The following is a 57671-nucleotide window of genomic DNA, read 5'->3' as shown; positions in this document are numbered from 1 at the left end:
TCGATTGGGAAGGAGGATGTCTTTACCTACACGATAATTGATGAGAATGGCCATACGGCGACGGCTACGCTGACGATAAATATCGTGGCAGGAAGTGATATTGGTGAATCGGATGCTGATGCGGACAGCGACTCTGACTCTGACAGCGACTCGGATTCGGACAGCGACTCGGATTCGGACAGCGACTCGGATTCGGACAGCGATTCCGACTCCGACAGCGATTCCGACTCTGACAGCGACTCGGATTCAGACAGCGACTCTGACTCTGATAGCGACTCGGATTCGGACAGCGATTCCGACTCTGACAGCGACTCTGACTCTGATAGCGACTCGGATTCGGACAGCGACTCTGACTCTGACAGTGACTCGGATTCGGACAGCGACTCGGATTCCGACAGCGATTCGGATTCTGACAGTGACTCGGATTCTGACAGCGACTCCGATTCCGACAGCGACTCGGACTCCGACAGCGACTCGGATTCGGACAGCGACTCGGATTCCGACAGCGACTCGGATTCCGACAGCGATTCGGATTCGGATAGCGACTCTGACTCTGATAGTGACTCGGATTCGGACAGCGACTCGGATAGTGACAGCGACTCGGATTCTGACAGCGACTCGGATTCGGACAGTGATTCGGACTCCGACAGCGACTCGGATTCGGACAGCGATTCCGACTCCGACAGCGACTCGGATTCGGACAGCGACTCTGACTCTGATAGCGATTCGGATTCGGACAGCGATTCCGACTCTGACAGCGACTCGGACTCTGACAGCGATTCCGACTCTGACAGCGACTCGGACTCTGACAGCGATTCCGACTCTGACAGCGACTCGGATTCGGACAGCGACTCTGACTCCGATAGCGACTCGGATTCGGACAGCGACTCTGACTCTGACAGTGACTCGGATTCGGACAGCGACTCGGACTCCGACAGTGACTCGGATTCGGACAGCGATTCCGACTCCGACAGCGATGCTGATAGTGATTCGGATTCTGATATTGTCCTGGAGGCCAACGACGACACTAATTTGTCTTCCGTCCTGGTGACACACGATGCTCTGAAGGGTGTAGCTGGAGCAGCAGGGCAACTCGCGGGGGTATCGCTCGCGAATGCGATAGATCTGTCCCTGCTGTCCGGTAACGGTATGCACTTCAAGGTTAATGAGGGGACAACAGAAGATCTAACGATTGGTATTACAGGAACAACGATACTCAATCTGCAGGCGGCGACTTCGTTGGTCGATCTGTTGCTGGGAGGCCAAACAGCAATACATGCGGATCTGTCGGTGATTGATATCGCGACAGGACAGGTGATGCAGATTATACCGGATGCCATCACACTAACACCGTCGCTCTTACTGCTTAACCTGGTATACGCCGGTAGTGCGACCTTTACCGGTCTGCCGGAAGGGGATTACGCGGTCGTGGTGTCTTCACCATCAAGTTCGGGGGCCTTTGCCTCGGCGGTTAGTACCCTGGCCGATTTGAACCTGCTCTCCGTTGTACAGGCGACGGTAACGGCATCGACGGATTATTCGGCGGCCAGCGCGCAAGGCAATGTGCTGGAGTCGGACGGCGCGGGTGATGTCGCCGATACCGGTGACGGGATTACCGTAACTCAGGTTGTCTCCAGTTCGCTGACCGGTGCGACACCGATGGAGGTCACGGAGGCAGGCGTTACGATCTCCGGTGCTTACGGTAAGCTGACGATTCATTCTGACGGGACTTATACCTATCAGGGCTTCGGTAAACAGGCGGATATCGGTAAGACTGATGTCTTTACTTACACGATTACTGATAGTCATCACGCGACAGCGACCGCTACGCTGAATGTGACGGTAACGACTCCACCATCGGTTGCGGTGGATGATGTGGTGGCGCTGAACGCGGTGACTCAACTTCACACCGTCGATGTGACGCCGGTTTCCACAACAGATCTGAACATTACCGGTGGTACGCCATCCTCCAGTGGCACTAACGCTCTGAAAACGGTGAATTTCACCGTCGATGCAGGGCATGAGATGGATAGCATCACGTTCAATCTTAACTACACTGCGTCTACGGGTCTTGCAGCCACGGTGACGATGAGTGGAACGGTAACGCTGTACCAGGTGCTGGCGGATGGAACGAAAGTAGATGTCTGGCATGATTCGTTATCATCAATCATGTTGACGGCGATAGGGATCACGGCAACGGGCTCCAATAGCTACACCCTGAGCGGTCTCTCGTTAGCATCGGGTAATTATCAATGGAGCGTGTCGTCTACGGCAGCGTCGACCTCACTACTGAATGCCAAGTATTCGGTAACGGCGACAACATCGAGTACGACCTATGACACGACAACTCACTACACCACGGGAGGTAGCGTTACCGGGAATATTCAGACGGGGGCCAACTCAGGAGGTGTGAGTGATACGCATGGCTTGCTGTACTCGTCCTTTAGCGTCAGTGGCCATACCGCCGGTGGAGCGTCTGATATCTGGACCTTCCACTCGGATGGCAGTATTACCACCAGTAATGGCAGCACCGTCACTAACCCGGTGATTTACGGTGAGTATGGTTTGCTGACGATGAGCAGCTCCGGGGCATACATCTATACGCTGAAAGCAGGTCTGGATGTTTCGACTATTATCGATAAGGAGACCTTCACGTACTCAGTGAATGACAGCAATAATGTCTCGTCCACGGCACATCTGACTATCGATCTGCATCCGCAGGTTATTGGCAGCGTCAATGACGATAGCGTTCACAGTACCGCTTACGATGATACTTTCAGCTTAGGGGCCGGCGCCGATACGGTGATTTACAACCTGTTGGCGGATGACAACACTGGAGGCAACGGCAGCGATACCTGGAGCGACTTCTCGGTTGCCCAAGGAGATCATATCGATGTCTCCGCGCTGTTGGTCGGTTGGAATGGCTCCAGCGATACGCTGGGTAACTACATCACTCTGAGTTATGTCGGTGGCAATACTGTGGTGTCTATCGACCGCGATGGTTCTGGTGGAACGGCCCATCAGCCAGCAACGCTAATCACGTTGCAGGGGGTTCATATCAATTCGCTCGATGAGCTGATTGATACCAATAACTCGCACTAAATCGGTCCATGCAAATGGCGGTACAGGGAGGTGCCGCCGTCATGGCTGTATGTATCGGAGGTAAAACAAAAAACAAACCCGGAAAAGACGGGCAATCGTTAAATAAAAAGAATGATGCGGAAAGAGTATATCCATATTTTCAGTGTGCTTTCTGAAGGGTAATTTTATGCGTCTATTTCAACAACAAAGGATTGCCAGCGTTTACAGGTACAGCACTATTTTCCTGTCATTAAGCGTGATATTTACGGCTAATGCGGAAGATTTTTCATTTCCGCCAACCAACATTAGCACGCAGAGATTAAACGATAGCCAACAGGTCATTGGATATTCTGAGGAGTTAATCAATCCCCAAAGCCATCTTTCTGGCCCGTTGGATATTGGCAGCGCGGTAAAATCGGCAGTCAACTGGCATCCCGCGATTACTCAACAGGTGAGTAAATTGCAAGAACAGGTGCAACGCGTAGATGTGGCGAAAGCCAAATATTATCCGCAGGTCAGTGCAGGTATGAATAATGGTTATAGTAATTCATACTCTGACTCCGGATATTCCCCATCGCTAGTCGTTTCCGTTTCGCAAATGCTCTACGACTTTGGCAAAGTCTCAAGCTCGGTCAGAGCGGCGGATGCCGCCGTAGCTCAACAGCAAGCGACGGTTATGCTTAATATCGACCAGGTCGCGCATGATACCGCCAGCGCAGTAGTGCAGATGCAGGGTTACCAAAAGCTGGTGAAAATCGCTCAGTCCCAGGTGGATTCGCTCAAGCAGATTGGCGATTTGATCCGCCAGCGTAACGACGCAGGGGCGACCTCGCTTTCTGATGTGGTGCAAACGGATACCCGCGTTGAGGGGGCGCAAGCGACGCTGATCCAGTATCAGGCGGCACTTGAACGCTGGAAAGCCACCCTGGCGACCTACCTTGGTCTCGGTAGCATTACGTCTGTCACCGATAGCGTCCCGCAGGACATGGACGCAGCCTGCGCCGTAAGTAAAATCGACTATCGTACCGTGCCTGCGGTACTAGCCGCTTTAGCGCAAGCCACGCAGGCACAGGCGCAGCTGGATAATGCCACCGCGCAAATGTTGCCGACCATCTCTCTTGAACCTCAGGTTACGCATTATCTTAACGATAATTACGCCAACAGCGCCGTATTAAATAAAACGCAATATTCGGCGTGGGTAAAAGTGGAAATGCCAATCTACCAAGGCGGGGCATTAACAGCTTCCCGCGAGGCGGCGCAGCAAATTTTATCCGCAGCCAATGCCGGGATCAGAAACGCGCAGCTTGATGCCAGCCAGAAATTGAGCGCTTCGCGCGATGAAGCGCTAAACCTCAAGCAATCAATCGGCATCCAGCGACGCCAGCAGCAGCTTGGCGAGCAAACCCGCGCACTCTATCAGGATCAATATTTACAGTTGGGCACGCGCCCGCTGCTGGATCTGCTTAACGTCGATCAGGAAATCTATCAGGCGCAATTCAGTCAGGTACTCACCGAGGCGCAGTTGCGAACTCTGGAGCTGGACTGCCTGTTCAGTACTGGAAAAATGCGCACCGTCTTTGCTCTGGATAATCAAAGTATTCAGGGTGTGGAGATCCGTCCATGAGTGAACAACATCATCGCAGCGATATTCCCTATCTGCTGGACTGGGCCAACGCCATGGCTTTTGTCGCCGGCCATTACCGACAGAGTTACTCTCCGGGGACGCTACATGCAGCGGCGGAATGGGCGACGCAAAAAACGCTGCCTGATGCGCTTAAACATCTTTGCCGCCACGCCGGGCTGCATTGCCAGTTTCTCAACGGCCACGATCGGCGAATATCTGCATGGCGATTGCCGCTGGTGGTGCAACTCAAAGATGGACAGATTGGCATCATTGAAAGCTTCGATCTCAATAATTCGGTCGGCATCCGATTTGTTAAAGAGCTCACTTTACTTAGCCAGTGTCCGCTGGACGCATTACTGGATGAGATTGAACATACCGTGGCTTTTCGCCCGGCGTCGCCGGAAAAAGACATTCGTACTGAAAGTTACCTTGCCGGATTCCAGCCGGACTGGCTGCGTAAAATCGTCCTTAAAGATTTACGTCCATATATGCACGTTATGCTGGCGTCGTTGGCGATTAATATTCTGGCCCTGACCGGCATTCTATTTTCTATGCAGGTGTATGACCGGGTGATCCCGGCGCAATCTTATCCCACCTTATACGTACTATTTAGCGGCGTATTAATTGCCGCGGTATTTAACTTCGTCCTCAAAATTACTCGTGGGCACGTCACAGACCTGTTAGGCAAGCGGGGAGACATTCGTATTTCCGATCGCGTATTTGGCCACGCGTTACGGCTGAAAAATTCGGCGGTTCCGCGCTCAACAGGTAGCTTTATTTCTCAGTTGCGCGAGCTTGAGCAGGTGCGGGAAATGATGACCTCAACAATGATGACGGTCATCGCCGACCTACCATTCTTCATACTTTTCCAGATAGTCCTGTTTATTGTCTCGCCGTGGTTGAGCTGGATCGCGCCGGTAGCGACAATCCTGATGCTGCTGCCGGGTTTTTTACTGCAGAAGAAATTAGCGGAATTGGCAAATAAAAATCAGCATGAAGGTACGCTACGCAACGCCATTTTGGTGGAAAGCATTCAGGGCCTGCCGGATATCAAAATGATGCAGGCGGAAAGCCGCTTTCTGCAGCAGTGGAATAGCTATGTCGCCATTACCGCCGAATCGGGGGTGAAAACCCGCAAAGTTACCCACGGACTGGTGAGCTGGGGAATGTCGATTCAGAACCTGCTGTATGCCACGGTAGTCGTAGTCGGTGCGCCGTTGGTCATTAATGGCGATATTACTACCGGCGCAATGGTGGCGGCATCAATGCTATCAAGTCGGATGGTGGCGCCGATGACGGCGCTCTGTGGTGTTCTGGCGCGCTGGCAGCAGGTGAAGGTGGCAAAAGCGAGCCTCGATAATCTGATGTCTCTGCCGGTAGAGGGGGGGCAGGATGAACCGCGGATCCACCGTGCCGTCCTGCACGGTAATTATGAATTCCGCAACGCCGAGTTTCGTTACAGCAAGGACAATGGACCTCTGCCGCTGCGTATTAAGCAGCTATCCATCAAGGCCGGGGAAAAAATCGCGATTCTCGGGCGGATTGGCGCCGGTAAATCGACATTGTTGCAGGCGATGGTGGGTAACGTCGAGTTGGCGGCAGGGGAGCTGCGCCTCGACGATCTCTCACTGCCGCAAATTGATTTGGCGGATATTCGCCGCAACGCCACTTTGCTGACTCAGGAAGCCCGACTGTTCCACGGGACGCTGCGGGAAAACCTGACGATGGGACGGCCGATGGCGAGCGATGACGAGCTGGTGGCCGTACTGGAACTGTGCGGTGCGCTTGAGTTCATCAGCAAACTGCCGATGGGCCTTGAACATTTGGTGATGGAAGGGGGGATCGGCCTTTCCGGCGGGCAGCGACAATCGCTTTTGCTGGCGCGATCGCTACTGCGTGACCCTAATATTATTTTACTGGATGAACCAACCTCATTTTTCGATGAACGCACCGAAAAAGCCTTTGTCGAGCAACTGGAACATTGGGTGGGCGAACGTACGCTCATTATCGCCACTCATAAAGCCGCGGTACTCAATATTGTCGATCGCATTCTGGTGATTCAGGACGGACAGCTGGCGTTGGATAAACCGAAGGCGACGGTCTTTGAGCAAGAAAAAGCGCGTGGTCAGGTGGTGAATATATGAATAAATCCGCTGAAGCGATTTTCCCGCTGGCGCAGGACCCCGATCCGGTTGCCGAAATAGCCGATAACGAACGGGATGAGGCCGAACTGGTTAAGTCGCGTCGCCTTATTCTTTTGCTGACGGTGCTGTTAGTGACCACTGTCGTGTGGGCGTGGTTCGCCACACTTGATGAAGTTTCTACCGGGACCGGGAAAGTCATCCCCAGCTCGCGCGAGCAGGTACTACAGACGCTGGACGGCGGGATTTTAACCGAGCTTAACGTCCGCGAAGGTAGCAGGGTGGCGGCCGGACAGATTGTCGCGCGTCTGGATCCCACCCGTAGCGAATCCAATGTTGGTGAGAGTCAGGCGAAATATCGTGCGTCATTAGCGGCGAGTATTCGCCTGACTGCCGAGGTTAATAATCAACCACTGGTATTCCCGCCGTCGTTGAAAGCCTGGCCGGGGCTGCTGGCGGAGGAGACCCGCCTCTATCATAGCCGTCGGGATCAGTTAACGAAGTCGATGCGTCAGCTTGAACAGTCGCTCTCTCTGGTGAACAGCGAGCTGGCAATAAATGAAAAACTGGCCAAAACCGGTGCTGCCAGTAACGTGGAGGTTCTGCGCCTGCGTCAACAGGCGGCCGATATTGAGTTAAAAAAAATCGATCTTAATACCCGCTACTACGTTGATGCTCGCGAGCAGTTATCGAAGGCCAATGCAGACGTCGCCAGCCTTGCCGAGGTGATTAAAGGCCGGGCGGATTCCGTTGCTCGCCTGACTGTGCGCTCACCGGTGCAGGGGATCGTCAAAAATATTAAGGTTAATACTATTGGCGGCGTTATCGCACCGAACGGCGAGCTGATGGAGATTGTGCCGATCGACGGCCGGCTATTAATTGAAGCGCGTATTTCACCGCGCGATATTGCTTTTATTCATCCCGATCAGAAGGCGCTAGTGAAAATCACTGCCTATGATTATGCCATCTATGGCGCGCTCAACGGGGTTGTTGAGACGATCTCCCCTGACACTATCCAGGACGAGGCAAAACCCGAGGTTTATTACTATCGGGTGTTCATCCGTACCGATCACAACTATCTGGAAAATAAACGCGGCAAGCGTTTTTTAATCGGCCCGGGGATGATCGCCACGGTTGATATTAAAACCGGCGAGAAGACGGTTATGGATTATTTGGTGAAACCATTTAATCGCGCGAGGGAAGCACTGAGAGAAAGGTAATACCCACAAGTTGGCTTCATGTTTGGTGAAATTTTCAATGTATGGAGATTTGAAATGGCATTAAGCGATTTATTACAACAGGCTTGTTTTCAGAGCAAACCATTAAAAACGACCGCGCTGCCTGCTGATTATCCTGGGTGGGTCATCTTTTTTAGCGTCAGTGATAGCAAGGCGCGGGCGCATGTTCAGGTGGCAACGGCCGCCAGTTTCGATCAAGCCTGGCTTACCGGCGCGAGAGCCCTGCAGGAGTGGCGTAAAAAACAGGATAATGAGCCACAGTGGCTGCGTATTGATATTGTCGATAGCGTTGAAAAATTAAGTTGGGAAAACTTACAGAAGAAACTTAGCATCACCAAACGCAATTATTTCCGCTTCGGTCTTTCTTTTGATGCGCAATTTAACCAGGCGATTCTCGAGCAAGAAATCGCAGCGAATGCCTTACTGTATGATGGAGATAATGGCGTTGCGGCACCGAATGGTGTCAATCTGGAGAACTACGGTCAACGGCGCTTTAAACAAAGTCTGAGCTGGCCGAGCGATCCGCAGCAGATACTGTGGCGTTTCAAAACTCGCTCGATCTTCTGTGACCGTAGCGGCGCGAAGCTTATTGAGCATAGCGGCCGCAGCTCCGGTTACCGCGTTATCGGCGATGAATGGCAAAAAAGCTGTCTGACGGATGTGATTAAAAAGGGGAGCGATTATTTAGCCCGCCAGGTAAAAAAAGATGGGCTTTATTACTATGGATGGTTCCCCTGCTTCGACCGCCCGGTACGTTCCTATAATGCCTTACGTCACGCCAGCTCTACCTATTCGCTGATAGAAGGATGGGAGGCGACCAAACAGCCGCACCTCCGTCAGGCGATTGATCGGGCGATTGGCTACCTGGTCAACAATCTTATTTCCGTTCGCACTCTCGCCGATGGGCGACAGGCAGCGTTTCTTTGCGATGTTGAAAACGAAATAAAACTAGGCGGCAACGCGGTCAGTATTCTGGCGCTGGTAAAATACACTGAAACAACGGGCGACCGACAGTATATTGAATTAATGGAACAGCTGGCCACTGGTATTGCCTTTATGCAGGATGCGCAGAGTGGCGAATTTGTTCATGTCCTCAACAGCAACGATCTCTCATTAAAGGCCAAACATCGTATCATTTATTACGACGGCGAGGCGGCGTTCGCATTGATGCGTCTGTATAGCCTGACGCAGGCACCGCAGTGGCTGGAAATGGTAGAGAAAGCGTTTGACTACTTTATTCGACAGGAACACTGGCAGCATCATGATCACTGGCTGAGCTATTGCGTTAACGAATTGACGCGTTTTCGTCCGCAAGAGCGCTATTTCCGCTTCGGTCTGGATAACGTGCGCGGTCATCTGGATTTTGTGCTGCAACGAGTGACAACTTATCCGACGCTGCTGGAACTGATGATGGCGGCCGCGGAAATGATTGCCCGCCTTGATGCTTCGCCGACGCAGCGTCATCTCCTCGAGGGGTTTGATAAAGATAAGTTTTATCAGGCGTTAGAGTGTCGAGCGCGCTACCTGTTGGATGGTTTCTTTTGGCCGGAACTGGCCATGTTCTTTAAAAATCCGGCGCGTATTGTAAATAGCTTCTTTATTCGCCACCACAGCTATCGCGTGCGCATTGATGATGTTGAACACTATCTGTCGGGATATATCGCCTACCAAAAGTATTATCAGGCAGCCAGCAAACGCCCCGAGCCGCAGGTTGTCGCGCCATCAGCGCCGCAGGGTACGACGGTTTTTTTGTTAGAAAACCTGCGTGACGTCGGTAATGGCATTGAAGTTGCCGCCACCCGGCGCGCCAAACTGTTCGTCGAGCATTTGCATACCGTGCCCTGGCTTATCACCGCCGTGTGGAATCCGGAATTGCATGGCGCGGTCAAAGGGCTGAAGGCGCGGGGGGCGCTGCCGGAAACCGTACCGGTTTATAATCTTTATGATGCTTTAGCCGAGTGTCTGGCGGCGGGGAAAATTGCTCCGCTGCCTGCGCTTAAAGGTGAGGTTGAACTCCGTCAGGCCGTAGCGCCTAAGACAGATGCGCCAGTTGGCAAAAATAACTATCAGCTGCGTCCGCAAGGACAGCTGGTGGAAGATTACGTCGATAGCGCGGGCAGCGTTCTGTTGCGTAAATATTTTGACGAGAAGAAAGCGAATCTGCAAATAGCCCGTATCGATGTTGCGCTACCAGGCGGCGAAGTCAAATCCTTTAGCCAGCAGGAGGCGTTCTTCTCGTGGATGCTGGAAATGATGTTGCCTGACGATGGCCGCTGGCATTTTATCGTCGATAAAAATAAAGCCTGGAAAGATTTCATCTGCTCTCGCCCGACGCAGCGGATGGATTGTACATTGAGCGCTATTATCCATTCACACCATCAGTTGCTTAACGGGAAAGTTAAGGCTTCATACCGTCATTTGCTGGAGCAGCCGGATCTGGTGGACCGTTTAATTGTTCTCACCGATGAGCAATGGCAGGATCTGCAGCAAGAGGGGATCCCCGGCGAGTGTATGACGGTTATCCCTAATCATATGGATGACGGCAAGATCCCGGTAAACCCGCAAAAGGAGCCTTCTGAAACGGTTATCTACCTTGCGCGTTACTCCGAAGAGAAGCAGCACATGATGCTGTTTAACGCTTTTCGTAAAGTGGCGGCGCAGCTCCCCGGCGCACGGCTACAGACTTACGGCGTCGGGCCGCTGCGCCGCAATCTCAGCGAACAGGTGAAAGCATGGGGAATGGATGACGTCATCACCATCAATGGTTTTACCTCTGACATCGCTGCGGTACATAAGCGTGCCTGCTGCACGGTACTGTGCTCAAATCAGGAGGGGCAATCCTTGTCGGCCGTCGAGGCTATGGTCTACGGCACGCCGTTAATCAGTTTTGCGATTAAATACGGGCCGCGCGATATCCTGCAGGATCGTCAGGCCGGAATTCTGGTGCCTTACGGCGACGAAGAGGCGTTGGCATCGGCCCTGGTGCAGGTTATTTCCGATAAGGCGCTGCAAAAAGAGATGCAGGCAGCCGCCATCCGCAATGCGCGCCGTTATTACGCCAGCGCGATAGCCGGACGCTGGGAGAACTGGCTGCAGCAGAGTGAACAGCGGATAAACAGGCAGGACGATAAGGCGCTCAACGTGGTTTCGCTCAAACAACGCGTAGTGTAAGACGGTAACCCTCCCGGCGACGATAGCGAGGGGAGGGTTAATATCGGGGGAGGCGGTGCCATGCAGCGAATAAATCCATGGGCAAGATGGGTAGCTACTTGTTGGTTGGCGATGTTTTGTTTCCCGTCAATAGCGGCTACTGATATGGTGCAGGTATCCCGCTGCGTCAAAGGATCGATATTACTTAATCACGTTCTTGAAAAAGAATATGTCGCAGATGACTTCCACATTTTTTATAGCCTACAGGGGCGTGATGCCCTTAAATTCCAGTACGATAGTTCGGGCAGCGGCGTGCCGGACAGCATTAAGGATATCGCGGTTCAGCTCCAGGCTGCCAAATATCTCTACTCCAGCGTGCTTGGCCTGCGTTTCCCGTTACGGCAGAAGATTTATGCCCAGGCCCGACAAATCAACGTTTACGTGCTGACGCTGCCAAAAGGTAACGGTCTGGCCTTCTATCGCGTAGCCTCAGAAACGATGAGCGACGGCACGCAACTTCCCTGCGGTTTGAAGTTTGTGCTGAATGCTGCGCTTGAACCGGCTCGTAACGTCACTCCGGCCCATGAATTTTTCCATCTCTATCAGTATGGTTACGCGGTGTTTAAACAAAAATGGTATCTGGAAGGAATGGCGCGCTGGATGGAAAATAGCTTTAAAGCGCCAGAAAAAAATACCCGGCGGCTGGTCGCGCTACCGACCTGTGAAAGTAATTTTTCCCGTAGTTACGATGCAGCAAACTACTGGGCGAGTTTCGCTGGGGATCAATTTGCCAACATAGCGCTACCCGCTGCGGCACAGCATTTCCGCTACAGTGATGGTTCGCCAGTGTTGGTTGCGCAAGCCGTCGAAGGGGGAGGAATGCTGCAGCCGTTCTTTAATCAACTGGCGCGTAATAGCGTGGTCCAGTCGCGGCAGATGAATTTAGCCAATATTCGGTGGTCGGGAGCTCAGCAGCGGGATCCGCAGTTTAACGGCGTGATTTGTCAGGCGTTAGCCGCCACGGTCGAAGAGCGCAAATAAAGAGTAGGGGAAAAACGCCGCCCGTCCGAGCGGCGTAGAAGGGCTAATTACGCAACCGCGGCGCCTGCAGCTGCTTACGAATGGTTTGGGCCAGCTCGTCCATTGACGGCTGTTCCGGGTGTTCATCGCTGGGTTCGCTACTGAGTTGCGCTTCCGCGAGATAGGTGTGGACCGGCTGGCCGTCCTCATCTTCCATCACTACGTGATACCAGGGGGCCGCGCGCAGTTCGTCGTTGGCGCCGATTTCATCTGCGGCGGGCTCGTCAAGCGAATACACTGGATCGATATCGACAACCACGCCGAGGTAGCCTAACAGCGTATGGCGAACCTGCTGGCCGATACCAAATTTGCTGGCAATCATAGTCACCTCCCGGGAAACGCTTGCGCCCACGTTCACGTTACTCATCATTTTCACTTGCGTTTGATTCATGAGAGTAACGTGTGGGCGATGTTCCGCTTTTCAAGTTACATGATGCGACAGGCAAACCCTTTCAGATACAGTCCTTCCGGGTAGGTTGCGATCACCGGGTGATCGGCAGCCTGACGGAACTGCTCTATAAATTGTACATCACGCCCGGCGTCAATTGCGGCATCGGCGATGATTTTCTGAAATAAATCGGTAGTCATCAGGCCGGAGCAGGAGAAGGTCAGCAGAACGCCGCCCGGGTTCAGCAGCTGAATCGCCAGCATGTTGATGTCTTTATAGCCGCGGCAGGCGCCCATCAGTTGGCTCTTGTTTTCGACGAATTTCGGCGGATCCATAACGATCACATCGAACTTTTCTCCCTGATCGCGATATTTACGCAGCAGTTTGAAGACGTCGTCGCGCACGAACTCAGCCTTTGACAGGTCCAGCTTGTTCAGCTCAACGTTTTGCTTTGCTACATCCAACGCTTCCTGGGAGGTATCGACGCTGGTGACCTGGCGACAACCGCCCATCAGCGCGGAGACCGCAAAGCCGCCGGTGTACGAGAAGCAGTTGAGGACACGCTTATCGGCTACGTAGCGGCGGGTCGCCAGACGGCTATCGCGCTGATCAAGGTAGTAACCGGTTTTGTGACCGCCTTGAATATCTACCAGCAGCTGCATACCGTGCTCGGTAATTGGCAACAGGGCAGGAGGCAGTTCGCCAACCACTGGACCTTGCGCCAGATCCAGCCCCTCTTTTTTACGCACCGCCACATCGCTGCGATCGTAGATAGAGCACTGCGGGAACAGGGTTTGCAGGGCGCTAACAATCGCCGTGCGCTGATATTCCGCACCGGCGCTCAGCAGCTGCAGGACGAAGAAGTCGCCAAAGCGGTCGATGGTCACGCCCGGCAGGCCGTCGGATTCCCCGGCGATTAAACGATAGCTGTCGAGGCCGTCGCGGGTCGCCAGCCATTCGCGCCAGGTTTGCGCCTGCTGCAGGCGGCGTTCGAAAAAGGCGTTGTCGATGGTTTCGTTGCGATCGAAGCTCCAGACACGGGCACGGATTTGCGAAGAAGGCGAATACGCGCCGCGGGCGAGCCATTTCCCCTGTGAATCAACAATATCAATCGTCTCGCCGGAGCGAGCTTTACCTTCCATCCGGGCGACGGCGCCGGAGAAAATCCACGGATGGCGACGCAGCAGAGATTTCTCGCGTCCTTTGGCTAATACTAAGCGGGGGATAATGGAATCTGTCATGGGGCTACCTTTAAACGACGGAGTGTCGGCACCGAAAAATGGCGCGTAGAGTAGCATAACTGGTCAGGGCAAGCACCATTCCCCACCCGCCAGACAGATGTTTTGGTTATCGGCAAAAGCGGGTATGCCGGGGAGAATTTGCTATTCTCTGCATAAGGATAGCGCACTAAAGGGGGCAATGATGGCGAAGGTATGTACGATGGCGTGGGTGCATGGTGTCGTTCAGGGCGTAGGGTTCCGCTACTCGACGCAGCGAGAAGCGCTACAGCTGGGGGTGACGGGCTATGCGCGAAATCTTGATGACGGCAGCGTGGAAGTGCTGGCCTGTGGAGAAGCGGAACAGGTGGAGCAACTGATTGCCTGGTTAAAAGCTGGCGGGCCGCGTAGCGCACGGGTTGATAGGGTACTGACCGAACCCCATCAACCTACCAGAGAGTGGCAAAAATTCGCCATTCTCTATTAAATACACTTCACTGGCTTCGGCAGACCGGCGATTTTCGTCGCCTGCTTGGCCGGGCCTTTGGGGAATAAACGGTATAGATAACGACTGTTGCCTTTTTCTTCACCGAACTTATTCGCCATCGCCTTCACCAGCATGCGGATCGCCGGGGAGGTGTTGAATTCCAGATAAAAATCGCGCACAAAGCGCACGACTTCCCAATGTTCGACAGACAGGCTAATACCTTCCTGGGCGGCGATAACTTCCGCCATCGCTTCGCTCCACTGGGGGGGCTCTTTCAGATAGCCTTCGCTATCGGTCTCTATTTCATTGCCTTCAAAGATAAACATGATTCTTCATATACCGTGGAAACTGGGCGCAGTGTAGCAAAAAATAAGGCCCCGCATAAGCGAGGCCTTGGGAACAGCGGGAGAGAGGTTAGTCTCTGCTGGCGAAGCCGAGAATGCTCAGCAGGCTGACGAAGATGTTGTACAGCGAAACATACAGGCTTACGGTGGCGCGAATGTAGTTGGTCTCGCCGCCGCGAATGATGTTGCTGGTTTCAAACAAAATCGCACCGGAAGAGATCAGGATAAACACCGCGCTAATCGCCAGGTGCAGAGCCGGCAGTTGCAGGAAGATGTTCGCCACCATACCAATCAGCACCACTACCACGCCCGCCATCAGCATGCCGCCGAGGAAGGACATATCTTTGCGCGTTGTCAGCACGTAGGCCGAACAGCAGAAGAAGACCAGCGCGGTACCGCCCAGCGCCAGGCCGATCAGGTCGCCCATGCCCGCGGACAGATAAGCGTTGAGCATTGGCCCAAGAATATAACCGAGGAAGCCGGTGAAGGCGAAGGCCGCCAGAATGCCGCTGGGCTTGTTCGCCAGTTTGTAGGTCAGGAACATCAGACCGTACATGCCAACCAGGGTCAGAATTAGCCCCGGAGACGGCAGCATCAGTACGGTGCTGGCGGTGGCGGTAATTGCCGAAAACGCCAACGTCAGGCTGAGCAGAAAATAGGTGTTACGCAGAACTTTGTGCGTACTGAGCAGCGATGAACGGTCACGCGACGATGTAATGATACGATCCATGAGTCACTCTCTTATGACAGATGTAATTAGTTATGAAGCATAAAAAAAGTGGGCTGAAAGCCATAATGCTTTTACCCATCTTTACTTAGATCTCAGTGCAGCGGCGCAGAATTTTATTCTAACAAATTTACATTAGACAGTATGTTGATGTGTTCGACATCAGAAAGCAGATCTGAATCTTATAGGTTACTGAAAAATATTGCCTTAATGCCAGTCAGCGACTAAGTGTGGAAAGGGTACCAACGACGCGTAAAAGGCAAGGGAAATGAAACTACAACAATATAACTGCATCACACACGCATTACTGATTTTGGGTTTACTCGGCGCCGCGGCTTCTGCGACAGCCGCACAGGTTCCACAAGGCACCATACTTGCGGAGAAACAGGAGCTGGTCAGAAATAACGGTAATGAACCCGCTTCGCTTGACCCGCATAAGGTCGAAAGCGATGTGGAGTTTAATATCATCAGCGATCTGTTCGAAGGCCTGGTCAGCGTTTCGCCGAAAGGGGAAATTCAGCCGCGACTGGCGCTGAAGTGGGAGAATAAAGATAACCTCGTCTGGACCTTCCATCTGCGTCCGGGGATCACCTGGTCCGATGGCACGGCGATTACCGCGCAGGATATTGTCTGGAGCTGGGAGCGCCTGGTATCGCCTGCGACCGCCTCGCCCTACGCCAGCTATCCGGGCAATATGCACATTGTGAACGCCCGTGAGATTGCCGAAGGGAAGCAGCAGCCGGACACGCTCGGCGTCAAAGCGCTGGACGATAGCACGCTGCAGGTGACATTAAGCCAACCTAACGCCGCCTTCCTCGCGATGCTCGCCCACCCATCATTAGTCCCGATCGATAAGGTGCTGGTGGGGCGTTTTGGCGAGAAGTGGACCAAACCGGAGCATATCGTCACCAGTGGTCCCTACACGCTGTCGAAATGGGTGGTCAACGAACGCATCGTGGCGGAACGTAATCCTAAATACTGGGATAACGAACATACGGTCATTAACAAAGTGACCTATCTGCCGATTACCTCTGAAGCGGCGGAGGTTAACCGCTATAAAGCCGGCGAGATTGATATCGTCTATACAGTGCCGGTGAACCAGTTTGCGCTGTTGAAGAAGACCATGGGTTCCCAGCTTAACGTTTCTCCTCAGTTGGCGACCTACTATTACGAACTCAATACTACCAAACCGCCGTTCAACGATCCCAGGGTACGTCTGGCGCTGAATATGGGCCTGGATAAGGACATTATCGCTGACAAAGTGATGGGGCAGGGCCAGCGCCCGGCATGGCTGATTAGCCAGCCCGATATTGGCGGCGTGACGCTGAAAAACCCGGATTACGCCAGTTGGCCGCGCGAAAAACGGATTGCCGAGGCGAAGAAACTGCTCAATGAGGCTGGTTTTAATGAGCAGCATCCATTGGTCTTCAACCTGTTATACAACACCTCAGAGACGCATCAGCGCATTGCTATCGCTGCCAGTTCGATGTGGAAGAAAAACCTCGGTGTTGAAGCGAAGCTACAGAACCAGGAGTGGAAGACCATGCTGGATACCATGCACACGCACAATTTTGATGCCGTGCGCTATGCCTGGATCGCTGATTACGACGATGCTGCCTCGTTCCTGAACAACTTCCGTACCGGCGACAGCGAAAACACCAGCCAGTACAGTAATCCGGCCTATGATAAAGCGCTGCACGATGCGGCGAAGGCGTCAGATACGGCCGATCGCGGTAAGTTCTATCAGCAAGCGGAGGACATGCTGGCTCAGGACGTACCAGCAATCCCGGTTTATCACTACGTGCGCACGCATTTAGTGAAGCCATGGGTCGGCGGATTTACGTCGGATAAGCTGGGGTATTACTACACCAAAGATATGTACATCATAAAACATTGAGTCAAAGGGCGTATTTGACGCCGAATTTCTGTGCAAACTGCCTGAAATTCAGACGAATAACACAGATTTGTTTGTTTTTAAGGCAGTTGAACAAAATGATGCTTTACAGCATCGGCAGAGGTGTTTATAGTGCGCCCCATACCGGAAGCGTGGCCGAGCGGTTGAAGGCACCGGTCTTGAAAACCGGCGACCCGAAAGGGTTCTAGAGTTCGAATCTCTACGCTTCCGCCAAATAAAACAAGGGGTTACCGAAAGGTAACCCCTTGTTGCTTTGGGCTGTTGGCGTAGTGTTGGTATATTCACTTGGTATATTTTGCTGTCCAACTACCGCTTTCACTTCTCCTTACTCATCATCGGAACGTCCAGCGTCGGCGAAATTTTGACCTTACGATCATACGTCACAACCTGGCTTTCTGTTTTGTGTCCACTAAACATCTGCTTCTCTTTGCTACTACCTTCATAGTCTGAAATTGCCTTGGCTTTAATATCGTGGAACGTACCCGGAACAGGGCGGCCCAGTTTCACCGCGGCTTGCTTTTTCGCGTTATTCCACCATGTATTGAATGTTTAGAAAAGGAGCTACTACTAAAACTGGACCAATACTTTAACAACTACAGTTTGATCATTCGCCGAACCGGTATGCACATCAGCGGTAGCTGTAGCAAAACAGGAGTACAAAATAATGCGTAACATTCAGATTGTACTTGAGCGCTGGGGCAACTGGTTAAAGCATAAAATCGAGAATGAAGTGGGGTACGCGCGGACTGCTGTCGGGTTTAAGGGGGTTTTACCTGAGGCCGGAACAGGTTTGAGCTGCAGCGAAGATGATGCCCTGGTTATTGACGCCTGTGTGGGACGTCTGAAACAAAAGCGACCAGATGAGTACGAGTTTGTTGTTGATCATTATATCAAAACGGGTTCTTGGGCGAAAGCACCGCCTTTCTGAAGGGATGATCCGAATTAAGTTCCAGATGGCTGAGGGGTTTATTGAAGGGTGCCTGTCGATGTTAGATGTTCGGCTGGAAATGGAGAGTTAATACAAGATGGGCCTGAACAGGCCCTCAGTCGATGTTTTCAAAATAACGATAAGCCCGCCCTGAAGTCAGGGTAAAAGGAGACCAAAAATCGCAAATAAAACATAACATACTGTGGCAGCAAACCACAGGAAAGAATAAATTTTCATCCAGGGGTGTATTTTTATGTTCTTATCTCTAAAGAAAGTATAAGCAGGATCGTTACGGGCAATGAAACTTATCTTCTTTTGTTGTTTTAATTTCATAAAGAATCTTAAAAGTGGAAACACTCCGAAGAAACCAGTCATGTAATAAAAGTGACAGGGGCCGGGCAGTTCATATTTTTCTCTGTAAGTAGATACCAGCTTGATATAATCCTGCCTTTTAAAAGCATAAATTATTAGCGACAGGGCCAGAAGGAAACAACCTAGCCCTCCAAAAAATAATGAAGTATCAGCCAGTAATTTGTTAGTTATCATAATACTCTACTACTTTATTAAATATTGTTTCCACGCCTGAGCTGGCAACATATCCACCAGCGACTGACCCTACAACCGCGCATGCAACGCCTCCTGCACCTGCTGTTGCTATTCCGATAGCAGCACAACCAGCTAACGCTGCTGTGCTACCCCACGCGCCTCCCAGCATTCCACCACCAATAGTGAGAGCAAATTTTGAGTAGTCTTTTACAGCAATACTCCCGCATTCTCCCTCTCGCCCTTTGCTACAAGCGGCAACTACATCATTCGTCGTTCCGGCAAAAGAAAACCCAATACCGATAAGCCCACCAGCCTTTAAGAAACGTGCCGCTCTGGCTGCATTGCCGACATAATATGAATACCCTGGAATACTGCCTATTCCAACGGTTGACCATTCATGCACGATTGAACGGCTGGAGAGATTTAACGCCCGCTTCATACTTTCATATTGTTCGAATTTTACGATATTTCGGGAAAGGGATTTTAACAATGGTTTGTTGACCAGTTCCTTTAATTGCTGCAGTAATCGATTACGCTCAACAAAAAATTGCTGCCCGATTAATGTCCCTTGAGTACGGAACTGATTTTGGTAGCTAACTTCAATTTCTTTAAGGGTCTGCTCAATAGCATTGAAATACTTTTCACCGACGTCCCCGGCAGTGCTAAAAATTTTATCCCCGACCCCTGTCAACGCAGCAACCATTCCATAATGTTTTTGCATAAAACCGGCCTCTTCGACGCTTACACCAGTAAATGCAACGTTGGTTTTTTTCTTTGCCTGCTGAAGTACGTATAGCATCTACATTGTTTGCTGAGAGGGCGTGTCCGTATCAGCTACAATGAGAATCTGTCCTGGTTTCAGGTATTGAGTATCCGCATTGAGCTTCATAAATAGGCTGGCGGCTGGTGAACGAACATCCCTGAACAGTTCCCGGGCCTGATAATCTAATGTTCCAGGTTTTTCCACCACACAATATCCAGGGGGAACATTATGCGTCATATTTCTACTCTCCATCTGTCTCAGTGACATAATCCGTAGTTCTGCAGATCACGAAGCTATTCAATATAAATAATTCTACTGCGTTACGCAAAAAGTGTTGTAATCTGGTAAGAGTGGTCATTTCGACACACAACTTAATCATCGAAACCCTGCCAGCCGGCGGGGTTTTTGTTTTTCAGGGGGAAGCCATGAAAATCTACGCATGCCACTTTCACCTGAAAGGCTTTTTCCTGACATGTGATCAGCAAGCTGACTTCTGGGTGCGGTTATGTAAGTATCCCGGTAAACCGAACCATTCACTTTTAGAGAGCTTCCGACATACTGATTATGTCCTGTCGAGCATTTTTAGCTTGCCTGCTTATATCGGCCCGTATTTTATCTTTGCCCTTGCGGGGGTGCCATGGCGCTTTTTTTCTTTTGTTTTAACCCCTCATCTGGTCGGTAACTAATTGATTGTGCAGGAATAGAACGCGCCAGGACATTTTGATGTTTTGTCATGAAATGTTAACAAACCCGGATTAATCTCCTCTACTTACATAAAACCCAGGAGTTTTCCCGTGCGTAAATCTGTCATCGCTTTAATGTTTGTGGTTTTAGGTGCGCCGTTTATTGCTCAGGCTGCTGAAGAAGCCCGGCCTTTCATTACCAGCGAAGATTTAGACCTGAGTAAATATATTCCTGCTCCTCCAGCAAATGATTCTGCACAAACTAAAGCTGAACTTGACGAGCTTATTCAGATCCAAAAAAACAGTACTGCTGCGCAAAAGAAAATGGCTATTGATGATTCAAACGGCGAAAATGTCTGGCGTTTCTCTGATGTGATGGGACCTGAGTTTGTGGAGGCCAAATTACCTAAAACCGCCGAGTTTTTCTCTCGCCTTGTAGCGACAGAAGACGTCGTTAATGAACTACCCAAGAAGGTCTTTCATCGTCCTCGTCCTTATATGCTGAATGACAACATTCATCCGCTGACTAAGGCGACAACATCCGGATCATGGCCTTCAGGTCATTCAACACTGGGTTATCTGATGGCGACGGAATTAAGCAAAATGGTACCGGAAAAACGCGACGCTTTGTTCGCCCGCGCAGACGTGTATGCCTCTAACCGTCTGATTTCAGGCTTCCATTATCGTTCTGATACGGTGATGGGGCGGACCACAGGGGCGCTGATTGCTCTGAAATCAGAACAACAGCCGGACTTCCAGCCTGAATTCGACGCGGCTAAAGCTGAGCTACGCGCCCAGCTGGGCCTGAAGTAATTACTATGCCTTGAGCCTCCTTCATCGGCGGCTCATATATTCTAAGAATATATCAACGGTTCAGCAAAGAGCTTCTGAGATCGCTGAATAAGTATTTTCGTGCATTTGTCGGCGGATTATTTTACCTTCCCCCCCAGCTCGATAGCAAAAGGCGAAAAAGCCAGCTTACCTGTATTTATCCACGTTGACGTCAACTCAGCCACCATGAACGCGACAGTGTTATCGGCAACAGTATGCTTAACGGTTGACCATCACGGCGAAAAAATACTCTATGAGAAGTTCATTTAGCGGGGATGCTACCTGGCGTTGTTACCGTTTTCCCCACGTCGGTGGCCGTGAGTAAAAGGCTGATACACCTATTCTCCGAAAGGAGCAGGAATTTTTAATCTGTTGAATTATCATTAGCGCATAAACCCTGATATTTAAAAGAAGACTTTCCGGACAGATCGTTTACTGGAACACCTTAATGAAAAGATCACCGGCGTATTATCGCCCCCTGTTGCTGGCATTCTTCCTGCTGGTCATGAGTCTGGGTACCGTACTGTGTTATCTGCAAATGCAGCATTCCCTGGATGAAGAAATTCATTCGCGCCTGAAACAGGCTATCGCCAGCCTGGATGCGACGCTCGGGCATGCGGAACTTGCCGCTGACCGCGCGGAAGGCTATCTGGGGAAAGATTGTAGCGAAGAGGTCCTGACCGGCATCCGGAGCATTGTCGCCACGATTCCGGATGTCAGAACGGTAAGCATGGCGCGGCATAATGAGATTTACTGCACCTCAGTTTTTGGCGGGAAGACATTCCGCCTCAATCAGGCGGACTACCCTGACGGCTCGCTGATCCTGATGGGCGGCAACAAAATTACGCCCTCTCAGTCACTGATTGTCTATACCTTGCAGGATCAGGAGGGGAACAGCGCGCTGATTGGTATCGACGGCTACTACCTGTACAACGTCCTTAACGTACTGGATGGAAATACCCACCTGTATCTGCAGGTAGGGGAACGTTATCTGGACCGTTATGGTTATGTTTCCACGTCTGCGAATATTAAACGTCCCGTCGCGCTGACGTCTGGCCAGTTCAGTTATTCTGTGATTGCCGATCGCGCCGGGCTTGCCGGATTCCCGGCCTTTATCCACTATGAGCGGAATTGGTTTATTGCCATTCTGGTGGCGTCATTACTGCTGACCTGGTTATTCCGAAGCTATCTGGGATATCGCGGTACATTAGAGTTTATGCTCCGGAAGGCGATTAAACATAAACAGTTGAAGCCCTTTATCCAGCCCATTGTGCAAGGCAAGGATGGGCTGATTGTGGGGGGGGAAGTTCTGGTTCGCTGGGAACACCCGAAGCTGGGTTTTATTCCCCCGGATAAATTCATCTCTGTGGCGGAGCAAACGGGTCTGATTAAAGAGGTGACGGCAATCTGCTTCAACGACGTGCTACGGCAGTTGCAGGAACAGAAACATGTTCTGCCGGAAGGGCTGTTTATGTGCTTTAACACCAGCGCCGTCAATTTTCAGGATGATGAGATAGTCATGCTGTGCACGAGTTTCCAGTCCCGCCTGAAAGAGCAGAAAGCTCGTGTGGTACTTGAAATCACCGAACGGGAATCGATTGAACATACCCTGCAGACGGATGCCGTGACAGCGAAACTCCGGCAACTTGGGGTTCAGTTTTCCCTTGATGATTTTGGCACCGGGCATGCGAACTACAGCTACCTACAGCAGTTTCAACCGGAATTTATCAAGGTGGATAAAGTATTCACGTCAAACGTCGGAACGAATGCGCCTTCAGCGCTGGTTGTGAAAAGCATGGTCAATCTGGCGCGTCAGTTTCATTGCCACATTATTGCTGAAGGTGTGGAGGATAATACGCAATTACAGGTTCTGCTGGAGTTGGGTATCGATATATTCCAGGGATATTACTTTTCCCGGCCGATCCCGGTAGCTGACTATCTTATGGCATTGAGAGCATCCTCAAAAAGCCGGTGAGAGAGGTTGATGATACATAATGGCACGGGCCGGGTGAGGGGGGGATTCTCGCCCGAAGGCGCTGGAGTTAAGCCGCCTGAAAAACAGCTTTATGCAATATACTCCTTTGTATCTAAAGCATTAATGCCGCATTTAGTTGTAACCCAAAGATTTTGAAAATAGACCAGGTAATAAACAATAACATGCTATAGTTATAGGGCGATAGTGGTCAGGGGGTATGATGCTGAGATTAAAAAGTATAACCATTATTAGATTCACTTCATGCTTTATACTCATGCTCATCTCTGGCTGTAATCTGGTCATGCACAATGTCGCGAATTCAAATACCATGAATATCACTTTCTATTCCAGCCCGGATACGGTGGCACGTTGTTTGAAAATAGGCGCGAAAATAAATGGCTTCATTACCCAGGATGCTTACCATTCGCCAGAACAGAGACGTGCTTATTTCACCAAAAGAGGATTGGATGGTTCTATTCTTATCACGCTCAATGGTGATAATGAAAAGACTTTCTTAAGGATGCAGTTTGATAATAGAGAAGATCTGTTAATTGATGGTTGGAATAAAACAATTCGCTATTGCCGTTCGACAATACCTTAAAATAACCATAACGATATTTCTGACGCGAGCTAAGCGGGGGCGATCCGTCGCGTCGCGCGGCAATGATGACCGCGATGTCATTTCGCATTGGCATTTTGTTATTTGCATTTATTAGCCCAAAGCGCATCCATATCGTTTGAATTCTCTTTACTTTCAATTACTGGCGATGCCATCCGGGCGCTTCTCCCGCTGTTTGAGACAACGATGTCCGAAACAAATCTCTTTTTAATCATATTTAAGTTATTATCGGTAATATATCCGCATACCACACCGCTAATACTATCACCCTGAGGGGAGGTGTCAGGATGAAATTTAACCTCCTCAAAGGTTAAACTATCTGAATTTCCCATGTCATTTAAGATTCTTTTTTTAACGAATGATATTGCTTGCCCCGATGTCGGATTTGCTATTTTTGTGCTGAAAATAGTGGCGGCGATGATGATTAAAAACAAAACCACCAGGTACAGTACTTTTCTCATGATCAGTCTCTCCGCGAGTCATTTTTTTGTCAGCATTGCCATTTCAAAAAAAGGTGAATTTAACAGGGAATGTCAACATTCATTTTTTCGCCGACAATTCTGAAGGATACAGCGTTGCTGCGACTATTCTACTATCAGAACTTAACGCTTCCATCTCTTTTGTTTTAATATTGTATGTTATCACTGAGGCAGATAATGAGCTGTTTTGTAATTTTATAAATGCCTTGTTAATTAAATTTACGTCGCCACTTTTGATAACATACTTAAGTTTTAATGAATGCCCGGTAAAGGGGCGACCATCTTCCAGCACCCCTTTGTATTTGATGGGATCACCACTTGCGGTAATAAATAAGTTGGCCGGGTCATTCCGGTGGAAAACCGCCTCTTCGGCCTGAATCGCCATCTCACCACTGGTAATAAGGACGTCGCCAAATGCTTGAACATCACCATTCGGGAGCAAAACCTGCGTATCCGACTTTATAGTATATGCTGCAGAAAGGAGATTATCTGCAGCATAGACTCCACTTCCAGATAGTAGTAGCATGATAAGTATGAAACTTTTCATTTTAATCATTACTCCGCACTCTCAATGTCGACGCCGTGATATAAAGTGGAAAAGATATTCATCCAATAACCATTTAAACTTTCGCAGCAGGAAGCGTCAGGTAAAATTCATCGGTGAGTTCTCCCGTACCATCACGCAAAAGAAGATGCGCCGGGACGGATTCGGGGTGTTTTTTGCCCGCCGGGAGAGGCGACTCATATTTGTAATGACCTTTTCTGTTTTCAAAGTCTTTTCTGATTTGTGTTCTGAAATCTGAGTTGGTGACAATATCATAGCCAATACCGGTCAGTACTTTGGCTGCATTGAGCGTCCCTTTATCGCCAATTGACATACCTGCGCATGCCGTCACTGGCCAGGTATGTAAGCCAATACCGGCTGGCATGGTGGTCCATGCGAATAACCCGACAGGGCAGTTATAACTGACATCACCAACATCGGTGGCGCCGCCCGTTGTTATCTCAGGAAGCAGGGGGATGGGCGCCGTCATTAATCCAGCCTCGGGGACCCCCATTGCCGCCTGACATTTTTTTGCAAATCCTTGTTCTTCTTCTGACCATACAAGCGGGATTGCTGAGATATGCTGCAAAATACGAGTGGCCAGGGAGTCATTAGGGAGTAAATCATGCAGACCAAAGAAAAGATCGACTTCTTCCTTTGTTTGCGTCTGCAAGGCTGCGCCTTTAGCCGTATCAATAACCCATTTCGAAACCGTTTCGACTTCATCTCTGCTGACGCCACGTACCATTAAAATGACTTCAGCATAATCAGGTATCACATTAGGCGTTTCCCCTGCACTGGAATATACATAATGCAGCCGGGTGGTTGGCGTCATTTGTTCACGCATAAACTGAATGCCGATGCCAAAAAGTTCAGCGCCTTTTAAAGCGCTCCGACCTTCCCATGGAGCCACGCCGGCATGAGCCGTCTGGCCATGGAATTTAACTCTGAACATGTTGATGGCAGAGGTTCTTAATAACCCGGTGCCAGTCATAGGAGCCGGGTGCCATGCAAGGCAGGCATCCAGATCATTAAATAAACCATCACGCGCCATATATACTTTGGCGCCTTCGGTTTCCTCCGCGGCGCATCCATATACACGTATCGTTCCAGGTAAATTATTATCTTTCATTATATTTTTAAGTGCGATTGCTGCGCCGGAACAGGCGGCGCCAAGCATATTATGACCACAGCCGTGCCCGGGAAGCTGGTTTGCCGTTCTATCACTGTCTCTTTGGGGTTCTGCTGCGTTTTTTAAACCTGGTAGCGCGTCATATTCAGGCATGTAACCTATTTTGGGTCCTCCGCTACCTTGATTCCATTCTGCAACAAACGCCGTTGGGATCCCTGAAGTACCAGAGCTTATAATAGTAAATCCCTCTTTTTCCAATGCCTCTTTATGGATTTTACTGGAAATTTCTTCATGGAGTGAGAGTTCTGGGTTATTCCACACGTCATGTGAAATTTTTAATATCAGTGCGTTAATATTATCAACGGCATCAATGAATTTTTGTGTTTCGGGGGCGGGATGCGGTTTTACTTCAGCGGCATGCGCTTTCACTAAGGTCCCGCCTTTCAAGATTAAGGCTGCGGCAATTGACTGCTTGATAAATCCACGTCGCGCATAGTTTGGCATATTGTCTGATAAGAGAAACGATTTCATGTATCCTCCGGCGTCAAGTCATCGTCTTACCCATCTCACTTTTCTGTAAACATTGCACGGGCCAGAGTTTGTTTTCCAGAGACGTTAATGAGCCTCACAATTTTTATTGCGATCGCTCTGAAGAAAAAACATCATTGCCCGATATTCGAAAACTCGAATTAAATTATTCAGCGGATCTCTGGCTTTCAAATAATTAGCGTACAATTCAAAGGCTGTTTTTAGTTTAGCCTCTAATGGCTAAATATCTACCCGAGTGAACGTGAGCCGCATGTCTCAGCGGGCAGAAAGGGGCGCCGGATGCAGGCTACCCCCCTGCATCTCATCCATGATGAATGTCCGTCTCCCAGTACGGCGGCGTTCCCACTTTTTCTATCATAAAGTCGATAAACGTTCTGACCTTATGCGGCAATATCCGTTTTTTCGGGTAGAGCATCCAGATGGCGGTTTCACTGGGGAACATGCTGAATTCCCAGTCCGGGAAGACGCGTTGAATTTGCCCTTGTTCTTCTGCCTGACGCGAGAGCCAGTTAGGTAAAATCGCAATCCCGGTATGATTGACGCAGGCATAAAGCATCGCGGCGCTATCGCTGACGCTGAGCCGATAATGAATCGGTATCCGCTGCCATTCATCTTCTGAACCCACTTTACGGGTATACCAGCCAGCGCCATGCAGACGGGAAAACATCACAATATTCATCTGCTGGTCCTCGCGAGTGGCTCCCGGCGTCGCGGAAGGGCGATTTTTCGCAATCCACTGCGGGCTGGCCCATGCCGAGCGCGTTTGCGAAGCTAACTTACGGGCATGAATCGATGAGTCAGGCAAGATGCCGATGCGAATACTCAGGTCGATACGCGCCTCGATCAAGTCCTGAATTTCGTCATTAAAACTGATATCCAGAGAAATATTGGGATGTAAGCGGAGAAATTCATCGACAAAAGGCATGACGTGTAAACGGCCAAAGGTGCTGGGGACGCTGATCCGTAGAAGGCCGGAAGGGTGTTTATCCAGCGCAGACGTTAACTGGCGCGTCTCCTCCCATTGTAATAACAACTGCTGAGCATGGGAGTAAAAAAATTCCCCGGTTTCCGTTAATGCTAATCCGCGGGTAGAGCGGTTAAACAGCGTGACCTGTAAATACTCTTCCAGTTCGGAAATATGACGAGACGCGGTTGATACTTCGATATTCAATGCTTTTGCCGCGGCGCTGAAACTTTTATGGTCGGCCGCGCTGACGAAGGTCCTGATTGCAGATAAATGGTTCATCTCATTTTACGTCTCATTAATGATGAATGTTCCTCAGTAACCCATTCTGATATAGCCATCTACCATCGCGGTCCTGATTTTACAGCTTATCACTTTGCTCTCTCAATAATTCCCTGCAATATTTATGGCTACTGATATTGGGGGCATAAAAAGGGCTTCCCTGACTGCGGGAAGCCGAATTGTAAATCGTGATGTTCTATTTCACGCTGACGCGCCAGACGGTATTACCGACATCATCGGCAACAATTAGCGCACCTTGATTATCCTGAGCGAGTCCGACCGGCGCCCCATAGAGTTCTTTCTCATCCCGGGAAACAAAACCGCTGACGACGCTTTCAGGCTTACCGACCGGTTTACCGTCTTTGAAAGCGACGAAACTGACTCTATAGCCATTCAACGGCGAGCGGTCCCAACTGCCATGTTCGCTGATAAAGACGCCGCCCTGATATTTTTGCGGCAACATTTGGCCGCGATAAAACAGCATCCCCAGTGGCGCAACGTGGGAACTCAGGGCGTAATCCGGCTTGATGGCTTTGGCGACCATATCCGGACGAGGAGGCTGTACGCGGCGGTCAACGTGCTGGCCGAAGTAGCTCCACGGCCAGCCGTAAAAACCGCCGTCCTGGACCGAGGTCAGATAATCAGGCACCAAATCGGCGCCTATCTCATCGCGTTCATTGGCGATGGCCCAGAGTTTACCCGTTTGCGGTTCCCAGCCGAGCCCTGTTGGGTTTCTGATACCGCTGGCAAAGATACGGCTGGCTCCTGTTGCCGTATCGACTTCAAGAATATTGGCCCGGCGGTACTCAATGTCCAGGCCGTTCTCGGTGATATTGCTGTTGGAGCCAACCCCGACATATAGCTTCTTACCATCAGGGCTCGCCAGCAGCGCTTTCGTCCAGTGGTGGTTAACGGTGTTAGGCAGGTCAGCCAACTCGCTCCCTGCATCGCTGATGTGCGTCGCGCCTGGCTGGTAGTGGTACCGCATGATGTTGCCCGTGTTGGCGACATACAGGTTATCGCCAATCAGCTGGACGCCGAATGGGGAGTGCAGATGCTCGAGGAAAATATGTTTTTCCCAGCCGTTCTCGCCCTTGCGTAACAGCGTAATGCGGTTGCCGCCTTTACCGCCTTTACCTGATTGGTTTTTTACCATCCCGGCAATCAGTTGTTTTGGCGTGGTTAGCGGTTCCTCGCCAGGGCCGTTGCTTTCAACCACCAGCACATCATCATTTGGCAGGACGTAAACCATGCGCGGATGCAGGAATCCATCGGCCATTTTTTCGATCTTCAGACCCTGTGCGACTTCAGGCTGCGCGCCGGCTTGCCAGCCAACGCCGGAAGGAACCTGCATTGGCGGCATCAGGAAGTCCTGCGCCTTCGGCATCACAGGGTCCGGCCCAATCTGTTGATCGGGGGTGAGTTTCGCTTTTTCATCACATCCCGCCAGGATCAGCGTCATGGCGAGCACGACCGGCAGGGGAAGCAGTATTTTATTCATGGCGAACCCCCTTATTATTTGTCTGGCAGGAAGTGCTGATAATATTGGCAAGCAGTAGACAGATAACGGTAATAGACGAATAGATAACGTTCTGCGGCGCAATGGCGTAGGCATCGCGACTGTGGACAAAACAGTTCACGATCGCCGAAATAATAGCGATGACGTTCAGCCAGAAATCAATTTTCGCCGCCGGGAGTCGTGGGGCGAAAAACCAGACCTGCGCCAGGTTAATCAGTCGCGGAATGATGGCGAAAATCAGACCGAGGGCAATAAGCCAGCTGGCGCTTTTCCCCCACATGACGTTGGTACTGTAGAGATAAATAATATCGAAGATCCAACCCGCAATAAAAAAACCATAGGGTATTGGATTCAGGAGATTATAAATAACCGTCGCAAGGCTATTACGTCGGTCATGAGAGAGGTCGCTCATTGTCAATTCCTTGTCAGGGGGAATAAGGTAGGGTGAAAATAATGCTGCCCATAAAGCAGAAATAATGAATATCAGTCAGCAGGTAAAATTATACATATTGTTAACAAACACGGTATGCCAATGTACGGAAATCTGTTTTGCAGAAATCGCCATACCGCCTGTTTTTAGACTTCTTTATCATGGTATTTTGCTAAATAGATGGCGCAGCGATATTCAGAATGCAGCCCGAAAACAGGCAGTGTGATAGCGATTTTTAAGCAGGAGAAAATGTAATGAATTTACCGACCGTCGCCGTTTTGGGACTGGGTGCCATGGGGCACGCATTTGCCAGCAATCTGCTCAAGCGTGGTTTCACCGTTCATGGCTGGAACCGTTCTCCCGAGCGGGGGCATGATTTGCTTGCTGATGGGCTCATTCAGCATGAAACGCCGCAGCAGGCGGTAAAATCCGCAGAGGTCATTCTTTCCGTTCTGACCGACGGCGAGGCTACGCTGAACCTGATCCGGCAGATAGCCCCAGCGTGCCGGGAAGGGGCTATTTTTTGCCAGATGGGCACGATTGGCGTCGACGAAACCCGGGAAGCCGTCTGCCTGCTCGAATCGTTTTGTCCTTCATTAACCTACCTTGATGCCCCGGTATCAGGGACAAAAAAACCGGCCGAGAACGCGCAAATTCTGGTACTGGCCAGCGGCTCGCGCGAACATGCGGCGGCTGCCGAGCACGTCTTTGCCGCGATTGCCCGCAGAACGCAATGGTTTGGCGAGGCGGGCAGCAGCCAAAAAATGAAGCTCGTCCTGAATGCCTGGCTGATTACGATGATGGAAGGTATCGCGGAAAGCGCCTTGCTGGCGGCAAAATTAGGTTTTACGCCTGAGGACGTCTGGCAAGCGCTGGATGGCGGACCGCTGGCGGCGCCGTATGTCAAAGGTAAGCTGGAGATGATCGCGGCAAACGATTTCACGCCCCAGATGCAGCTTAGTCATGCGCTGAAAGATGCCAAACTGGCACTCGATGCGGCGGAGGCGACCAGCCTACCGATCCTCAGCAAGATCGCCGACTGCTGGGATGACGCCGCCGAAGAGGGGTATGCGGGGCAGGATCTGGCCGCCGTTTATCACTGGCTGGCCGCGTCAGCTCAAGGCTAACTTTTTATCTTATCAGCCACCTCATGGGCAATCCGGGCGAAAATCCGCGCAGCGGCTTTTTGCCTTGCCCCTTTTCGCTGCATCAACACCGCGGTTCTCTCAAGCGTGGCGTCAGCGACCATTTTCGCCGTCAGGCCGGAATGCTGTGCGGCGACATTCAGCGGCAGCACGGTGACCAGCTGAGTCTGGCGGATGATGTCGAGAATGGCGTTGATTGAGTGCATTTCAATTTTCACTTGCGGATGGAAGTTCGCTTGATGAAAACAGTGGTCAATCTGCAGTCTGGTGGCGAAATGATGGTTGAGCAGAATAAACTCCTCGTCGCGTAACTGACTAAGTGTCAGCGAAGCCTGTTGGGCGAGCGGGTGATGTTCCGCGACAACCAACGCCAGAACCTCTTGCAACAGCGGGGTTGAAACAATATCGGGCGAGATACCGGTCGCAAACGCGATACCGATATCCAGCTCATTCTCCTGCAGCATCCCCTCCATCTTCTCCTGCGAGATCTCCTGGATATCCAGGGTGATATGCGGATAACGCGCATGAAATTCCGCGACCAACGGCACGACGAAATAGGACATAAACGTTGGGGTTACCGCAATGCGTAAAGAACCTCTGCTGAGATCTTCAACGTCATGAATCGCTCGCTGTCCCTCGTCCAGTAGTTGAAACGCCTGGCGCGCATACTGCAAAAACACTTCTCCCGCATCCGTCAGATGGATATGTCGGCCGCTACGGTCGAAAAGTTGCGCATCCAGACTCTCTTCTAACATCCTGATTTGCTGCGACAGCGCGGGCTGTGAAATGTGCAGGGCTTCGGCGGCGCGGGTAAAACCCCGATGCTCGGCGACGGCAAGAAAGTATCTCACGTAACGAATATTCATCATCTCAAACCATAAGTTTTTTAGATGGATTTCATTATAAACAAGACTTTTATTTTATGTCATGTGGCGCGTAACCTCCATGGCATTCCACAGCGAGGTAGACCTTTATCATGAAAGAGATCATCGACGGTTTTCTTAAATTTCAACGTGATGCTTTTCCTGAAAGAGCTGAACTGTTCAAAAGTTTAGCCACGCAACAAAACCCCAATACGCTGTTTATTTCGTGCTCCGATAGCCGAATGGTTCCGGAACTGGTAACCCAACGCGAACCCGGCGATCTGTTTGTGATCCGCAATGCCGGCAATATCGTTCCCTCATATGGCCCGGAGCCCGGCGGCGTGTCGGCATCGGTGGAATATGCCGTTGCCGTACTGAAGGTCGCGGATATTGTGATTTGCGGCCACTCAGATTGCGGGGCGATGACGGCGATTGCGAAATGTAGCTGTCTGGATCATGTCCCGGCCGTTAAGCACTGGCTGCAATATGCCGACTCCGCAAAAGTGGTGAACGACGCCCGGGAACACCGTGATCCCCAGGCGAAAACTGCCGCGATGGTGCATGAAAACGTGATTGCCCAGCTGGCGAATATTCAAACCCATCCCGCGGTGCGCCTGGCGCTTGATGAAGGACGTCTATCGCTACACGGCTGGGTATATGACATCGAAACGGGGGAGATTGCCGCTTATGACGGCAATGCCAGAACATTTAGCCCGTTGGCGAGCAACCCTGATATCCGCGCCGTTCCTGTTTACCGTAATTAATTTTTTTATCCACTGATACTATAGAGGTATAACCATGATTCAGTCTCAAGTCAGCCGCGAAGTTCGTCTTGAATTAGCCAATAAAATTATGCTGATTAAAGCCAGAAAAGATCTCTCTTTTGCGCAGCTCGTCGAGGGTACGGGGTTATCTGAGGCCTTTGTGACGGCGGCGTTATTGGGTCAACATCCGTTGCCGGCGGATGTGGCGCAAATGGTAGGGAAAAAACTGGATCTGAGCGCCGATGATATTTTGCTGCTGCAAACCATCCCGGTCAGAGGCTCCATTGAAGATCGCGTACCGACCGATCCGACAATGTATCGCTTCTATGAAATGCTGCAGGTGTACGATACAACCCTAAAAGTATTGATCCATGAAAAATTTGGCGACGGTATTATTAGCGCCATTAACTTCAAACTGGATGTTCAAAAGGTCAGCGATCCGGAAGGCGGCCATCGTGCGGTGATTACCTTAGACGGTAAATACCTGCCGACGAAACCGTTCTAATTGGTATAAGGGCAGGCCAGATAAGTGAGTTATCTGGCCTGTTATGACGTTTTTTCTTGTAGGGTATCACCTGAAGATCGTGGAGAGATGATAACCGCTTTGATTTTTTGTTCATCAACGCAATGACGTTGCCAGAAAGCGCAGGGCCAGTCAGTAGCTACTGAAAACGCTGCTTCAGATAGGCGCTAAATGCCTCAACCGCTCTGGATACGCGCGGAGTATAGGGGCGAACCACAAAGAGTTGCTCAGCGAACACCTCCACCGGGCGCCACTGCGGTAAGACTTCCTGCAGCAGTCCTTGGTTGATCGCATCTGTGGCGCTGAAGTCCGGCAATAGCGCGATCCCTAACCCCGACAGGGCGGCATCGCGAAGCGACTCGCTGTTGTTGGTGGCGAATGGCCCCTGTACTTCAACACTGACGCGCTGTGTCGGGTCGATGCAGGAGGCAAACGTCCACAATGGCCGCTGCGCGCCTCGTGGGTAGGTCAGGCACTGATGCTGACGTAAGGTGTCGGGGGATTCAGGAGCACCAAAGCGATGAATGTATTCGGTCGCGGCGACCACCAGGGTTTTCGTGTTGCACAGCGGCCAGGCAACGTGGGTCTCGGGTAAGGCTTCGCGGCGGCAGTGGCGAATCGCCAGGTCAAACCCTTCGCTGGCCAGTGATACCAGGCGGTCGGTGACTTCCAACTGAAGCTGGAATTGCGGATGCTGGTGGAGAAACGGGGTGATGGCGGGAACCAGCTGCTGGCGCGCAAAAGCGACCGGCGCCGTCAGGCGAAGCGTGCCGCGCAGCGGCCCCTCGGCGTCGCAGACGCTGGTAAAGGTATCGCGGAGCTGGGCAAAGGGCGTGGTTAGTTCTGCTACCAGCCGTAGACCGTCTTCGCTTAAGCTCACGCTGCGTGTGGTACGGCGCACCAGCGTCTTGCCGGTGATGCGCTCCAGTTCACTGATTTTTTGGCTGATAGCCGATTTGCTGACCGCCAGTTTTTCCGCCGCGCGGGTATAGCTTTTTTGTTCTTCCAATACCGTTAACCAGTACAAATGGGTCCAGTAGATCTCCGGGCGTAGCTCATTCATCGCGATTGTTCACCAGTAAAAACAATGAATTCAACTATAGCGGTTTTTGCCCGTCGGCGTATTGGTTAACATTGCCACTCATCGCTTATTCAGCCACCGCCATACGGAGCGCCTGCCATGCCATTACTGACATTTGACCTGATTGAAGGCCGTACTGAAGAGGAAGTCCGCACACTGCTGGATGCTGCGCACCGCGCTGTACTGCACGCATTTAACGTGCCGACGCGTGACCGCTATCAGATTGTTCATGAAAACAAACCCTACCAGATGGTCATCGAGGACACCGGGTTGGGGCTGACGCGCAGCCGTAACATGGTTGTGGTACGAGTGTTTACCAGCCCGAGGAGCGAACAACAGAAACAGCTGTTCTATGCCACGTTGCTGGCTGAATTACGGACTCACTGTGGCCTGAGCGGCGATGATCTAATGGTCTCGATCATCAGTAACGAGAAAGGTGACTGGAGTTTCGGTCACGGCGTAGCGCAATACATGACGGGCGAACTGTAATGCCGTAAGTCCACGTCGATGGAACGTAGGGCCGTAGGCCGGGCAAGGCGTCAGCCGCCACCCGGCAAAATAACAGCACCACCGGGATTTCCCTGCTGGCGCTGCTACGGCTCCTGCGCTTACCGGGGTGACAAATAGCACAATGCAGCTGAATATGAGTTAGCGTAATTTGCTATCACTCCCTACCAATATTAAGGGGGAGGGTGTCCTCTGGCATACTTATTTCCGAATGAAAACGTGTTTTAGTTTTTTCTCTATCGCGGATGTTTTTTTATTTTTAATCGTATTCATCACAGCGTGAAGCCGTTATTTCGCTGCGCGCGATTAAGCGGCGTTCGTCACATTTTTAAAGCTCCCCAATTTATTATTACAAAATGATAATTAGCTCGTTTCGTTAAAATAATGTTAGAAAAACAACGCTCGAAAAATACCCCTTATGGATAACTTTATATGACAAAATTGTTATATAAATTTTGCATGCGCGCGCTGCCGTTTCCGGAGGAATGGTCGTTGTGCAATCGCGCAGGCGCTACCGGTGATGGCGGTAGCGATCGAATAATGTCCTGTCAAAGTGAAAGGGGAACTGAACAGATTTTCTTGAGTGTTGGTTGTTTTTTGTGCTTATTAAGGGCGCTTCCACGTCGCCGTCGATCTCATCTCCCTGTATGACACAACGGTTATCTTTTGCCATGAAATCTCATGATTTACGTTAAAATCGCCGTCCGTTTGGACTTTTGTTCTTCTATTTTTCAAATGTTATGTTTTTGTTCTAAATGTTCCAAAGAAAACTAATAGTAACGGTTGATAACACTTTTTTTAAAGTATTTCATTTACTTGTGATCGTTAAATGATCGAATGTTGGTTGTTTTACGAGCAAATTAAGTGGCTGTTACCGGTAATATTTTTTGTTTTTGTGATCTGTATCTCATTACATTCAAAATTTCCCCATACTTAATTGTGTGTGCTAATGATTCGGGAGTAGAGTTGCGCCGCCTTAAGAATATTCTTATAGAATTTCTAAAAATAGTTTCATGGCAATTCAACTCTCTCGAAGCAAATTCTTTACATCTTCCACTCCAGTTTGCACCTGTAACAAACTATTAACAGTGGGGCGAATTTGACGATTGGCTAATTTTTAGCGATCGCTCGCGAGTGTTTTCATTGCTGACCAGGGGAAATAACTGAGGTCACGGGCGATTAAATTTGATGCCCCGTGTATGTTTTCTAACATGGCTTATCGGGATAGGGATTATGGGTACCTCCGAATTACTTAAGCATATTTATGACTTCAACTTGTCGTATTTATTTTTAGCGCAGCGGCTGATTAACGATGAAAAAGTATCGGCGATGTTTCGTTTGGGCATTGACGAAACCATGGTCGATACCCTGGCGCAACTGACGTTGCCGCAGATGGTAAAACTGGCTGAAACTAACCAGCTGGTGTGCAACCTGCGCTTTAGCGACCATCAGACCATCGAGCAGTTGACCAAAGAGTCGCGGGTCGATGATCTCCAGCAGATCCATACCGGTATCCTGCTCTCCAGCCGCCTGCTGCAAGAGCTACGCGCTAAAGACGGCGCTGCAGCGAAGAAAAGTGTTTGATAATGGCTGAGAAAAGTATTGTTCAGGAAGCGAAGGATATTCAGCTCGCCATGGAGCTGATTTCCCTGGGTGCGCGTTTGCAGATGCTGGAGAGCGAAACTCAGCTCAGTCGTGGTCGTTTAATCAAACTTTACAAGGAGTTGCGAGGAAGCCCGCCGCCAAAAGGGATGCTGCCGTTCTCGACCGACTGGTTCATGACCTGGGAGCAGAACATCCACTCGTCGATGTTCTACAACGCCTACCTGTTCCTGCTGAAAAGCGGCAAATGCAGCGGTGTGGAAGCGGTGATCAAAGCCTATCGCCTGTATCTCGAACAGTGTCCGCAAGAAGCGGGCGAAGCGCCGTTGCTGGCGCTGACCCGCGCCTGGACGCTGGTGCGGTTTGTCGATAGCGGCATGCTGCAGCTTTCCGCCTGCAACAATTGTGGCGGTGCATTCATCACCCATGCGCACCACCCGCAGCATGATTTTGTCTGCACGTTATGCCAACCCCCTTCACGCGCCGTAAAAAGACGTAAACTTTCTCCGCAACTGGCCGATATAACTTCTCAACTGCTGGACGGGCAGGTTAAACGCGTCATGTAAGCCGTCGTTCAGACGACTGACGGCAATCCATTTCGACGTGTAATACGCAGGGGCGGCATACCGCCCCAGATGTCCCTCCTGGCCTAACGAGCCAGGGCGCGTTTGCCTCGCCTTCCATCCACATTGTTAATTTGAGGAATGCGTGTGCTAGTTATATTGGGTTATCTCGTGGTCTTGGGCGCAGTGTTTGGCGGCTATCTGCTGGTGGGCGGCCACCTTGGCGCGCTGTACCAGCCGGCGGAATTCCTGATTATCGGCGGCGCCGGCATCGGCGCGTTCATCGTTGGTAACAACGGAAAGGCCATCAAATCCACGCTGCGCGCGCTGCCCAAAATGGTGCGCCGTTCCAAATACAGCAAAGCGCTCTACATGGACCTGATGGCGCTGCTGTTCCTGCTGCTCGCTAAATCCCGCCAGCAGGGCATGCTGTCGCTCGAATTCGATATCGACAATCCGCAGGAAAGTGAAATTTTCTCTAATTATCCGCGCATCCTTGCCGATAACCATCTGGTGGAGTTCATAACCGATTATTTACGCCTGATGGTGAGCGGCAACATGAATGCTTTTGAAATTGAAGCGCTGATGGACGAAGAGATCGAAACCTTCGAGCAGGAGAGCGAAGTCCCGGCTGGTAGCCTGGCGATGGTCGGCGACTCTCTGCCGGCATTCGGTATCGTCGCGGCGGTCATGGGGGTCGTACACGCACTGGCCTCGGCGGACCGTCCGGCGGCGGAACTCGGCGCGCTGATCGCCAACGCTATGGTGGGCACCTTCCTTGGCATTCTGCTGGCTTACGGGTTTATCTCTCCGCTGTCGACGCTGCTGCGACAAAAAAGCGCTGAGACCGTCAAGATGATGCAGTGCATCAAGGTGACGCTGCTCTCCAGCCTTAACGGTTATGCGCCGCAAATCGCCGTCGAATTTGGCCGCAAAACGTTGTACACCACTGAACGCCCGTCGTTTGTTGAACTCGAAGAGCACGTGCGGCAGGTGAAAGCGCCCGTCTCGCAGGCGACGGAAAGCGAAGAAGCATGAAGCATAATCACCCGGTGGTCCTGGTCAGAAAACGCAAATCGCACCCGCCCGCGCATCACGGCGGCTCGTGGAAGATTGCTTATGCCGATTTCATGACGGCGATGATGGCCTTCTTCCTGGTGATGTGGCTACTGGCGATCGCCAGCCCGCAGGAGCTGACGCAAATCGCCGAGTATTTCCGCACGCCGCTGAAAGTGGCGCTCACCAGCGGCGATAAAAGCAGCTCGGAAAGCAGCCCCATCCCCGGCGGCGGCGAAGACCCGACCCGCGATGTCGGGCTGGTCAGCAAACAGATTAATACCGCGGATCAACGCGCCGAAGAGCTACGGCTGAATAAGTTGCGCGAAAAGCTCGATCAGTTGATTGAATCCGACCCGCGCCTGAAGGCGCTGCGCCCGCATCTGCTGATCAACATGATGGACGAGGGGCTACGCATCCAGATTATCGATAGCCAGAACCGGCCGATGTTCAAAACCGGTAGCGCTCAGGTTGAAAGTTATATGCGCGATATCCTGCGGGCGATTGCGCCGATCCTCAACGATTTGCCGAATAAAATCAGCCTCTCCGGCCATACCGATGACATCCCGTACGCCAGCGGCGAACGCGGCTACAGCAACTGGGAGCTATCGGCGGATCGCGCCAACGCCTCGCGCCGCGAACTGATTGTCGGCGGGCTGGCGGAAGGAAAGGTGCTGCGGGTGGTTGGCATGGCGGCGACCATGAGCCTCAAGCAGCACGGCGCCGACGATGCCATCAACCGCCGCATCACCGTGCTGGTGCTCAACAAAGAGACTCAGCAACGTATCGAACATGAAAATGGCGAAAGCGACGCGCTGGAGATCCGCCAGCCGGAAAATCTGCACACCCTGGCTGCGCCCGCGCCGGTTAATCGCGATTCACACCCTGAGGTGACCCCATGAGCATGGATATTAGCGCTTTTTATCAGACCTTTTTTGATGAAGCAGACGAGCTGCTGGCAGACATGGAACAACACCTGCTGGAGCTGGATCCGCAGGCCCCCGATATCGAGCCGCTGAACGCTATTTTTCGCGCGGCGCACTCGATCAAGGGCGGCGCGGCGACCTTTGGCTTTTCCGTATTGCAGGAAACCACTCACCTGCTGGAGAACCTGCTCGACGGCGCCCGGCGTGAAGAAATGCGCCTGAGCACCGAAATTATCAACCTGTTTCTGGAAACCAAAGACATTATGCAGGAGCAACTGGACGCCTATAAAACTTCGCAGTCGCCGGACGCCGAGAGCTTTGACTACATCTGCCAGGCGCTGCGCCAGCTGGCGCTGGAAGCGCAGCAACAAGATGCGCCCGTCGCTCAGCCAATTGCGCCGCCGCCTGCTGCCCCACAGCCTGCGCCGACGGCCATCGCCGGCGGATTGCGCGTGAGCTTGACCGGGCTGAAGGCCAATGAAATCCCGCTCATGCTGGAAGAGCTTGGTAACCTCGGCGAGGTGCAGGATCCGCAGCAAACCGGGAACAGCCTGGAGGTCACATTGCTGACCACCGCCAGCGAAGATGACATCAGCGCGGTTCTGTGTTTTGTGCTTGAGCCGGAACAAATCAGCTTTACCACGCCGCCGCCGGCCGCCGCGACACCACTTCCGGCACTCCAAATGGCAGAGACGCCTGTTGCGGCACCGGTTGTACAACCTGCGCCTGCGACCGTTGAGTCGCCAAAGGCGCCGCGGGCGAAGGCCAGCGAATCGACCAGTATCCGCGTGGCGGTCGAAAAAGTTGACCAACTGATTAACCTTGTCGGCGAACTGGTGATCACCCAGTCGATGCTGGCGCAGCGCTCCGGCAGTCTGGATCCGGTGACTCACGGCGATCTGCTCAATAGCATGAGTCAGCTGGAACGCAACGCCCGCGACCTGCAGGAATCGGTGATGTCGATTCGCATGATGCCGATGGAATATGTTTTCAGCCGCTACCCGCGTCTGGTGCGGGATCTGGCCGGTAAGCTCAATAAGCAGGTAGAACTCACGCTGCAGGGCAGCTCCACTGAGCTCGATAAGAGCCTGATTGAGCGCATTATCGACCCGCTGACCCATCTGGTGCGCAATAGCCTCGATCACGGCATTGAAGATCAGCAGACCCGTCTGGCGGCGGGCAAGTCGGCGATGGGCAACCTGATCCTTTCCGCTGAACATCAGGGCGGCAATATCTGTATCGAAGTGATTGATGACGGAGCGGGGCTCAATCGCGAGAAAATTCTCGCCAAAGCGGCGGCGCAGGGGCTGGCGGTGAGCGACAGCATGAGCGATGAAGAGGTCGGGATGCTGATTTTTGCCCCGGGCTTCTCCACGGCGGAGCAGGTCACTGATGTGTCGGGCCGCGGTGTCGGCATGGACGTGGTGAAACGCAATATCCAGGAGATGGGCGGCCACGTGGAGATCCGTTCCCGCGCGGGTAAAGGCACCTCGATTCGCATTTTGCTGCCGCTGACCCTGGCGATCCTCGATGGCATGTCGGTGAAGGTCAATGAAGAGGTCTTTATTTTGCCGCTCAATGCGGTGATGGAATCGCTGCAGCCGCAAGCCGAAGACCTGCATCCGATGGCTGGCGGCGAGCGCATGCTGCAGGTCCGCGGCGAATATCTGCCGCTGGTTGAGCTCTACCGGGTGTTTGACGTCAGCGGGGCGAAAACCGAGGCCACCCAGGGCATCGTGGTGATCCTGCAAAGCGCCGGTCGCCGCTATGCGCTGCTGGTGGATCAGCTGATTGGCCAGCATCAGGTGGTGGTGAAAAACCTGGAAAGCAACTACCGCAAAGTGCCGGGAATTTCCGCGGCGACGATCCTCGGCGACGGCAGCGTGGCGCTGATTGTCGACGTATCGGCGCTGCAAATGCTCAATCGTGAAAAGCTGCTGAGCGTAGCGGCCGCATAACGACTCATCTCATAACATTGACAGGTGCAGACCATGGCAGGATTAGCAACCGTCAGCAAATTGGCTGGCGAAACGGTAGGTCAGGAGTTTTTAATTTTTACCCTCGGCAATGAAGAGTACGGCATCGATATCCTGAAAGTGCAGGAGATCCGCGGCTATGATCAGGTGACGCGCATTGCCAACACCCCGGATTTCATCAAGGGGGTGACCAACCTGCGCGGGGTGATCGTGCCGATTATCGACCTGCGAGTTAAATTCGCCCAGCAGGGCGTTTCTTATGATGAAAACACGGTGGTGATCGTGCTTAACTTCGGCCAGCGAGTGGTCGGCATCGTGGTCGATGGCGTCTCTGATGTGCTGTCATTGACCGCCGAGCAAATCCGCCCGGCGCCGGAGTTCGCGGTGACGCTGGCGACCGAGTACCTCACCGGTCTCGGCGCGCTCGGCGAGCGTATGCTGATCCTCGTGGATATCGAAAAACTGCTCAGCAGCGAAGAGATGGCGCTGGTCGATAACGTCGCCAAAAGCCATTAATCGCCGGGGCGCGATCGCCGCGCCCCTTATCTTGCGAGGCCTGTCGCAGCGCGCAAAAATAGTCCCCGCCGGGCATAAAGTTCCCCTCCCGCCCGCCGATAACCCTTTCAGTCACATACGCAAAGCCTGTCCGTTCAGGCTTCCAGGAAGGGGAAACATGTTTAATCGTATTAAGGTCGTCACCAGTCTTTTGTTAGTGCTGGTGCTATTTGGCGCATTGCAGCTGATATCAGGCGGGTTGTTTTTCTCGTCGCTGAAAAGCGACAAAGAAAACTTTACCGTCCTGCAAACCATCCGTCAGCAGCAGTTGCTGCTGAGTGAAAGCCGGGTCGACCTGCTGCAGGCGCGCAACTCCCTGAACCGCGCAGGGATCCGCTACATGATGGATACCAACAAAATCGGCAGCGGCGCGACTATCGACGAACTGCTGGGGAAAGCGAAAGAAGAGCTGGCGCGCGCCGATCGCAACTACACCGCCTATGAAAAAATTCCGCAGGACCCGCGCCAGGATCCGCAGGCGACGGAAAAGCTGAAGCAGCAGTACGGCATTCTGTACGGCGCGCTGTCTGAGCTGATCCAACTGCTGGGCGAGGGCAAAATCAACGCTTTCTTCGATCAGCCGACGCAAAAATACCAGGACGATTTCGAGCAGACCTATAACGCTTATCTGCAACAAAACGGCAAGCTGTATCAGATCGCCGTTGACGGCAGCAACAGTTCTTATAACTCGGCTATCTGGACCTTAATCGTAGTCATCATTGTGGTGCTGGCGGCGATCGTTGGTGTCTGGATGGGCATTCACCATATTCTGGTGCGTCCGCTTAACCGCATGATTGAACACATCAAACGTATTGCCTCCGGCGACCTGACCCAGCCGATCCCGGTGACCAGCCGTAACGAAATCGGCGTGCTGGCGGCGAGCCTCAGGCACATGCAGAACGAGCTTATCGAAACGGTGAGCGGCGTGCGTCAGGGCGCGGATGCTATCTATAGCGGCGCGTCGGAAATTGCCGCCGGCAACAACGATCTCTCGTCGCGTACCGAGCAGCAGGCGGCATCGCTGGAAGAGACCGCGGCCAGCATGGAACAGCTGACGGCGACGGTGAAACAGAACGCCGAAAACGCCCGTCAGGCCAGCCAGCTGGCGCTGAGCGCCTCCGAAACCGCGCAGAAGGGCGGCAAAGTGGTGGCCAACGTGGTGGAAACCATGCACGACATCGCCAGCAGCTCGCAGAAGATTGCCGATATTACCGGCGTGATCGACGGCATTGCCTTCCAGACTAACATCCTGGCGCTCAATGCCGCGGTGGAAGCGGCGCGCGCTGGTGAACAGGGCCGCGGCTTCGCGGTAGTGGCGGGGGAAGTACGCAACCTGGCGCAGCGCAGCGCCCAGGCGGCAAAAGAGATCAAAGCGCTGATCGAAGATTCGGTCAACCGCGTGGATATGGGCTCGGTGCTGGTGGAAAGCGCTGGCGACACCATGGGCGATATCGTCAATGCGGTCACCCGCGTGACTGACATCATGGGCGAAATCGCGTCTGCCTCCGATGAGCAAAGTCGCGGTATCGATCAGGTCGGCCAGGCGGTAGCGGAAATGGATCGCGTCACCCAGCAGAACGCCTCGCTGGTGGAAGAGTCCGCCTCCGCCGCCGCCGCGCTGGAGGAGCAGGCCAGCCTGCTGACCCAGTCGGTCGCCGTCTTCCGTCTGAAGGCCGAAGGGCAGGATGAGTTTAAAGCGCCGACCGCGCATAAAGCCGCGCCTGCCGCCATCGCTACGCATAAAAAAACCAGCGCCAGCGACTACCAGGATAACTGGGAGACGTTCTAGCTGGTACAGGCAACCGCATTCCTACGCGCGGTTGCCTTTCTTCCGTTGTAAGCCGGCCGAGACCGGCTACCCAGGAGATTGCTATGTTTAACCGAATCCGTATCTCTACCAGTCTTTTCCTGCTGCTGATCTCCTTTTGCGTGATGCAATTGATTAGCACCGGGCTCTCTTACGTCGCGCTGCGCGCCGACAACCATAATCTTGAACGTATTACCGTCAGCAGCCAGCAGCGCGATGCGCTCAGCCTCAGTTGGGTATCGCTGCTGCAGGCGCGCAATACCCTCAACCGCGCCGGTACCCGCGCGGCGCTGAAGGTGCCGCAGGAGCAGGTCGACGCGCTGATGGGCGGCGCCCGCAGCTCGCTGCAAAAAGCGGACCTCTATTTCAACCAGTTCCTCGACACGCCGCGGGCGGATGAGCAGGAACAACAGTTGGCCGATGCCACCCGCGACAGCTACGGGCAGCTGCGTACGGCGCTGCGCGAGCTGATCGTGTTCCTCGAAAACCGCAACCTGCAGGCCTTCATGGACCAACCGACGCAGAAAATACAGGACCGCTTCGAGGCGGATTTTGTGCAGTATCTGCAGTTGGCGAAAGCGACGACCGATGAGGCCAGCGCCTCCAGCCAGCAGGCCTACGGCTGGTCAATCTGGCTGGTTGCCGGCGCGGTACTGATGCTGCTGGTGGTCACCGCCAGCGCGATGTGGTGGCTACGGACCATGCTGGTGCAGCCGCTGAATATTATTCGCGGTCATTTTGAACGTATCGCCAGCGGCGATCTGTCCGCGCCGGTGCAGGTGTATGGCCGCAATGAAATCAGCCAGCTGTTTGCCAGCCTGCAGCGCATGCAGCAATCGCTGATTGGCACCGTCGGCGCGGTACGCGACGGCGCGGAGTCGATTCTCATCGGTCTGCAGGAGATTGCCGAAGGCAACAACGATCTCTCTTCGCGTACCGAGCAGCAGGCGGCCTCGCTGGAAGAAACCGCCGCCAGCATGGAGCAACTGACGGCGACGGTGAAACAGAACGCCGACAACGCCCGCCAGGCGTCGCAGCTGGCGCGTGATGCCTCCTCAACCGCCGCCAAAGGCGGCGAGCTGGCGGATGACGTGGTCACCACCATGCACGATATCGCCAACAGTTCGCAAAAAATCGGCGCCATTACCAGCGTCATCGACGGCATCGCTTTTCAGACCAATATCCTGGCGCTCAACGCGGCGGTGGAAGCGGCGCGCGCTGGCGAACAGGGGCGCGGTTTCGCGGTGGTTGCCGGAGAAGTACGTAACCTGGCGAGCCGCAGCGCTCAGGCGGCAAAAGAAATTAAGTTGCTGATCGATGAATCCGTCAGCCGCGTCAAACACGGCTCGGTGCTGGTGGAAAACTCCGGTGCCACTATGCAGGACATCGTGCGTTCAGTGACCCGGGTGACCGACATTATGGGGGAAATCGCTTCCGCTTCCGATGAGCAAAGTCGCGGTATCGAGCAGGTGACCCAGGCGGTCACCCAGATGGATCAGGTCACGCAACAGAACGCCGCCCTGGTGGTGGAATCAGCTTCCGCCGCTTCTGCGCTGGAAGAGCAGGCCATTACCCTGGCCGATGCGGTGGCGGTATTCCGTCTGGCGGACGACAACTTCGTCGCGCCGGAAAACGGCGCCAGCGCCGCTTCATCCTCGCTAAAGGAGAGTCAGGATTGTCAAACCGCATAAGCAGCATCCTTTGTGCCGGTGAATCGGCATGAAGCAGGCATCGTCAACGGTTCACCGTGACGGCGGATCGGTGCTGGCGCAGATGGCCCAGCGCCTGCCGCTGTCCGACGTCCATTTTCGCCGCATTAGCCAGCTGATTTATCAGCGTGCCGGGATCGTCCTGGCGGCGCATAAGCGCGAGATGGTCTACAACCGGTTGGTGCGCCGCCTACGCCTGCTGGGGCTCAACGACTTCGGCGACTATCTGGCGCGACTGGAAGGTGACCCACACAGCGCCGAGTGGCAGGCGTTTATCAACGCGCTCACCACCAACCTGACGGCGTTCTTTCGCGAGGCGCACCACTTCCCGATACTGGCTGAACATGCGCGTTCGCGCCCGGGAAGCTATAGCGTGTGGAGCACCGCCGCCTCTACCGGCGAAGAGCCGTATTCGATCGCCATCACGCTCGGCGATGCGCTGGGAGAACGCCTCAGCAGCAGCCAGATATGGGCCAGCGATATCGACACCCAGGTACTGGAAAAAGCCGAAGCAGGTATTTATCGCCATGAAGGCCTGCGCACTCTGACGCCGGCCCAGATGCAGCGTTATTTCCTGCGCGGCACCGGGCCGCATCAGGGGCTGGTACGCGTGCGTCAGGAGCTGGCGACGCGGGTCAATTTCCAACCGTTGAATCTGCTGGCGCCGGAGTGGGCGCTACCGGGGCCGTTCGACGCGATATTTTGTCGCAACGTGATGATCTATTTCGATAAGCCGACGCAGGAGCGCATCCTGCGCCGCTTTGTCCCCTTGCTTAAACCGGGGGGGCTGCTCTTTGCCGGTCACTCCGAGAATTTCAGCCAGATCAGCCGGGATTTCTACCTGCGTGGACAGACCGTGTATGGGCTGACCAAGGAGAAGTGATGAGTAAAATCAGAGTGTTATGTGTCGACGATTCGGCTCTGATGCGCCAGTTGATGACCGAAATCGTCAATGGCCACACTGATATGGAAATGGTGGCGGTCGCGCCAGACCCGCTGGTCGCACGCGATCTGATCAAAAAATTTAACCCGCAGGTGCTGACGCTGGACGTCGAAATGCCGCGGATGGACGGCCTCGATTTCCTTGAAAAGCTGATGCGGCTGCGGCCGATGCCGGTAGTCATGGTGTCATCTCTGACCGGTAAAGGTTCGGAAATTACCCTGCGCGCGCTGGAGCTGGGGGCGGTGGATTTTGTCACCAAACCGCAGCTTGGCATTCGCGAAGGCATGTTGGCCTACAGCGAACTGATCGCTGAAAAAATTCGCACCGCCGCCCGGGCGCGGCTGCCGCAGCGCGCCGCCGGACAGCCGCCGGCTATCTTAAGCCACGGCCCGCTGCTGAGCAGCGAGAAGCTGATCGCCATCGGCGCGTCCACCGGCGGCACCGAAGCGATTCGCCAGGTGCTGCAGCCGCTGCCCGCCACCAGTCCGGCGCTGCTAATCACCCAACATATGCCGCCGGGGTTCACCCGTTCGTTCGCGGAGCGGCTGAACAAGCTGTGCCAAATCACGGTGAAAGAGGCGGAAGACGGCGAGCGCGTGCTGCCGGGGTATGCCTATATCGCGCCGGGGGATCGCCATCTGGAGCTGGCGCGCAGCGGGGCCAATTATCAGGTCAAGCTGCACGACGGCCCGCCGGTGAATCGCCACCGTCCGTCGGTGGAGGTGCTGTTTCGCTCGGTTGCCCGCCACGCCGGGCGTAATGCAGTGGGGGTGATCCTCACCGGGATGGGCAACGACGGCGCGCAGGGGATGCTGGAAATGCACCGTGCCGGGGCTTACACCCTGGCGCAGAGCGAAGCGAGCTGCGTGGTGTTCGGCATGCCGCGCGAGGCCATCGCCAGTGGCGGGGTTAGCGAAGTGGTTGAACTGGAACGCATGAGCCAACGCATGCTGGCGCAGATAGCCGGCGGTCAGGCGCTGCGAATTTAATTTCACGCCGTCGGGGAGCCCGGCGGCGTGGTGTGAAGTGAGTTAAAAAATGACACTGTTCAGGGGTAGTAATGGCAGATAAGAATCTCCGTTTTCTGGTTGTCGACGACTTTTCCACCATGCGTCGCATCATCAGAAATTTGCTTAAAGAGCTCGGCTTCAACAACGTGGAAGAGGCGGAAGATGGCGCGGATGCGCTGAATAAGCTGCGCGCCAGCAGCTTTGATTTCGTGGTTTCCGACTGGAATATGCCGAACATCGATGGCCTTGAGCTGCTGCAGACCATTCGCGCCGACGGCGCGCTGGCGGCGCTGCCGGTATTGATGGTGACGGCGGAAGCGAAAAAAGAAAATATTATTGCCGCCGCGCAGGCGGGCGCCAGCGGCTATGTGGTGAAACCTTTTACGGCGGCGACGCTGGAAGAAAAGCTCAACAAGATTTTCGAAAAATTGGGCATGTAAGGAGAGGGCGATGAGAGAGATTCCAATGCCTGCCAGCGATGCAGCGACCGCGGGGGAGATTATCTCCCGTATCGGCCAGCTTACCCGCATGCTGCGCGACAGCATGCGCGAGCTGGGGCTCGATCAGGCGATTGCCCAGGCGGCCGAGGCGATCCCGGATGCCCGCGACCGCCTTGATTACGTTGTCACCATGACGGCGCAGGCAGCGGAACGGGCATTGAGCTGCGTGGAGGCGGCGCAGCCGCGCCAGGCCGAGCTGGAGTCCGGCGCCAGCGCGCTGAAATCGCGCTGGGATGCGTGGTTCGCCAATCCGATCGAACTGGATGACGCGCGCACGCTGGTGACCGATACCCGCGAGTATCTGGATCAGGTGCCGGATCATACCGCTTTTACCAACGTCCAACTGATGGAAATCATGATGGCGCAGGATTTCCAGGACCTGACCGGTCAGGTGATTAAGCGCATGATGGACGTGGTGCAGGAGATCGAAAAACAGCTGCTGATGGTGTTGATGGAAAACATGCCGGAGCAGCCGGTCAAAGAGAAACGGGCCAACGATAGCCTGCTCAACGGCCCGCAGCTCGATCAGAACGGCGTCGGCGTCATCGCCAACCAGGCGCAGGTCGATGATTTACTCGACAGCCTCGGTTTCTGAGTGGGGCGGGGCGCAGGACGCTGCGCCCCAGCCGCTATTTTGCCTTCATCCGTGAAATAACCCGCCTTTTTCGCCGTTGTTCCGCCAATGACATCGCCATTTTTTTGGCATGCTGACCGCCATTCTTTACCCTCCCGACACAGGAAGCTCAGGCTTGGCCGAAGATAGCGATCTGGAAAAAAGCGAAGCCCCCACCGCCCACCGGTTGGAGAAGGCGCGCGAAGAGGGCCAGATCCCGCGATCGCGCGAGCTGACGTCGGTACTGATGCTGGTGGCGGGGCTCGCCATCATCCTGATGTCCGGCAGCAACATCACCCGCCAACTTTCCGAGATGCTGATTCAGGGCCTGCACTTTGACCACGGGATGGTCAGCAATGACAAACAGATGCTGCGTCAGCTGGGAATGCTGCTGCGGCAGGCGGTACTGGCGCTGCTGCCGGTGATGGCCGGACTGGTGCTGGTGGCGCTCGCCGCGCCGATGCTGCTCGGCGGTATTTTGTTCAGCGCTAAGTCGCTCAAATTCGATCTGAAGCGGCTGAATCCGCTCTCCGGGTTTAAGCGTATGTTTTCGACCCAGGTGCTGGCCGAATTGCTGAAAGGGATCCTCAAAGCCACGCTGGTCGGCTGGGTCACCGGGTTGTACCTGTGGCACAACTGGGCGGCAATGCTGCATCTGATGACCCAGCAACCGCTCGATGCGTTGGCTAATGCACTGCAAATGATCCTCTACTGCGGTTTTCTGGTGGTGCTCGGGCTGACGCCGATGGTGGCGTTTGATGTGTTTTACCAGCTGTGGAGCCACTTCAAAAAGCTGAAGATGACCAAACAGGATATCCGCGACGAATTCAAAGACCAGGAAGGTGATCCGCATGTCAAAGGACGTATTCGCCAGCAGCAGCGGGCGATCGCTCAGCGGCGGATGATGGCCGATGTGCCGAAAGCGGACGTGATTGTGACCAACCCGACGCACTACGCCGTGGCCCTGCAGTACAACGATAAAAAAATGAGCGCGCCGAAAGTGCTGGCCAAAGGGGCGGGGGAGATTGCGCTACGCATCCGCGAGCTGGGGGCGGAACATCGCATCCCGATGCTCGAAGCGCCGCCGCTGGCCCGCGCGCTCTACCGCCATAGCGACATTGGACAACATATTCCCGCCACCCTGTATGCCGCGGTCGCCGAAGTGCTGGCCTGGGTCTATCAACTGCGCCGCTGGCGACGCGAGGGCGGCCTGATCCCGAAAAAACCTCAACGTTTACCGGTGCCGGAAGCACTGGATTTTGCAAGAGAGAGTGACTCTGATGGCTAATTTGGCCTCCCTGCTTCGTTTGCCGGGGAATTTTAAAGATACGCAGTGGCAGGTGCTGGCAGGCCCGATCCTGATCCTGCTGATTTTGTCGATGATGGTGCTGCCGCTACCGGCGTTTATCCTCGACCTGCTGTTTACCTTCAATATTGCGCTGTCGATTATGGTGCTGCTGGTGGCGATGTTTACCCAGCGCACGCTGGACTTCGCCGCGTTTCCGACCATCCTGCTGTTCTCGACGCTGCTGCGTCTGTCGCTCAACGTCGCCTCGACGCGCATCATTTTGATGGAAGGGCACACCGGGGCCGCCGCCGCGGGGCGGGTGGTGGAAGCCTTTGGCCACTTCCTGGTCGGCGGCAACTTCGCCATCGGTATTGTGGTGTTTATCATCCTCGTGTTGATCAACTTTATGGTCATCACCAAGGGGGCCGGGCGTATTGCCGAAGTGGGCGCGCGTTTCGTGCTCGATGGTATGCCGGGCAAGCAGATGGCGATCGACGCCGATATGAACGCCGGGCTTATCGGCGAGGAAGAGGCGAAAAAACGCCGCGCCGAAGTGACCCAGGAAGCCGACTTCTACGGCTCGATGGACGGCGCCAGTAAGTTTGTCCGTGGCGACGCTATCGCCGGGTTAATGATCATGGTGATCAACGTGGTCGGTGGCCTGCTGGTCGGTGTCGTGCAGCACGGCATGGCATTGGGGGCGGCGGCGGAAAGCTACACGCTGCTGACCATCGGCGACGGCCTGGTCGCGCAGATCCCGGCGTTGGTGATCTCCACCGCCGCTGGGGTGATCGTCACCCGCGTGGCAACCGATCAGGATGTCGGCGAGCAGATGGTCGGCCAGCTGTTTAATAACCCGAAAGTGATGCTACTGTGCGCCGGGGTGCTCGGGCTGCTTGGCCTGGTGCCGGGTATGCCGAACCTGGTGTTCCTGCTGTTTACCGCGGCGCTGCTGGGGCTGGCGTGGTGGTTGCGCGGGCGTGAAAAGCAGGCGCCGAAAACCGCCGACGAACCGATCGTGCAGGAAAATACCCAGGCCGCCGAAGCCAGCTGGGCCGACGTCCAACTGGAAGATCCGCTGGGTATGGAAGTGGGCTACCGGCTGATCCCGATGGTTGATTTTCAGCAGAACGGCGAGCTACTGGGCCGTATTCGCGGCATCCGCAAGAAATTTGCCCAGGAGATGGGTTATCTGCCGCCGGTGGTACATATTCGCGATAACCTTGAACTGGCGCCCGCCCGCTATCGCATTCTGATGAAGGGGGTGGAAATCGGCAGCGGCGAGGCGCAGCCGGGGCGCTGGCTGGCGATTAACCCGGGTAACGCCATCGGCGAGCTGGCAGGGGACAAAACCATTGATCCGGCCTTCGGTCTGGAAGCGGTATGGATTGATAGCGCGCTGCGCGAACAGGCGCAGATCCAGGGCTATACGGTGGTGGAGGCCAGTACCGTGGTGGCGACGCATCTTAACCATCTGATAGGCCAGTTCGCCAGCGAGCTGTTTGGCCGCCAGGAGACCCAGCAACTGCTGGATCGGGTGGCGCAGGAGATGCCGAAACTGACCGAAGATTTCGTGCCGGGCGTGGTTTCGCTGACCACCCTGCATAAAGTGCTGCAAAATCTGCTTGCCGAGCGGGTGTCGATCCGCGATATGCGTACCATTATCGAGACGCTGGCGGAACATGCGCCGACGCAGAGCGACCCTTATGAGCTGACCACGGTGGTGCGTGTGGCGCTGGGGCGGGCGATTGCTCAGCAGTGGTTCCCTGGCACCGGCGAAATTCAGGTTATCGGCCTGGATACTCAACTTGAGCGGCTGCTGCTTCAGGCGCTGCAGGGCGGCGGCGGTCTTGAGCCGGGGTTGGCCGATCGTCTGCTGGAGCAGGCGCGGCAGGCGTTGCAGCGCCAGGAGATGCTCAGTGCGCCGCCGGTGCTGTTGGTTAACCACGCGCTGCGACCTCTGCTAGCGCGCTTCCTGCGCCGCAGTCTGCCGCAAATGGCGGTGCTGTCGAATCTGGAGATTAACGACGATCGCCAGATCCGCATGACGTCAACGATAGGAGCCGCCTGATGAAACGCTATGCCCCTTTATTATGTCTGCTGCTGCCATTTAGCGCGGCGGCGTCAGGATCGTGGGTGGCCGAGGGGCCGGGCGTCACTCTTGAGCGGGCCGGAATGAGCGATACCTCCGCTGCGCTGAGTCCGCCAAACCCGCTGCCGACCGCCAATGCGCGGATCGAGACGGTGAGCTGGCGCTATCGCCTGCTATCGGCGGAGCCTGCGGGGTTACAGGTACATTTGTGTAGCGTGAATCGCTGTATCCCGCTGGCCAGCGCCAGCGGCACCAGCCATGCGCTGGCGGGCGAGGCGGCGCAGGGACCGCTGCGCTTTGTCTATTCCGTGCAATCGCGCGGGGCGTTGAATCCGCCGCTACGGGTGATGGCCAACCAGGTGATTGTCAATTATCAGTAGTCAATATTCCTACAGGCTGAATGCTGAACTATAGGTCAGGTAAGCGTCGCGTTTCCCTGCTCGCGCTGCGCTTAGCAGGGCTACAGGGTGACAAACGGCACGGAAACGTAGGTCAGGTAAGCGTCGCGTTTCCCTGCTCGCGCTGCGCTTAGCAGGGCTACAGGGTGACAAACGGCACGGAAACGTAGGTCAGGTAAGCGTCGCGTTTCCCTGCTCGCGCTACGCTTAGCAGGGCTACGGGGTGACAAACGGCACGGAAACGTAGGTCAGGTAAGCGTCGTGTTTCCCTGCTCGCGCTACGCTTAGCAGGGCTACGGGGCGACAAACGGCACGGAATGGTAGGTCAGGTAAGCGTAGCGCCACCTGACAAAAAACGGCACTACGGGTAGCCGTCGCCATTCGGGAGGATAAAGAGGAAGTGGTTCAGACGCCGATTTTGCGACCCAGCAGGCTGCCGGCGCGCGACTGGCCGTCCGGCCCGTATAGTGATTTATTATTCTGACTGAGAATTGCCAGCGCCTGCTGGTTATGCGCGATCTGCTGATTGAGCAACAGGCCGTTATGTTGATTCTTATCGCGTAAACGCTGGCTTAACTGCTGGATCTGCTGCCAGCGTTCGCCTAGGTTTACCTCCGCGTCATAAGGCGCGCGCAGCGCGAGGTTAGCTTCCAACGCCGGGCGCTGTTGATCCAGCCAGGCGACAGTCGCCAGCAACTGGCTCTTGGTATCGGTGACGCGCTGTAGCGCCACGCCGGGCAATGAATCCGAACACAACAACTGATGCTCTTCCGCCAGCACGCTTTCCAGCGCCCGCAGAGTTTCCGCCAGCTTATCCAGCAGGGTACGCAATTTATCCATCATCAGACCTTATCTGTTTTGCTACCGGCAAGGCGCTGAATATCGTTGTGCGCATCTTGCAGCAAGGCGTCGGCGATTTTTCCGGCGTCCATTTTCAGCTCGCCGCTGCGAATCGCCTGTTTGATGGCCTCGACCCGGTTCATATCAATATCCTGGGTGCCCGGCTGCATCAGCCGCGCCTGTGCATCGCTCAGTTTCACTTTGGTGGCGCTAACGGCGGTTTCCGCCGCCGCGGCTTTACGCGGCTGGAGCGGGTTGTCGGCCGGGGTTTCACGCGGCTGCACCGTGGAAACCGGCTGTAACCGCTGGGTGCGATCGATACTCATGGTCCATCTCCAAAATGTGTCTCTGACTTGATTATCGGCAGGTTCTGGCAAACCTTTACTTTTTTATAACGTCATGCGGATGGAACCATCCTCTTCGGCGATGCCACTGATGATTTTGCCGGAAGCCATGCGCACGCGCACGCTATCTTCGGCGGCCGCGTTATTCATCGCTTTACCAGCGCCGTTAATCGTAAATCCGTTGCCCTCGGCCATCACCTGTACCGGTTGACCGGCTTTGATAACCCACGCGCGGCGCAGCATGGTCAGCGTCAGCGGCTGCCCGGGGCTAATATTACGCAGGCTCACGGCGCCCAGCGCTTTGTTGTTTTCGCGCAGCGTCCGCGGCGGCAGGGTATCAAGCCGCCCCGGTTTTAGCACGATATCCGCCGCGGTAAGCGGCGTTCCGGCGCTGATGCCGCGCGCCGCCGCCAGATAGCGGCCAAACACCTGCACCTGAGTTTGAATAAAACGCCGCTCCTGCCCGCAACGCGCGGAGACGCTGATATTGCCGCCGAGGCGTGTATTGGGCGGCAGCGACAGCTGCGGTTGCTCGCATGGCGGCCACTGGGCGGGCGGCGTGCGTACCAGCACCTTTACCTGCACATTATTATCGCTGAATTGGCTTTTAATGAAGCGGTCAATTTGCGTCGCCAGCGTATCGGCGTGGGCGTTCAGGCTGAGCAGCAGGCCAACCAGCAGGATTTTACTTTTCATCGCGTTTTACTCATTCCACCCCGAAGAGGGGAATAAGTGTAACGGCTGGCTCCCTGGACTAAACAGATAAATAGCGGCCCATTTTGCCCTTATTCCCGCGATAGGTTGGCGCAGGGGGCGTTTATGCTGTCGGCTCCAAATTCTAACCTCGCGGAGGGAGCATGCTCGACAAACTGGACGCTGCTCTGCGTTTTGGCCAGGAGGCGCTGAACCTGCGCGCCCAACGCCAGGAAATCCTGGCTGCTAATATCGCCAACGCAGACACGCCGGGCTATCAGGCGCGGGATATCGATTTCGCCAGCCAGCTGAATAAGGTACTGGAACAGGGCCGGGTGAATGGCAACGGCATGGCGCTAAACCTGACGGCGGCCCGTCATATTCCGGCGCAGACCATGCAGCCACCTACGCTGGATCTCCTGTTTCGGGTGCCGGACCAGCCGTCGATGGATGGTAATACGGTGGACATGGATCGCGAACGTACCCACTTTGCTGACAACAGCCTGAAATATCAGACCGACCTGACGCTGCTCAACGGTCAGATCAAAGGGATGATGTCGGTACTGCAACAAGGATAAGGCGGATGTCTTTACTCAATATTTTTGATATCTCCGGCTCGGCGCTCTCGGCTCAGTCGCAGCGTATGAATGTCAGCGCCAGTAACATGGCCAATGCCGATAGCGTGACCGGCCCGGACGGCGAACCCTACCGCGCGAAGCAGGTGGTCTTTGAAGTCGCGGCGGCAGCAGGGCAGCAGACCGGCGGCGTGCGCGTTTCGCAGGTGGTGGATGATCCGGCGCCCGCGCGGATGGTGTATCAGCCGGGCAACCCGCTGGCTGACGCCAAAGGCTACGTGCGCATGCCGAACGTCGATGTGGTGAGCGAAATGGTCAATACCATCTCCGCCTCCCGCAGCTATCAGGCCAACGTCGAGGTGCTCAACACCACCAAGTCGATGATGATGAAAACCCTGACGCTGGGTCAGTAACCGGAGATCCCGATGGCTATCACCGCAACCACCAATGAATCGACCAATAACGCGGTTCTTGATTCCGTCAGCAAAAACAGCAACAGCCAGGATCTGCATAACAGCTTTCTGACGCTGCTGGTGGCGCAGTTAAAAAACCAGGACCCGACCAACCCGATGCAGAACAACGAACTGACGTCGCAGTTGGCGCAGATCAACACCGTGCAGGGCATCGAAAAACTCAACACTACGCTTGGGGCGATCTCCGGGCAGATCAACAGCAATCAGTCGCTGCAGGCCAGCGCGCTGATTGGCCATGGCGTGATGGTGCCGGGCAACAATATTCTGGTCGGCAGTAAAGACGAACAGGTCAGCACCACGCCGTTCGGCGTTGAACTGGAACGCGCCGCCGATCAGGTCACCGCGACCATCACCAACGCCAGCGGCCAGGTGGTGCGCACCATTGAGATCGGCGGCCTGACCGCCGGGGTACACGCCTTTACCTGGGACGGCTCGCTCGATGATGGCACCACCGCGCCGGACGGCGCCTACAAAGTGGCGATTAACGCCAAAGGTAACGGCGAGCAGCTGGTGGCGCGCAGCCTGCATTTCGGCATGGTCAACGGCGTGATTAACGACAGCGGCGGCGCGAAATTGGATCTGGGCCTTGCTGGCAACGCCAGCCTCGAAGAAGTCCGGCAGATCCTGTAACGCGCAGTTGGATTTTATCGATACCCTAAATATTTGGAGAGTAACATGGCCTTTTCTCAGGCGGTCAGCGGCTTAAACGCGGCGGCCACCAATCTTGACGTGATTGGCAACAACATCGCTAACTCCGCGACCGCGGGGTTTAAATCCGGCAGCGTCTCGTTTGCCGACATGTTCGCCGGTTCGCAGGTCGGACTGGGGGTAAAAGTCTCCGGGATTACCCAGAACTTCAGCGGCGGCACCACCACCGGAACCAGCCGCGCGCTGGATGTGGCGATTAACGGCAATGGCTTCTTCCGCATGCAGGATAAAGACGGCGGCATCTTCTATACCCGCAACGGTCAATTCAAGCTGGATGAAAACCGCAACCTGACCAACATGCAGGGCCTGCAGTTGACCGGTTATCCGGCAGCCGGTACGCCGCCGACGATCCAGCAGGGCGCCAATCCGGTGCCGTTGAGCATTCCGGAAGGGATGATGAACGCCAGAGCCTCGACTTCCGGCGAAATGGTCGTCAACCTGAAGTCCACCCATAAGGTACCGGAGAACAAGACCTTCGATCCGACCAAACAGGACAGCTACAACTACGTCAACACCATCACCGCTTACGATTCGCTGGGCAACGCGCACAACATCAATGCCTACTTCGTCAAAACCGACGATAACAAATGGCAGGTGTATACCCAGGATGGTAGTGCGGAGGCGGTCAGTGCCGGGACCATGGAGTTTAATACTAGCGGCAATCTGGTGAGCGTTGATGGCCAGGCGGGCGAGTTCAGCATGACGATCCCGATGAGCGCGAAAGACGGCGCTCCGGCGCAAACCTTCACCCTCAACTTCGCTGGCAGCATGCAGCAGAACGTCGGCAGCGACTCGGTGAGTAAAGTCGCGCAGGACGGCTATGCCGCCGGTGAATACACCAGCTTCCAGATTAACGACGACGGTACCGTGGTCGGTATCTACTCCAACCAGCAGACCCAGGTGCTGGGGCAGATCGTGATGGCGAATTTCTCTAACCCGGAAGGGCTGGCGTCGCAGGGCGATAACGTCTGGCAGGAGACCGGCGCGTCTGGTCAACCACGCGTGGGGCTGTCGGGCGGCGGCGGCTTCGGCAAGCTGACCAGCGGCGCGCTGGAATCATCCAACGTCGATCTGAGCCAGGAACTGGTGAACATGATCGTCGCCCAGCGTAACTATCAGTCCAACGCCCAGACCATCAAGACGCAGGATTCGATCCTGCAGACGTTGGTCAGCCTGCGCTAACGGGATTGAGCTATGGATCACGCGATTTATACCGCGATGGGGGCCGCACGCCAGACGCTGGAGCAGCAGTCGATCACCGCCAACAATCTCGCCAACGCCTCGACGCCGGGCTTTCGCGCCCAGCTTGCCGCGCTGCGCGCAGTGCCGGTCGATGGGCCGAGTCTCGCCACCCGCACGCTGGTGGCGGCTTCGACGCCGGGCGCCGACATGAGCCAGGGAGCGCTGAACTACACCGCGCGCCCGCTGGATGTGGCGCTGCAACAGGACGGCTTTCTGGCGGTGAGCCTGCCGGGCGGTGGCGAAGCTTACACCCGCAACGGTGGGATTCAGATCTCCGCCAACGGCCAGTTAACGGTGCAGGGGATGCCGCTGATGGGCGACGGCGGCCCGATTGAGGTTCCGCCGTCGGCGGAAATCACTATTGCCGCTGACGGCACGATTTCCGCGCTGAATCCCGGCGACCCGCCGAACACCATCGCGCAAATTGGTCGCCTGAAGCTGGTGAAAGCTGACGCGCGCGAGGTGATGCGCGGCGATGATGGCCTGTTCCGCTTAACCCCGGAAACCCAGCAACGGCGCGGCAACCAGTTGGCCAATGACCCGCAGGTGCGGGTGATGCCGGGCGTACTGGAGGGCAGCAACGTGAAGCCGATGGAGACCATGGTCGACATGATCGCCAACGCCCGTCGCTTTGAAATGCAAATGAAGGTCATCCACAGCGTGGATGAGAATGAGCAACGGGCGAATTCTCTGCTTTCAGTCAGCTGATAGCCGGTCGGGCCGTTGTTAACGGCCCGCGGCCAAAGGAAATAACCAATGATTCCCTCTTTATGGATTGCAAAAACCGGTCTTGATGCGCAGCAGACCAATATGGACGTGATCGCCAACAACCTGGCTAACGTCAGCACTAACGGCTTTAAACGTCAGCGCGCGGTGTTTGAAGACCTGCTGTATCAGACCATGCGTCAACCGGGGGCGCAGTCCTCCGAACAGACCACGCTGCCTTCCGGCCTGCAAATCGGCACCGGCGTGCGCCCGGTCGCTACCGAGCGCCTGCATAGCCAGGGCAACCTGTCGCAGACCAACAACAGCAAAGACGTGGCGATTAAAGGCCAGGGCTTCTTCCAGGTACTGCTGCCGGACGGCAGCCAGGCCTACACCCGTGACGGCTCGTTCCAGATTGACCAGAACGGCCAGTTGGTCACCGCCAGCGGCTTCCAGGTGCAACCGGCGATTACCATTCCGGCGAACGCGTTAACCATCACCATCGCTCGCGATGGCATTGTTAGCGTTACCCAG

Annotated in this window: 53 protein-coding genes, 1 tRNA gene and 3 pseudogenes (2 of these 57 only partly in view); 39 read left to right on the top strand and 18 right to left on the bottom strand. The window is 54.2% G+C overall.

What is annotated here, in order from left to right:
* The 6 genes from PYR66_15185 to PYR66_15160 form a co-directional block, all read left to right on the top strand.
* Positions 1-3102, top strand: the 3' end of a protein-coding gene (locus PYR66_15185) for a BapA prefix-like domain-containing protein (protein WEF30470.1). It extends 6987 nt beyond the left edge of the window; 3102 of the gene's 10089 nt are visible here — the last part of the coding sequence; the start codon falls outside the window, past its left edge; it ends in the stop codon at positions 3100-3102.
* A gap of 166 nt (positions 3103-3268) precedes the next feature.
* Entirely contained in the window at positions 3269-4705 is a 1437-nt protein-coding gene (locus tag PYR66_15180) for a TolC family outer membrane protein (GenBank protein WEF26654.1), read from the top strand.
* Positions 4702-6849 carry a type I secretion system permease/ATPase gene (locus tag PYR66_15175; protein WEF26653.1) on the top strand — a complete coding sequence of 716 codons (2148 nt, stop codon included), beginning with the start codon at positions 4702-4704 and terminating at the stop codon, positions 6847-6849. Before PYR66_15180 ends, PYR66_15175 begins: the two co-directional genes overlap by 4 nt.
* Positions 6846-8066 carry an HlyD family type I secretion periplasmic adaptor subunit gene (locus PYR66_15170; protein WEF26652.1) on the top strand — a complete coding sequence of 407 codons (1221 nt, stop codon included), beginning with the start codon at positions 6846-6848 and terminating at the stop codon, positions 8064-8066. Before PYR66_15175 ends, PYR66_15170 begins: the two co-directional genes overlap by 4 nt.
* A gap of 54 nt (positions 8067-8120) precedes the next feature.
* Positions 8121-11255 carry a glycosyltransferase gene (locus PYR66_15165; protein ID WEF26651.1) on the top strand — a complete coding sequence of 1045 codons (3135 nt, stop codon included), beginning with the start codon at positions 8121-8123 and terminating at the stop codon, positions 11253-11255.
* A 144-nt stretch (positions 11256-11399) separates the two neighbouring features.
* On the top strand, positions 11400-12275 hold the full coding sequence (locus PYR66_15160; GenBank protein ID WEF26650.1) for a peptidase: 876 nt from the start codon (positions 11400-11402) through the stop codon (positions 12273-12275).
* 43 nt (positions 12276-12318) lie between these two features.
* Here the strand turns inward: PYR66_15160 and hspQ are convergent, their stop codons facing one another.
* Positions 12319-12636, bottom strand: a complete 318-nt coding sequence (hspQ, locus tag PYR66_15155) for a heat shock protein HspQ (GenBank protein WEF26649.1) — start codon at positions 12634-12636, stop codon at positions 12319-12321.
* A 104-nt stretch (positions 12637-12740) separates the two neighbouring features.
* Positions 12741-13931, bottom strand: a complete 1191-nt coding sequence (gene rlmI / locus PYR66_15150) for a 23S rRNA (cytosine(1962)-C(5))-methyltransferase RlmI (protein WEF30469.1) — start codon at positions 13929-13931, stop codon at positions 12741-12743.
* 193 nt (positions 13932-14124) lie between these two features.
* Here rlmI and yccX point away from each other — a divergent pair, with 193 nt between their 5' ends.
* Complete coding sequence (yccX, locus tag PYR66_15145; protein ID WEF30468.1) at positions 14125-14406, top strand: acylphosphatase; 282 nt, start codon at positions 14125-14127, stop codon at positions 14404-14406.
* On the opposite strand, the gene tusE is transcribed toward yccX, so the two are convergent.
* Together tusE and yccA are read right to left on the bottom strand one after the other, a co-directional pair.
* On the bottom strand, positions 14403-14732 hold the full coding sequence (tusE, locus tag PYR66_15140) for a sulfurtransferase TusE (protein WEF26648.1): 330 nt from the start codon (positions 14730-14732) through the stop codon (positions 14403-14405). The two genes, yccX and tusE, sit on opposite strands and share 4 nt — an antisense overlap.
* A gap of 88 nt (positions 14733-14820) precedes the next feature.
* Positions 14821-15480, bottom strand: coding sequence for an FtsH protease modulator YccA (gene yccA, locus PYR66_15135; protein WEF26647.1), 660 nt, complete (start codon positions 15478-15480; stop codon positions 14821-14823).
* A gap of 265 nt (positions 15481-15745) precedes the next feature.
* On the opposite strand from yccA, the gene PYR66_15130 reads away from it, so the two are divergent.
* Both PYR66_15130 and PYR66_15125 read left to right on the top strand, forming a co-directional pair.
* Positions 15746-17374 carry an ABC transporter substrate-binding protein gene (locus tag PYR66_15130; protein ID WEF26646.1) on the top strand — a complete coding sequence of 543 codons (1629 nt, stop codon included), beginning with the start codon at positions 15746-15748 and terminating at the stop codon, positions 17372-17374.
* A gap of 143 nt (positions 17375-17517) precedes the next feature.
* Positions 17518-17605, top strand: a tRNA-Ser gene (locus tag PYR66_15125).
* A 102-nt stretch (positions 17606-17707) separates the two neighbouring features.
* Here PYR66_15125 and PYR66_15120 read toward each other — a convergent pair.
* A pseudogene (locus PYR66_15120) lies at positions 17708-17941 on the bottom strand (integrase).
* Positions 17942-18056: 115 nt separating this feature from the next.
* On the opposite strand from PYR66_15120, the pseudogene PYR66_15115 reads away from it, so the two are divergent.
* Positions 18057-18411 (top strand): annotated as a pseudogene (locus PYR66_15115) (antiterminator Q family protein).
* 65 nt (positions 18412-18476) lie between these two features.
* Here PYR66_15115 and PYR66_15110 read toward each other — a convergent pair.
* Positions 18477-18866, bottom strand: a complete 390-nt coding sequence (locus PYR66_15110; protein ID WEF26645.1) for a hypothetical protein — start codon at positions 18864-18866, stop codon at positions 18477-18479.
* Positions 18856-19866: pseudogene (locus PYR66_15105) on the bottom strand (hypothetical protein). The gene PYR66_15110 and the pseudogene PYR66_15105 overlap by 11 nt, the downstream one beginning before the upstream one ends.
* 188 nt (positions 19867-20054) lie before the next feature.
* Between PYR66_15105 and PYR66_15100 the strand changes: the two are divergent.
* The 4 genes from PYR66_15100 to PYR66_15085 all read left to right on the top strand — a co-directional run bounded on the left by PYR66_15100 (position 20055) and on the right by PYR66_15085 (position 23719).
* Entirely contained in the window at positions 20055-20315 is a 261-nt protein-coding gene (locus PYR66_15100) for a hypothetical protein (GenBank protein ID WEF30551.1), read from the top strand.
* 108 nt (positions 20316-20423) lie between these two features.
* The gene (locus tag PYR66_15095) at positions 20424-21125 is read left to right on the top strand and encodes a phosphatase PAP2 family protein (protein ID WEF26644.1); all 702 of its coding nucleotides are present in this window, start codon (positions 20424-20426) and stop codon (positions 21123-21125) included.
* A gap of 466 nt (positions 21126-21591) precedes the next feature.
* Positions 21592-23118: a cyclic diguanylate phosphodiesterase gene (locus tag PYR66_15090; GenBank protein ID WEF26643.1), complete on the top strand. Its 1527-nt coding sequence runs from the start codon at positions 21592-21594 to the stop codon at positions 23116-23118.
* Positions 23119-23446: 328 nt separating this feature from the next.
* Entirely contained in the window at positions 23447-23719 is a 273-nt protein-coding gene (locus PYR66_15085; protein WEF26642.1) for a hypothetical protein, read from the top strand.
* Between the two features lie 98 nt (positions 23720-23817).
* On the opposite strand, the gene PYR66_15080 is transcribed toward PYR66_15085, so the two are convergent.
* The 6 genes from PYR66_15080 to PYR66_15055 form a co-directional block, all read right to left on the bottom strand.
* Positions 23818-24198, bottom strand: a complete 381-nt coding sequence (locus PYR66_15080; protein ID WEF26641.1) for a hypothetical protein — start codon at positions 24196-24198, stop codon at positions 23818-23820.
* Between the two features lie 79 nt (positions 24199-24277).
* Positions 24278-24772: an LptA/OstA family protein gene (locus PYR66_15075; GenBank protein WEF26640.1), complete on the bottom strand. Its 495-nt coding sequence runs from the start codon at positions 24770-24772 to the stop codon at positions 24278-24280.
* A 64-nt stretch (positions 24773-24836) separates the two neighbouring features.
* Entirely contained in the window at positions 24837-26423 is a 1587-nt protein-coding gene (locus PYR66_15070; protein ID WEF26639.1) for an amidohydrolase, read from the bottom strand.
* A gap of 319 nt (positions 26424-26742) precedes the next feature.
* Positions 26743-27687 carry a LysR substrate-binding domain-containing protein gene (locus PYR66_15065; GenBank protein WEF26638.1) on the bottom strand — a complete coding sequence of 315 codons (945 nt, stop codon included), beginning with the start codon at positions 27685-27687 and terminating at the stop codon, positions 26743-26745.
* A gap of 196 nt (positions 27688-27883) precedes the next feature.
* Complete coding sequence (locus PYR66_15060) at positions 27884-29188, bottom strand: sorbosone dehydrogenase family protein (GenBank protein WEF26637.1); 1305 nt, start codon at positions 29186-29188, stop codon at positions 27884-27886.
* The gene (locus PYR66_15055) at positions 29181-29618 is read right to left on the bottom strand and encodes a hypothetical protein (protein ID WEF26636.1); all 438 of its coding nucleotides are present in this window, start codon (positions 29616-29618) and stop codon (positions 29181-29183) included. The genes PYR66_15060 and PYR66_15055 overlap by 8 nt, the downstream gene beginning before the upstream one ends.
* Before the next feature lie 272 nt (positions 29619-29890).
* Here PYR66_15055 and PYR66_15050 point away from each other — a divergent pair, with 272 nt between their 5' ends.
* Complete coding sequence (locus tag PYR66_15050) at positions 29891-30763, top strand: NAD(P)-dependent oxidoreductase (protein WEF26635.1); 873 nt, start codon at positions 29891-29893, stop codon at positions 30761-30763.
* Here the strand turns inward: PYR66_15050 and cynR are convergent.
* Positions 30760-31647: a transcriptional regulator CynR gene (cynR, locus tag PYR66_15045; GenBank protein ID WEF30467.1), complete on the bottom strand. Its 888-nt coding sequence runs from the start codon at positions 31645-31647 to the stop codon at positions 30760-30762. The two genes, PYR66_15050 and cynR, sit on opposite strands and share 4 nt — an antisense overlap.
* A 110-nt stretch (positions 31648-31757) precedes the next feature.
* Here cynR and PYR66_15040 point away from each other — a divergent pair, with 110 nt between their 5' ends.
* Both PYR66_15040 and cynS read left to right on the top strand, forming a co-directional pair.
* Positions 31758-32408: a carbonic anhydrase gene (locus PYR66_15040; GenBank protein ID WEF26634.1), complete on the top strand. Its 651-nt coding sequence runs from the start codon at positions 31758-31760 to the stop codon at positions 32406-32408.
* 34 nt (positions 32409-32442) lie between these two features.
* Positions 32443-32913 (top strand): cyanase, encoded by a 471-nt coding sequence (cynS, locus tag PYR66_15035; protein ID WEF26633.1) that lies wholly within the window; start codon positions 32443-32445, stop codon positions 32911-32913.
* Positions 32914-33070: 157 nt separating this feature from the next.
* On the opposite strand, the gene PYR66_15030 is transcribed toward cynS, so the two are convergent.
* Positions 33071-33994, bottom strand: coding sequence for a LysR family transcriptional regulator (locus tag PYR66_15030; protein ID WEF26632.1), 924 nt, complete (start codon positions 33992-33994; stop codon positions 33071-33073).
* A gap of 117 nt (positions 33995-34111) precedes the next feature.
* On the opposite strand from PYR66_15030, the gene PYR66_15025 reads away from it, so the two are divergent.
* The 16 genes from PYR66_15025 (at position 34112) to PYR66_14950 (ending at position 51539) form a co-directional block, all read left to right on the top strand.
* Positions 34112-34501, top strand: coding sequence for a tautomerase family protein (locus PYR66_15025; GenBank protein ID WEF26631.1), 390 nt, complete (start codon positions 34112-34114; stop codon positions 34499-34501).
* Between the two features lie 1251 nt (positions 34502-35752).
* Positions 35753-36103: a flagellar transcriptional regulator FlhD gene (gene flhD, locus PYR66_15020; GenBank protein ID WEF26630.1), complete on the top strand. Its 351-nt coding sequence runs from the start codon at positions 35753-35755 to the stop codon at positions 36101-36103.
* Positions 36104-36105: 2 nt separating this feature from the next.
* A complete protein-coding gene (flhC, locus tag PYR66_15015; protein ID WEF26629.1) occupies positions 36106-36687 on the top strand; it encodes a flagellar transcriptional regulator FlhC in 582 nt (193 codons plus the stop codon).
* A gap of 144 nt (positions 36688-36831) precedes the next feature.
* On the top strand, positions 36832-37722 hold the full coding sequence (gene motA / locus PYR66_15010) for a flagellar motor stator protein MotA (protein ID WEF26628.1): 891 nt from the start codon (positions 36832-36834) through the stop codon (positions 37720-37722).
* A complete protein-coding gene (gene motB, locus PYR66_15005) occupies positions 37719-38642 on the top strand; it encodes a flagellar motor protein MotB (GenBank protein WEF26627.1) in 924 nt (307 codons plus the stop codon). Before motA ends, motB begins: the two co-directional genes overlap by 4 nt.
* Positions 38639-40624 carry a chemotaxis protein CheA gene (gene cheA / locus PYR66_15000; GenBank protein WEF26626.1) on the top strand — a complete coding sequence of 662 codons (1986 nt, stop codon included), beginning with the start codon at positions 38639-38641 and terminating at the stop codon, positions 40622-40624. The genes motB and cheA overlap by 4 nt, the downstream gene beginning before the upstream one ends.
* A gap of 33 nt (positions 40625-40657) precedes the next feature.
* A complete protein-coding gene (gene cheW, locus PYR66_14995) occupies positions 40658-41158 on the top strand; it encodes a chemotaxis protein CheW (GenBank protein ID WEF26625.1) in 501 nt (166 codons plus the stop codon).
* A gap of 157 nt (positions 41159-41315) precedes the next feature.
* Positions 41316-42986: a methyl-accepting chemotaxis protein gene (locus PYR66_14990; GenBank protein WEF26624.1), complete on the top strand. Its 1671-nt coding sequence runs from the start codon at positions 41316-41318 to the stop codon at positions 42984-42986.
* An 83-nt stretch (positions 42987-43069) separates the two neighbouring features.
* Complete coding sequence (locus PYR66_14985) at positions 43070-44695, top strand: methyl-accepting chemotaxis protein (protein WEF26623.1); 1626 nt, start codon at positions 43070-43072, stop codon at positions 44693-44695.
* 28 nt (positions 44696-44723) lie between these two features.
* Positions 44724-45596: a protein-glutamate O-methyltransferase CheR gene (gene cheR / locus PYR66_14980; protein ID WEF26622.1), complete on the top strand. Its 873-nt coding sequence runs from the start codon at positions 44724-44726 to the stop codon at positions 45594-45596.
* Positions 45596-46645 carry a chemotaxis response regulator protein-glutamate methylesterase gene (locus tag PYR66_14975; protein ID WEF26621.1) on the top strand — a complete coding sequence of 350 codons (1050 nt, stop codon included), beginning with the start codon at positions 45596-45598 and terminating at the stop codon, positions 46643-46645. The genes cheR and PYR66_14975 overlap by 1 nt, the downstream gene beginning before the upstream one ends.
* 71 nt (positions 46646-46716) lie before the next feature.
* Positions 46717-47106: a chemotaxis response regulator CheY gene (cheY, locus tag PYR66_14970; GenBank protein WEF26620.1), complete on the top strand. Its 390-nt coding sequence runs from the start codon at positions 46717-46719 to the stop codon at positions 47104-47106.
* Between the two features lie 10 nt (positions 47107-47116).
* Entirely contained in the window at positions 47117-47761 is a 645-nt protein-coding gene (gene cheZ, locus PYR66_14965) for a protein phosphatase CheZ (protein ID WEF26619.1), read from the top strand.
* Between the two features lie 154 nt (positions 47762-47915).
* Positions 47916-49067: a flagellar biosynthesis protein FlhB gene (flhB, locus tag PYR66_14960; protein ID WEF26618.1), complete on the top strand. Its 1152-nt coding sequence runs from the start codon at positions 47916-47918 to the stop codon at positions 49065-49067.
* Positions 49060-51138, top strand: coding sequence for a flagellar biosynthesis protein FlhA (gene flhA / locus PYR66_14955; GenBank protein WEF26617.1), 2079 nt, complete (start codon positions 49060-49062; stop codon positions 51136-51138). Before flhB ends, flhA begins: the two co-directional genes overlap by 8 nt.
* On the top strand, positions 51138-51539 hold the full coding sequence (locus tag PYR66_14950; GenBank protein ID WEF26616.1) for a flagellar protein FlhE: 402 nt from the start codon (positions 51138-51140) through the stop codon (positions 51537-51539). The genes flhA and PYR66_14950 overlap by 1 nt, the downstream gene beginning before the upstream one ends.
* A 423-nt stretch (positions 51540-51962) precedes the next feature.
* Here the strand turns inward: PYR66_14950 and flgN are convergent, their stop codons facing one another.
* From flgN to flgA, 3 genes are all read right to left on the bottom strand, one after another.
* Positions 51963-52397, bottom strand: coding sequence for a flagellar export chaperone FlgN (flgN, locus tag PYR66_14945; GenBank protein WEF30466.1), 435 nt, complete (start codon positions 52395-52397; stop codon positions 51963-51965).
* 2 nt (positions 52398-52399) lie between these two features.
* Positions 52400-52723: a flagellar biosynthesis anti-sigma factor FlgM gene (gene flgM, locus PYR66_14940; GenBank protein ID WEF26615.1), complete on the bottom strand. Its 324-nt coding sequence runs from the start codon at positions 52721-52723 to the stop codon at positions 52400-52402.
* 63 nt (positions 52724-52786) lie between these two features.
* A complete protein-coding gene (gene flgA / locus PYR66_14935) occupies positions 52787-53437 on the bottom strand; it encodes a flagellar basal body P-ring formation chaperone FlgA (protein ID WEF26614.1) in 651 nt (216 codons plus the stop codon).
* A gap of 161 nt (positions 53438-53598) precedes the next feature.
* Between flgA and flgB the strand changes: the two genes are divergently transcribed.
* The 6 genes in view from flgB to flgG are tightly spaced (at most 48 nt apart) and all read left to right on the top strand, a layout consistent with a single transcriptional unit that may run on beyond the window.
* The gene (gene flgB, locus PYR66_14930) at positions 53599-54012 is read left to right on the top strand and encodes a flagellar basal body rod protein FlgB (GenBank protein ID WEF26613.1); all 414 of its coding nucleotides are present in this window, start codon (positions 53599-53601) and stop codon (positions 54010-54012) included.
* Positions 54013-54017: 5 nt separating this feature from the next.
* Positions 54018-54422 carry a flagellar basal body rod protein FlgC gene (gene flgC, locus PYR66_14925; GenBank protein ID WEF26612.1) on the top strand — a complete coding sequence of 135 codons (405 nt, stop codon included), beginning with the start codon at positions 54018-54020 and terminating at the stop codon, positions 54420-54422.
* 12 nt (positions 54423-54434) lie between these two features.
* Positions 54435-55112, top strand: coding sequence for a flagellar hook assembly protein FlgD (gene flgD, locus PYR66_14920; GenBank protein WEF26611.1), 678 nt, complete (start codon positions 54435-54437; stop codon positions 55110-55112).
* 45 nt (positions 55113-55157) lie between these two features.
* Positions 55158-56372 carry a flagellar hook protein FlgE gene (gene flgE / locus PYR66_14915; GenBank protein WEF26610.1) on the top strand — a complete coding sequence of 405 codons (1215 nt, stop codon included), beginning with the start codon at positions 55158-55160 and terminating at the stop codon, positions 56370-56372.
* Between the two features lie 12 nt (positions 56373-56384).
* On the top strand, positions 56385-57140 hold the full coding sequence (locus PYR66_14910; protein ID WEF26609.1) for a flagellar basal body rod protein FlgF: 756 nt from the start codon (positions 56385-56387) through the stop codon (positions 57138-57140).
* A gap of 48 nt (positions 57141-57188) precedes the next feature.
* On the top strand, positions 57189-57671 hold the 5' portion of the coding sequence (gene flgG / locus PYR66_14905) for a flagellar basal-body rod protein FlgG (GenBank protein WEF26608.1). The gene runs 300 nt beyond the window's last position; the window shows 483 of its 783 coding nt (coding positions 1-483); the start codon lies at positions 57189-57191; the stop codon falls past the right edge of the window.

This window comes from Klebsiella aerogenes (genome assembly GCA_029027985.1).
Lineage (GTDB): Bacteria > Pseudomonadota > Gammaproteobacteria > Enterobacterales > Enterobacteriaceae > Klebsiella > Klebsiella aerogenes_A.
Note: the sequence above shows the minus strand (reverse complement) of the source record. Positions and strands in the feature narration are given on the sequence as shown.

What these genes read in the sequence shown, in the direction of transcription:
- PYR66_15180 (WEF26654.1), top strand. Translation starts at nt 3,269, where the DNA reads ATGCGTCTATTTCAACAACAAAGGATTGCCAGCGTTTACAGGTACAGC.
- PYR66_15175 (WEF26653.1), top strand. Translation starts at nt 4,702, where the DNA reads ATGAGTGAACAACATCATCGCAGCGATATTCCCTATCTGCTGGACTGG.
- PYR66_15170 (WEF26652.1), top strand. Translation starts at nt 6,846, where the DNA reads ATGAATAAATCCGCTGAAGCGATTTTCCCGCTGGCGCAGGACCCCGAT.
- PYR66_15165 (WEF26651.1), top strand. Translation starts at nt 8,121, where the DNA reads ATGGCATTAAGCGATTTATTACAACAGGCTTGTTTTCAGAGCAAACCA.
- PYR66_15160 (WEF26650.1), top strand. Translation starts at nt 11,400, where the DNA reads ATGGTGCAGGTATCCCGCTGCGTCAAAGGATCGATATTACTTAATCAC.
- hspQ (WEF26649.1), bottom strand. Translation starts at nt 12,636, where the DNA reads ATGATTGCCAGCAAATTTGGTATCGGCCAGCAGGTTCGCCATACGCTG.
- yccX (WEF30468.1), top strand. Translation starts at nt 14,125, where the DNA reads ATGGCGAAGGTATGTACGATGGCGTGGGTGCATGGTGTCGTTCAGGGC.
- tusE (WEF26648.1), bottom strand. Translation starts at nt 14,732, where the DNA reads ATGTTTATCTTTGAAGGCAATGAAATAGAGACCGATAGCGAAGGCTAT.
- yccA (WEF26647.1), bottom strand. Translation starts at nt 15,480, where the DNA reads ATGGATCGTATCATTACATCGTCGCGTGACCGTTCATCGCTGCTCAGT.
- PYR66_15130 (WEF26646.1), top strand. Translation starts at nt 15,746, where the DNA reads ATGAAACTACAACAATATAACTGCATCACACACGCATTACTGATTTTG.
- PYR66_15110 (WEF26645.1), bottom strand. Translation starts at nt 18,866, where the DNA reads ATGATAACTAACAAATTACTGGCTGATACTTCATTATTTTTTGGAGGG.
- PYR66_15100 (WEF30551.1), top strand. Translation starts at nt 20,055, where the DNA reads ATGAAAATCTACGCATGCCACTTTCACCTGAAAGGCTTTTTCCTGACA.
- PYR66_15090 (WEF26643.1), top strand. Translation starts at nt 21,592, where the DNA reads ATGAAAAGATCACCGGCGTATTATCGCCCCCTGTTGCTGGCATTCTTC.
- PYR66_15085 (WEF26642.1), top strand. Translation starts at nt 23,447, where the DNA reads ATGAATATCACTTTCTATTCCAGCCCGGATACGGTGGCACGTTGTTTG.
- PYR66_15080 (WEF26641.1), bottom strand. Translation starts at nt 24,198, where the DNA reads ATGAGAAAAGTACTGTACCTGGTGGTTTTGTTTTTAATCATCATCGCC.
- PYR66_15075 (WEF26640.1), bottom strand. Translation starts at nt 24,772, where the DNA reads ATGATTAAAATGAAAAGTTTCATACTTATCATGCTACTACTATCTGGA.
- PYR66_15070 (WEF26639.1), bottom strand. Translation starts at nt 26,423, where the DNA reads ATGAAATCGTTTCTCTTATCAGACAATATGCCAAACTATGCGCGACGT.
- PYR66_15065 (WEF26638.1), bottom strand. Translation starts at nt 27,687, where the DNA reads ATGAACCATTTATCTGCAATCAGGACCTTCGTCAGCGCGGCCGACCAT.
- PYR66_15060 (WEF26637.1), bottom strand. Translation starts at nt 29,188, where the DNA reads ATGAATAAAATACTGCTTCCCCTGCCGGTCGTGCTCGCCATGACGCTG.
- PYR66_15055 (WEF26636.1), bottom strand. Translation starts at nt 29,618, where the DNA reads ATGAGCGACCTCTCTCATGACCGACGTAATAGCCTTGCGACGGTTATT.
- PYR66_15050 (WEF26635.1), top strand. Translation starts at nt 29,891, where the DNA reads ATGAATTTACCGACCGTCGCCGTTTTGGGACTGGGTGCCATGGGGCAC.
- cynR (WEF30467.1), bottom strand. Translation starts at nt 31,647, where the DNA reads ATGAATATTCGTTACGTGAGATACTTTCTTGCCGTCGCCGAGCATCGG.
- PYR66_15040 (WEF26634.1), top strand. Translation starts at nt 31,758, where the DNA reads ATGAAAGAGATCATCGACGGTTTTCTTAAATTTCAACGTGATGCTTTT.
- cynS (WEF26633.1), top strand. Translation starts at nt 32,443, where the DNA reads ATGATTCAGTCTCAAGTCAGCCGCGAAGTTCGTCTTGAATTAGCCAAT.
- PYR66_15030 (WEF26632.1), bottom strand. Translation starts at nt 33,994, where the DNA reads ATGAATGAGCTACGCCCGGAGATCTACTGGACCCATTTGTACTGGTTA.
- PYR66_15025 (WEF26631.1), top strand. Translation starts at nt 34,112, where the DNA reads ATGCCATTACTGACATTTGACCTGATTGAAGGCCGTACTGAAGAGGAA.
- flhD (WEF26630.1), top strand. Translation starts at nt 35,753, where the DNA reads ATGGGTACCTCCGAATTACTTAAGCATATTTATGACTTCAACTTGTCG.
- flhC (WEF26629.1), top strand. Translation starts at nt 36,106, where the DNA reads ATGGCTGAGAAAAGTATTGTTCAGGAAGCGAAGGATATTCAGCTCGCC.
- motB (WEF26627.1), top strand. Translation starts at nt 37,719, where the DNA reads ATGAAGCATAATCACCCGGTGGTCCTGGTCAGAAAACGCAAATCGCAC.
- cheA (WEF26626.1), top strand. Translation starts at nt 38,639, where the DNA reads ATGAGCATGGATATTAGCGCTTTTTATCAGACCTTTTTTGATGAAGCA.
- cheW (WEF26625.1), top strand. Translation starts at nt 40,658, where the DNA reads ATGGCAGGATTAGCAACCGTCAGCAAATTGGCTGGCGAAACGGTAGGT.
- PYR66_14990 (WEF26624.1), top strand. Translation starts at nt 41,316, where the DNA reads ATGTTTAATCGTATTAAGGTCGTCACCAGTCTTTTGTTAGTGCTGGTG.
- PYR66_14985 (WEF26623.1), top strand. Translation starts at nt 43,070, where the DNA reads ATGTTTAACCGAATCCGTATCTCTACCAGTCTTTTCCTGCTGCTGATC.
- cheR (WEF26622.1), top strand. Translation starts at nt 44,724, where the DNA reads ATGAAGCAGGCATCGTCAACGGTTCACCGTGACGGCGGATCGGTGCTG.
- PYR66_14975 (WEF26621.1), top strand. Translation starts at nt 45,596, where the DNA reads ATGAGTAAAATCAGAGTGTTATGTGTCGACGATTCGGCTCTGATGCGC.
- cheY (WEF26620.1), top strand. Translation starts at nt 46,717, where the DNA reads ATGGCAGATAAGAATCTCCGTTTTCTGGTTGTCGACGACTTTTCCACC.
- cheZ (WEF26619.1), top strand. Translation starts at nt 47,117, where the DNA reads ATGAGAGAGATTCCAATGCCTGCCAGCGATGCAGCGACCGCGGGGGAG.
- flhA (WEF26617.1), top strand. Translation starts at nt 49,060, where the DNA reads ATGGCTAATTTGGCCTCCCTGCTTCGTTTGCCGGGGAATTTTAAAGAT.
- PYR66_14950 (WEF26616.1), top strand. Translation starts at nt 51,138, where the DNA reads ATGAAACGCTATGCCCCTTTATTATGTCTGCTGCTGCCATTTAGCGCG.
- flgN (WEF30466.1), bottom strand. Translation starts at nt 52,397, where the DNA reads ATGGATAAATTGCGTACCCTGCTGGATAAGCTGGCGGAAACTCTGCGG.
- flgM (WEF26615.1), bottom strand. Translation starts at nt 52,723, where the DNA reads ATGAGTATCGATCGCACCCAGCGGTTACAGCCGGTTTCCACGGTGCAG.
- flgA (WEF26614.1), bottom strand. Translation starts at nt 53,437, where the DNA reads ATGAAAAGTAAAATCCTGCTGGTTGGCCTGCTGCTCAGCCTGAACGCC.
- flgB (WEF26613.1), top strand. Translation starts at nt 53,599, where the DNA reads ATGCTCGACAAACTGGACGCTGCTCTGCGTTTTGGCCAGGAGGCGCTG.
- flgC (WEF26612.1), top strand. Translation starts at nt 54,018, where the DNA reads ATGTCTTTACTCAATATTTTTGATATCTCCGGCTCGGCGCTCTCGGCT.
- flgD (WEF26611.1), top strand. Translation starts at nt 54,435, where the DNA reads ATGGCTATCACCGCAACCACCAATGAATCGACCAATAACGCGGTTCTT.
- flgE (WEF26610.1), top strand. Translation starts at nt 55,158, where the DNA reads ATGGCCTTTTCTCAGGCGGTCAGCGGCTTAAACGCGGCGGCCACCAAT.
- PYR66_14910 (WEF26609.1), top strand. Translation starts at nt 56,385, where the DNA reads ATGGATCACGCGATTTATACCGCGATGGGGGCCGCACGCCAGACGCTG.